The organism is Proteiniphilum sp., assembly GCF_034927365.1.
Classification (GTDB): domain Bacteria; phylum Bacteroidota; class Bacteroidia; order Bacteroidales; family Dysgonomonadaceae; genus Proteiniphilum.
This window is the reverse complement of record NZ_JAYFQD010000027.1, coordinates 1-57,671: the sequence shown is the minus strand read 5'-3', so window position 1 is coordinate 57,671 and position 57,671 is coordinate 1. Positions and strand designations below refer to the sequence as shown.

The 57,671-nt window shown below is 41.8% G+C and carries 45 protein-coding genes and 1 tRNA gene (1 of these 46 running past the window's edge); 16 read left to right on the top strand and 30 right to left on the bottom strand.

The window, feature by feature from the left end:
• Positions 1–798 carry the 3' portion of an ABC transporter ATP-binding protein gene (locus VB073_RS14770; protein ID WP_323404962.1) on the top strand. Its footprint begins 9 nt before the window's first position, so 798 of the gene's 807 nt are visible here — the last part of the coding sequence; its start codon lies beyond the left edge, outside the window; its stop codon occupies positions 796–798.
• Between the two features lie 2 nt (positions 799–800).
• Positions 801–1,286, top strand: a complete 486-nt coding sequence (locus VB073_RS14765; RefSeq protein WP_323404961.1) for a DUF456 domain-containing protein — start codon at positions 801–803, stop codon at positions 1,284–1,286.
• A 149-nt stretch (positions 1,287–1,435) separates the two neighbouring features.
• On the opposite strand, the gene VB073_RS14760 is transcribed toward VB073_RS14765, so the two are convergent.
• The 13 genes from VB073_RS14760 to VB073_RS14700 all read right to left on the bottom strand — a co-directional run bounded on the left by VB073_RS14760 (position 1,436) and on the right by VB073_RS14700 (position 15,967).
• On the bottom strand, positions 1,436–2,440 hold the full coding sequence (locus VB073_RS14760; protein ID WP_323404960.1) for an aspartate-semialdehyde dehydrogenase: 1,005 nt from the start codon (positions 2,438–2,440) through the stop codon (positions 1,436–1,438).
• 130 nt (positions 2,441–2,570) lie between these two features.
• Positions 2,571–3,041 carry a T9SS type A sorting domain-containing protein gene (locus VB073_RS14755; protein WP_323404959.1) on the bottom strand — a complete coding sequence of 157 codons (471 nt, stop codon included), beginning with the start codon at positions 3,039–3,041 and terminating at the stop codon, positions 2,571–2,573.
• A 37-nt stretch (positions 3,042–3,078) separates the two neighbouring features.
• The gene (locus tag VB073_RS14750) at positions 3,079–3,960 is read right to left on the bottom strand and encodes a carbohydrate kinase (protein WP_323404958.1); all 882 of its coding nucleotides are present in this window, start codon (positions 3,958–3,960) and stop codon (positions 3,079–3,081) included.
• Positions 3,961–4,191: 231 nt separating this feature from the next.
• Entirely contained in the window at positions 4,192–5,352 is a 1,161-nt protein-coding gene (locus VB073_RS14745; RefSeq protein WP_323404957.1) for an MFS transporter, read from the bottom strand.
• A gap of 57 nt (positions 5,353–5,409) precedes the next feature.
• A complete protein-coding gene (locus tag VB073_RS14740) occupies positions 5,410–7,644 on the bottom strand; it encodes a glycoside hydrolase family 32 protein (protein WP_323404956.1) in 2,235 nt (744 codons plus the stop codon).
• Position 7,645: 1 nt separating this feature from the next.
• Positions 7,646–9,706 (bottom strand): glycoside hydrolase family 172 protein, encoded by a 2,061-nt coding sequence (locus VB073_RS14735; RefSeq protein ID WP_416349557.1) that lies wholly within the window; start codon positions 9,704–9,706, stop codon positions 7,646–7,648.
• Complete coding sequence (locus VB073_RS14730) at positions 9,697–11,337, bottom strand: DUF4980 domain-containing protein (protein WP_323404954.1); 1,641 nt, start codon at positions 11,335–11,337, stop codon at positions 9,697–9,699. The genes VB073_RS14735 and VB073_RS14730 overlap by 10 nt, the downstream gene beginning before the upstream one ends.
• A 41-nt stretch (positions 11,338–11,378) precedes the next feature.
• Positions 11,379–12,293 carry a ribonuclease Z gene (locus VB073_RS14725; RefSeq protein WP_323404953.1) on the bottom strand — a complete coding sequence of 305 codons (915 nt, stop codon included), beginning with the start codon at positions 12,291–12,293 and terminating at the stop codon, positions 11,379–11,381.
• Position 12,294: 1 nt separating this feature from the next.
• Positions 12,295–12,876, bottom strand: a complete 582-nt coding sequence (locus tag VB073_RS14720) for a 7-carboxy-7-deazaguanine synthase QueE (protein ID WP_323404952.1) — start codon at positions 12,874–12,876, stop codon at positions 12,295–12,297.
• Positions 12,857–13,222, bottom strand: a complete 366-nt coding sequence (locus tag VB073_RS14715; RefSeq protein ID WP_323404951.1) for a 6-carboxytetrahydropterin synthase — start codon at positions 13,220–13,222, stop codon at positions 12,857–12,859. Before VB073_RS14715 ends, VB073_RS14720 begins: the two co-directional genes overlap by 20 nt.
• Positions 13,223–13,310: 88 nt before the next feature.
• Entirely contained in the window at positions 13,311–14,432 is a 1,122-nt protein-coding gene (locus tag VB073_RS14710) for an endonuclease/exonuclease/phosphatase family protein (RefSeq protein ID WP_323404950.1), read from the bottom strand.
• Entirely contained in the window at positions 14,416–15,306 is an 891-nt protein-coding gene (locus tag VB073_RS14705) for a rhomboid family intramembrane serine protease (RefSeq protein ID WP_323404949.1), read from the bottom strand. The genes VB073_RS14710 and VB073_RS14705 overlap by 17 nt, the downstream gene beginning before the upstream one ends.
• A complete protein-coding gene (locus tag VB073_RS14700) occupies positions 15,290–15,967 on the bottom strand; it encodes a rhomboid family intramembrane serine protease (protein ID WP_323404948.1) in 678 nt (225 codons plus the stop codon). Before VB073_RS14700 ends, VB073_RS14705 begins: the two co-directional genes overlap by 17 nt.
• Before the next feature lie 206 nt (positions 15,968–16,173).
• Between VB073_RS14700 and VB073_RS14695 the strand changes: the two genes are divergently transcribed.
• The 7 genes from VB073_RS14695 to VB073_RS14665 all read left to right on the top strand — a co-directional run bounded on the left by VB073_RS14695 (position 16,174) and on the right by VB073_RS14665 (position 24,569).
• Entirely contained in the window at positions 16,174–16,440 is a 267-nt protein-coding gene (locus VB073_RS14695; RefSeq protein ID WP_298651258.1) for an HU family DNA-binding protein, read from the top strand.
• A gap of 180 nt (positions 16,441–16,620) precedes the next feature.
• Positions 16,621–16,693: transfer RNA gene (locus tag VB073_RS14690), tRNA-Lys, on the top strand.
• A 331-nt stretch (positions 16,694–17,024) separates the two neighbouring features.
• Positions 17,025–17,390, top strand: a complete 366-nt coding sequence (locus VB073_RS14685; protein ID WP_323404947.1) for a DUF1016 N-terminal domain-containing protein — start codon at positions 17,025–17,027, stop codon at positions 17,388–17,390.
• 198 nt (positions 17,391–17,588) lie between these two features.
• Positions 17,589–19,736 (top strand): leucine-rich repeat protein, encoded by a 2,148-nt coding sequence (locus tag VB073_RS14680; protein WP_323404946.1) that lies wholly within the window; start codon positions 17,589–17,591, stop codon positions 19,734–19,736.
• A 181-nt stretch (positions 19,737–19,917) separates the two neighbouring features.
• Positions 19,918–22,248: a GH92 family glycosyl hydrolase gene (locus tag VB073_RS14675; RefSeq protein ID WP_323404945.1), complete on the top strand. Its 2,331-nt coding sequence runs from the start codon at positions 19,918–19,920 to the stop codon at positions 22,246–22,248.
• A 43-nt stretch (positions 22,249–22,291) separates the two neighbouring features.
• A complete protein-coding gene (locus VB073_RS14670) occupies positions 22,292–23,077 on the top strand; it encodes a basic secretory protein-like protein (RefSeq protein ID WP_323404944.1) in 786 nt (261 codons plus the stop codon).
• Positions 23,078–23,225: 148 nt separating this feature from the next.
• Positions 23,226–24,569, top strand: coding sequence for a Gfo/Idh/MocA family oxidoreductase (locus tag VB073_RS14665; RefSeq protein WP_323404943.1), 1,344 nt, complete (start codon positions 23,226–23,228; stop codon positions 24,567–24,569).
• Between the two features lie 5 nt (positions 24,570–24,574).
• Here VB073_RS14665 and VB073_RS14660 read toward each other — a convergent pair whose 3' ends face one another.
• The 7 genes from VB073_RS14660 to VB073_RS14630 all read right to left on the bottom strand — a co-directional run bounded on the left by VB073_RS14660 (position 24,575) and on the right by VB073_RS14630 (position 33,261).
• Complete coding sequence (locus tag VB073_RS14660) at positions 24,575–25,993, bottom strand: twin-arginine translocation signal domain-containing protein (RefSeq protein WP_323404942.1); 1,419 nt, start codon at positions 25,991–25,993, stop codon at positions 24,575–24,577.
• A gap of 35 nt (positions 25,994–26,028) precedes the next feature.
• Positions 26,029–26,979, bottom strand: a complete 951-nt coding sequence (locus VB073_RS14655; RefSeq protein WP_323404941.1) for a hypothetical protein — start codon at positions 26,977–26,979, stop codon at positions 26,029–26,031.
• A 113-nt stretch (positions 26,980–27,092) separates the two neighbouring features.
• On the bottom strand, positions 27,093–28,466 hold the full coding sequence (locus VB073_RS14650; protein ID WP_323404940.1) for a hypothetical protein: 1,374 nt from the start codon (positions 28,464–28,466) through the stop codon (positions 27,093–27,095).
• Positions 28,467–28,499: 33 nt separating this feature from the next.
• On the bottom strand, positions 28,500–29,108 hold the full coding sequence (locus VB073_RS14645; protein WP_323404939.1) for a hypothetical protein: 609 nt from the start codon (positions 29,106–29,108) through the stop codon (positions 28,500–28,502).
• A 12-nt stretch (positions 29,109–29,120) separates the two neighbouring features.
• On the bottom strand, positions 29,121–30,473 hold the full coding sequence (locus tag VB073_RS14640) for a neutral/alkaline non-lysosomal ceramidase N-terminal domain-containing protein (protein WP_323404938.1): 1,353 nt from the start codon (positions 30,471–30,473) through the stop codon (positions 29,121–29,123).
• 17 nt (positions 30,474–30,490) lie between these two features.
• Entirely contained in the window at positions 30,491–31,855 is a 1,365-nt protein-coding gene (locus VB073_RS14635; RefSeq protein WP_323404937.1) for a DegT/DnrJ/EryC1/StrS family aminotransferase, read from the bottom strand.
• Between the two features lie 197 nt (positions 31,856–32,052).
• Complete coding sequence (locus VB073_RS14630; RefSeq protein ID WP_323404936.1) at positions 32,053–33,261, bottom strand: sialidase family protein; 1,209 nt, start codon at positions 33,259–33,261, stop codon at positions 32,053–32,055.
• A 360-nt stretch (positions 33,262–33,621) separates the two neighbouring features.
• Here VB073_RS14630 and VB073_RS14625 point away from each other — a divergent pair, with 360 nt between their 5' ends.
• The gene (locus VB073_RS14625) at positions 33,622–36,273 is read left to right on the top strand and encodes a hypothetical protein (RefSeq protein ID WP_323404935.1); all 2,652 of its coding nucleotides are present in this window, start codon (positions 33,622–33,624) and stop codon (positions 36,271–36,273) included.
• Positions 36,274–36,572: 299 nt separating this feature from the next.
• On the opposite strand, the gene VB073_RS14620 is transcribed toward VB073_RS14625, so the two are convergent.
• The 10 genes from VB073_RS14620 to VB073_RS14575 form a co-directional block, all read right to left on the bottom strand.
• Positions 36,573–37,508, bottom strand: a complete 936-nt coding sequence (locus tag VB073_RS14620) for a DUF4886 domain-containing protein (RefSeq protein WP_323404934.1) — start codon at positions 37,506–37,508, stop codon at positions 36,573–36,575.
• Positions 37,509–37,554: 46 nt separating this feature from the next.
• Positions 37,555–39,102, bottom strand: coding sequence for a PKD domain-containing protein (locus VB073_RS14615; protein WP_323404933.1), 1,548 nt, complete (start codon positions 39,100–39,102; stop codon positions 37,555–37,557).
• Between the two features lie 27 nt (positions 39,103–39,129).
• A complete protein-coding gene (locus VB073_RS14610) occupies positions 39,130–40,545 on the bottom strand; it encodes a hypothetical protein (protein ID WP_323404932.1) in 1,416 nt (471 codons plus the stop codon).
• A gap of 207 nt (positions 40,546–40,752) precedes the next feature.
• The gene (locus VB073_RS14605; protein WP_323404931.1) at positions 40,753–42,168 is read right to left on the bottom strand and encodes a Gfo/Idh/MocA family protein; all 1,416 of its coding nucleotides are present in this window, start codon (positions 42,166–42,168) and stop codon (positions 40,753–40,755) included.
• Between the two features lie 166 nt (positions 42,169–42,334).
• On the bottom strand, positions 42,335–43,387 hold the full coding sequence (locus VB073_RS14600) for a hypothetical protein (RefSeq protein WP_323404930.1): 1,053 nt from the start codon (positions 43,385–43,387) through the stop codon (positions 42,335–42,337).
• Entirely contained in the window at positions 43,359–46,694 is a 3,336-nt protein-coding gene (locus VB073_RS14595) for a hypothetical protein (RefSeq protein WP_323404929.1), read from the bottom strand. Before VB073_RS14595 ends, VB073_RS14600 begins: the two co-directional genes overlap by 29 nt.
• 147 nt (positions 46,695–46,841) lie before the next feature.
• Positions 46,842–48,260, bottom strand: coding sequence for a hypothetical protein (locus tag VB073_RS14590; RefSeq protein WP_323404928.1), 1,419 nt, complete (start codon positions 48,258–48,260; stop codon positions 46,842–46,844).
• An 85-nt stretch (positions 48,261–48,345) separates the two neighbouring features.
• Entirely contained in the window at positions 48,346–49,755 is a 1,410-nt protein-coding gene (locus tag VB073_RS14585) for a hypothetical protein (RefSeq protein ID WP_323404927.1), read from the bottom strand.
• Between the two features lie 433 nt (positions 49,756–50,188).
• On the bottom strand, positions 50,189–50,968 hold the full coding sequence (locus VB073_RS14580) for a hypothetical protein (protein WP_323404926.1): 780 nt from the start codon (positions 50,966–50,968) through the stop codon (positions 50,189–50,191).
• A 238-nt stretch (positions 50,969–51,206) separates the two neighbouring features.
• On the bottom strand, positions 51,207–52,595 hold the full coding sequence (locus VB073_RS14575; protein ID WP_323404925.1) for a DUF4419 domain-containing protein: 1,389 nt from the start codon (positions 52,593–52,595) through the stop codon (positions 51,207–51,209).
• A 549-nt stretch (positions 52,596–53,144) separates the two neighbouring features.
• Between VB073_RS14575 and VB073_RS14570 the strand changes: the two genes are divergently transcribed.
• The 6 genes from VB073_RS14570 to VB073_RS14545 all read left to right on the top strand — a co-directional run bounded on the left by VB073_RS14570 (position 53,145) and on the right by VB073_RS14545 (position 57,166).
• Positions 53,145–53,708 carry a hypothetical protein gene (locus VB073_RS14570; RefSeq protein WP_323404924.1) on the top strand — a complete coding sequence of 188 codons (564 nt, stop codon included), beginning with the start codon at positions 53,145–53,147 and terminating at the stop codon, positions 53,706–53,708.
• 27 nt (positions 53,709–53,735) lie between these two features.
• Positions 53,736–54,092 carry a hypothetical protein gene (locus VB073_RS17520; protein ID WP_416349556.1) on the top strand — a complete coding sequence of 119 codons (357 nt, stop codon included), beginning with the start codon at positions 53,736–53,738 and terminating at the stop codon, positions 54,090–54,092.
• A gap of 174 nt (positions 54,093–54,266) precedes the next feature.
• Complete coding sequence (locus VB073_RS14560; protein ID WP_323404923.1) at positions 54,267–55,043, top strand: hypothetical protein; 777 nt, start codon at positions 54,267–54,269, stop codon at positions 55,041–55,043.
• 107 nt (positions 55,044–55,150) lie between these two features.
• On the top strand, positions 55,151–55,906 hold the full coding sequence (locus tag VB073_RS14555) for a hypothetical protein (protein WP_323404922.1): 756 nt from the start codon (positions 55,151–55,153) through the stop codon (positions 55,904–55,906).
• A 48-nt stretch (positions 55,907–55,954) separates the two neighbouring features.
• Entirely contained in the window at positions 55,955–56,419 is a 465-nt protein-coding gene (locus tag VB073_RS14550) for a hypothetical protein (protein ID WP_323404921.1), read from the top strand.
• Positions 56,420–56,701: 282 nt separating this feature from the next.
• Positions 56,702–57,166, top strand: coding sequence for a hypothetical protein (locus tag VB073_RS14545; protein ID WP_323404920.1), 465 nt, complete (start codon positions 56,702–56,704; stop codon positions 57,164–57,166).
• Positions 57,167–57,671 lie beyond the last annotated feature (505 nt).

The window sequence follows — 57,671 nt, the reverse complement described above, 5'->3', positions numbered from 1 at the left end:
CTGATCGACATACAAGACCTGACAGTCGGCTACGAGAACAAGCCCAATGTGCTCAAAGATGTGAACCTCAGTATCTATCAGGATGATTTCCTCGGTATCATCGGGCCTAACGGAGGAGGAAAGACCACGCTTTTAAGGACGATCCTGGGATTGATAAAAGCTCAGTCGGGCTCCGTCACGTTCTACGACAAAGGAGAAAAAACATCATCACTCAACATCGGTTATCTGCCTCAAATCAACCGGATCGATAAAAAATTCCCCATCTCCGTATCGGAAGTGATCCTGTCAGGATTAACTCCCGGTACGAATATTTTCAAGAGATACTCTTCCGAAGAGAGGAAAAAGGTAAAAGAGGTGGCGGCACGGCTTGGGATCGAAGAGTTGCTTTCACGTGCCATCGGAGAACTTTCGGGGGGACAGTTACAACGAGTCTTACTGGGGAGAGCTATTGTCGATAACCCGAAGCTGATTATCCTCGACGAGCCGAGTACTTACGTCGATAAACTTTTCGAGACAAATTTCTATAAACTGTTGGGTGACATCAATAAAGATATTGCTATTGTATTGGTCTCACACGATGTGGGTACTATAATTTCCCTTGTGAAGAATATCGCCTGTGTGAACCAGGGATTACATTACCACCCGGGCAGCAATATTTCGCAGGAATGGCTGTTGAATGCTTATGAGTCGTGTCCCATCGAGATACTCGGTCATGGTTCTCTTCCTCATCGAGTGCTGATGGAACATGATCATCTGGAGCATGATCATACCGAAGGTTGCGCACATACACACAAATAGCGATGGGAGATACTATTTGGATTATTCTGGCAGGTTTGCTGTTGCTTGTAGGGGCTATCGGCACCGTTGCGCCGATACTTCCAGGTCTTCCTCTGAGCTGGGGCGGATTGCTGGCGTTGAAGTTTATCCCTTCTACACAGGATGATATCTCATGGCGGACAGTGATTATCCTGGGTGTATTGATGCTCATTGTCACTGTTCTTGATAATATCCTGCCTGTGTGGGGTACGAAGAAGTTGGGTGGCAATAAACAGGTGGTGTGGGGTGCTACTATCGGCTTGCTGATAGGTTTTTTCCTTGGTCCGTGGGGTATTATTTTTGGCCCGTTCATCGGCGCTTTCGCTGGAGGTCTCCTTTCCGGAACACAATTCATACATGCTGTTAAACAGGCTACGGGTGCCTTTGTCGGTTATATTGCAGGACTTGTACTGAAATTGATCACCGTCGGTTTACTTATTTTCTTTTTTGTGAAAACACTTATTATCTGAATTACTGTACTAACGTAATTCCTCCGGCTAAATATATCCAAAAAAAGAAACTACTCTCAGATATTTTGCATGGTACCATGGTTCACAAATGAGCAAAAAAAGGACCGGTAGAAACTACCGGCCTCAATTCTATAGTTATCCAAATTTTTTTAGTCTGTATTCTTTATGATGTATTCCGCAATCTGTACGGCGTTGAGTGCAGCACCCTTGCGGATCTGATCCGACACACTCCAGAAAGTCAGTCCGTTTGGATTGGCCAGATCCTTGCGAATACGGCCTACATAAACGGGATCTGTTCCTGAAAGCCTTAACGGCATAGGATATTCCTTGTTAGCCGGATTATCGATTACTTCAACTCCCGCAGCTTTGCTGAATGCTTCTCTTGCTTCTTCCACAGAGATGGGGCGTTCAGTCTCGATCCAGATAGCTTCAGAATGGGCACGCATTACCGGCACCCGCACACAAGTAGCGCTGACTTCTATGTTGGAGTGCATGATCTTACGTGTTTCGTTGTACATCTTCAATTCCTCTTTGGTGTATCCGTTATCGGTAAAGACATCTACCTGAGGAATGAGGTTGTATGCGAGTTGATAGGCGAACTTGGAGACGGTCGGTTCTTCGCTGTTCGTCAATTGCGTGTATTGGTCTTGCAGTTCCTGCATAGCAGCGGCACCCGCACCCGAGGCAGCCTGATAGGTAGCTACGTGGGCTCTTTTGATGTGTGAGATGTTTTCAATTGCCTGTAATGCTACCACCAACTGAGCCGTAGTACAGTTCGGATTGGCTATAATACGGCGGGGGCAGTTCAGTGCATCTTCGCCATTTACTTCCGGAACGACCAATGGTACATCTTCTTCCATACGGAATGCACTGGAGTTATCAATCATGATAGCACCATGCCTGGTAATGGTTTCAGCAAACTCAATCGAGGTGCCTCCACCGGCAGATACAAAGGCAATATCTACACCTTTAAAATCATCGTTATGTTGCAATTCTTTTACTTCGATCTGTTTACCTTTGAAATTATATGATGTTCCGGCACTTCTCGATGAACCGAATAACAGCAGTTCATCCAACGGGAAATTTCTCTCATCCAGTACGCGGAGTAATTCCTGACCTACAGCTCCGCTGGTACCTACAATAGCAATCTTCATATGATTATAAGTTTTAAAAAATAAAGAGTAACTAACTAAACCTAAAACACAACCTAATATTGTCGACACCACAAAGATAGTAAAAAGCAGATAAATGTTGCAAAATGAAGATATTTAACGATAAGAAAAATTATCTGACAGCAATTTTTCGGGTGAGTTTCCCGATTTTAATGATGTAATATCCCTTCGGAAGGGATAGGGGATACTGATTAGTCCCTGCTTTTACACGACGGTTAAATGCTTTCACCCCCATGATATTGTATATTTCGAGGACGCCATCTTCAGGGAGATCTTCAATGATAAGCAGATTGCCGTTTAGTTTAATTTTGGTCTTATCCTGAAGGTCTTCCCCGTTCTCCGACTCCTGCCTGATCGGTAATCGAACGGAGTCCTGCACTTTTCCGTTGTTATCGAATCCCTTTATACTATTGATCATCGCCGAATCCTGAAGTTGTTGCTGCGAATGTTGCTGACGTTCTCTGTTGGGTATCCTCACAGTATCCCCGGGTGATACAAGAGGACCGGAATCTTCCTGTGCAAGCAGCGTAAATCCTGCTTGGCAGGTCAGGCATATTATCAAGAGGAGTGGATAATACTTCATAAGATCCCTTTTCTGTCACTAATTGTCCGGTAAGATATTATAGGAAAGCTTCAATATGGGCATCGGCCAGCCTGGGCATAGCCCCATGTTGTTGGCATACATATGCCGAAACCTCGACGGCCAGCCGGTGAGCTTCCGTGATCGGTTTACCATGCAAAAAGGCTGCAATAAAAGCTGCAGTGAATGAGTCACCTGCGCCAACCGTATCGGCCACATCCACTTTTGGCGTAGGCAGATAGGAAACTTCTTCGTTATTGAAAACGAAACTGCCGTCGGTCCCTTTCGTGAGAATTACGATCCCGAGGGAGTATTGTTTTAGTAGTTGCCTGCATATTTGCTGTTCATCCATTTCTTTCCAACCATACATATCGGCTACGATCTTTATCTCATCTTCATTTATCTTTAATATATCCGATATTTCCAGAGACTCTTCAATGATCTCTTTTGTGTAATAATGCTGGCGCAGATTGATGTCGAAAATCTTTATACACTCAGTAGGGACTGTCATCAGGAATTTTTTTATCGTCTCTCGAGACCTGCTGCTGCGTTGTGCCAAAGAACCGAAGCAGACCGCAGCACTCTCCTTTGCCAGATTTTCGGTCTTTTCTGTGAACGGAATATTATCCCATGCCACGTTCTCACATATTTCATACCGGGGAATACCATCGCCACTCAGTGTAACCTGTACTGTTCCTGTGGGATAATCGGTAGTTTCTATCAGATGGTTGAGCTTCTTTTCTACGAGTGAATCGAGTATTTCCCTACCCAACGGATCATTGCCTATAGCGCTGAGCGCATAGCCGTTAAATCCAAACTGAGAAACATGGTAAGCAAAATTGGCGGGTGCCCCGCCCAATATTTTCCGCTCCGGAAAGATATCCCAAAGTATTTCACCGAGTCCTACTATTATTTTATTCATAAGATTTTAATTTAGAGCCAAGCATTTCAGAACGTTTTCTCCGTTCAAAAAATGTGTTGAAACATTTTGTTTCTTAAGAGAGTCAAAACTTTATTAATTGACAATTGACAATGAAAGGTGAAGAACTAAAAACCAAAAGTGAAAGTTTGATATTTGTAAATCACACTTTTCCAATTCAACAATTCATCTCATTCATTACATTGGCATATTGGCACATTAGCACATTAATATTTATCCTTCTTTAAGCCTGAGCGAGAGGAATATCAGGTAGCTTACTCCTGCTGCCAGGACAACCAGTGCTCCTGTCTGTGAGGCCATCGCGTCGGAGAGCATTCCCATCAGGATAGGGAAGACGGTTCCTCCAAAGAGTCCCATGATCATCAATCCCGATACCTCGTTTTTCTTTTCAGGCAGGTATAGCATTGCTTTCGACAGGATGATGGGGAAGATATTGGAATTGCCGAGTCCTACCAGTGCTATCGAGATATAAATGAGCGTAAGATCGTTGAAGATGAAAAGTCCGGCCATGGAAAGAATCATGAGCACAACACTTATGGCAAAGAACCTCTTCGCTGAGTAACGTGCCAGCACAAATGCTCCGGTGAAAGAACCGATAGTGCGGAACAGAAAGTAGACACTGGTGGCGAATCCTGCATCAGCCAACGTCATCCCCAGCCGTTCTATGAGTATCTTGGGAGCGGTTACGTTTACTCCCACGTCGATACCCACATGACACATAATTCCCAAAAACGAAAGTAATATTGTTTTATCACCTAACAAAGCAAAACACTGTAAAAAAGTAGAAGTCTTTCCACCGGTATCCTCTTCTTTTATTTGAGTGGCTCCTAACCAGAGTGTGGCAAGAATTGCTACCACCATGAATATCGGAAAAAGAAGTTTCCAGTCGCCCAGAGTTGCAGCAGCCCAGGCAGCTATGATTGGGGCTATGAACGATGCGATTGCTTTCACGAATTGTCCCAGCGTGAATGAGCTTGCCAACTTATCCCCTTTTACGATATTCGATAATAAAGGATTGATGGATACCTGCATCAGTGTGTTTCCTATTCCCAGGAGGGAGAAAGATATGAGCATCGATACGAAACTGTAATTTATAACCGGAACAACCAGGGCAACGGCGGTGACCACCAAACTCAATAGCACTGTTTTTCTACGTCCTATCTTATTCATCAGCATACCTGTGGGAACGGAGAAGATGAGGAACCAGAAGAATACCATTGAGGGAAAAATATTGGCAACTCTGTCCGGTAGGTCGAAGTCCGCTTTCACGTAATTGGTTGCGATACCCGCCATGTCTACAAATCCCATGGCAAAAAATGCCAACATAACGGGGATGACTTTCAGGAGCCGGTTCTCTTGTTTTGTTGTATTCATAATTAATCTCAATTAGTTTTGTTTCTAACCAGTTTGGATATTGTTACTTCTCGTTTTTCACTCTTCATTCTTCCTTCCCCGGATCGGGTACACATTCATATTACTGACGGTTATTTTTCCTTTACTTTCAAAGGAGAGTGAATTATATGGCGTGGTTGGGAAAACACTATTTGTTTGCACCAGATCTCCGTTATTAATAAAACATTCTGTAGATGATTTATCTACAAAGAGCCTGATATTGAAGTCCTTTTTCCTTGGAAGCGGTGCTTCGCTGGTTCTGGCAGCAAAGTTGCCACTAAAGTCAATGATTCCGCTTTTCGACCGGTCAACGTGGAACAATCCTCTTTCGAGATCGAAACTGAATACAACCCTTTCGTCTTTTTCGTTGCCTAATACAAAATTGAAAGCAGATGCATTACCAGTCTCGATATCCATCTCTATTTCAAAAACAGCTGTGCCTCCTTCCGTCAGATTATTGATTGTGTGTGATTTGTCGATAGTGAATGGTTCTATCCTCTTCGGGTTTCCACGCAAAGTATTTACCTCTTTTACCGGAGGATTAGCCACAATAAGGTGTTTGCCGTTATGGGCCAACCTCAGTTCGCGGGGTAGGGTCATGGCCCCTTTGAAATTGACCGGTGGGATATTATTGGCATAATCCCAGTTATTCATCCATCCGATAAACAATCTGCGTCCGTCAGTTTCCGGAATATTGCTCCAGGTTACGCCAGCGTAGTTATCACGTCCATAATCGAGCCAAAGGGGGTAGGGCAGTAGATCGGGTGTGAAGGTTTTCCCGTCGAAGTTCCCGATGAAATATTGTGTAGCGCTTCCGCCGTTTGGTCCCCCGGGGTTGATACTCACAAAAAGTACCCATTTGGTTTGACCATCATAAGTGAGGGGAAATAAGTCGGGACATTCCCACACACCGCTATGCGCGCCTATACCTTCTCCGAACTCACTTAGCCTGTTCCACTCTTTCAGGTTCTTAGATCCATAGAAAGAGATGGTTTGTCCGGTTGCCAGTACCATGATCCACTGGTTACTGTTTGTATGCCAGAATACTTTCGGGTCACGGAAGTCGGGGTATTTCAGGTCACTCAGTACCGGATTGGCTTCGAATTTGGTAAAAGTTCGACCGTTATCCGAACTATAAGCAATGGATTGGGTCTGAGTTTTACCCGCAGAAGTGTAGATGGCAACCAGTGCGTCTTTTCCGAAACCGGCTGTATTCTCTTTATCAATGACCGCACTTCCGGAGAAGATAGCACCGAGGGAGTCAGGCGCAAGTGCAAACGGCAGATGTTTCCACGAAACCATATCCTGCGATACGGCATGTCCCCAATGCATATTTGCCCATCGCGAACCATAGGGATTATACTGATAAAAAAGATGATACTCCCCGTTATGGTACACCATCCCGTTGGGATCATTGATCCAGCCATGGTTGGCTGAGAAATGATAAGTTGGCCGATATGTCTCGTCGTACTCAAAAACAAAGCTGTCCGATTGTTTTATCTGAGCGAAACCGATGTCTGTTGTTTTCACATGCTCAAAGGTGAGTGCCACTTTTCGGCCTTTGTATTTCGACACGTCGATGGGTATCCAATAGTCTATGTTGGTTTGGGATACACGGATATACATCGGCTCACCGGTCTCTTTACCATCGACTGAAAGTTGTACGACCGATTCGGGATCATTGTCTTCGACAGGTATCAGGATGTAGTTTCCGGTTATGTTGAATTCGATTGTATGATTCATCAGAAACAGGCTTCTTTTTGTATTACTTTGGCTTATCTCATCAGCCAGGATATGTCCCCAGCCGCCATGTTGATTATCCACAATTTTTATGATGGCTTTCTTACCCTTGTGGTCTTTTATATCCCAGGTTTGCCATTGTAATGTTTCGCTTTCGGTGACCGGGCGGCTTTTGACTATCGACTCGCCATCGACAACCAGTTCCATATAAGTGCCATCATGCTTTCCACCACCTATCAGAAAATTAATATAATTGCGTTGGATTGTAAATTCCCGGGAAGTGATAGTCCCTACGGTATTATCACCGCTATGATAGCTATTGGCTAAATATGTACCCTCAAAACCGGATACCTCCATCTGTGAGTTGAGAGTCCCCGTTGCCGGGGTCGTGCCAAAAGCGTCACCTTCTACGATCCAGCCGTCAAAGGTGCCGGATTCAAAATCCGCAATGGGAATATCCTTTGACGTACAAGCGGATATAGTTCCTAATATCAGGAAAAGAGATAATAATCTGGATATTACCTGTTGTGCCATACTATTTATATTCTTTCAAAATGATACAATCCATTCCGATCAGATAGCGGTGGCCCACTGAATGCTGGTTGGTGCCTACTAACTTTACCGTCACATCAAAACGCCCATTTTCAGGAGAATATGTTCCGAGTCGAAGTGCTCCTGAGTTTTTGACCTCCTTGTCATATCCATCAAAAATTAGTGGAGATGGTTGTCCATTCACAGAAAACCGCACTTTCCCATAATCTGATGCGAGCGTCATATAAATAATAATATCGTGTTTCACCGGATTTAGCTCACTAAAACGAAATGTTACGCTATCACCGTTTTCACCTCCGGTACACAATAGTTGTGATTCATTACTCCATTTATCACCCGTAAAGTTAGCCATGTTTTGAATGTCAGCGTTGATGGCTGGTGATTTTTGGATAGGAGCCAATTTTTCAAACTCAATGGCTTTTTCTATTTTATATTTATCCTTTTCTTTTGGAGCCTCAAGTAATGGCCGGGTAAATTCTTCTGCTCCGGACCTCTTTATGGTCCAGGCATCCAGATCACCATACCAATATACGGTAGTGGCATAATCAGCCGATCCATTTTGCCAGCTGATCATTTCTATATCAAACCGTAACCGGTCTTTGAAAGGAATAGCATCCAGGTTGCGCGTCCTGAAGAAAGTGTTATAGCCGTGGGAACTCTCCATATCGGCTCTGGGAGCACCTCCGAAGGGAGTATGGAAAGGAATGACGGGCGCCCATGAACTGTTGTAGTAATCTTCCGTACCCGTTCCGAAATGGGATGGAAATGATTCGTTATCCACAAATATCTTCTCATCTCCTTCTCCATACCAGGAGGGAGCATGATTGAAGAGCGATAATACATCTCCCATATAAACACCTCTTCCCTCTATCGTAGTAAAATTCCAGTCGATGCACTCTTTTTCATCATTACGCAAAGGGATGTTTCTCTCCTGTTTCCAATCGGTGTGGAAATAGAGTGTGTTCGTTTTCCAATCGAAAGGGGATGTATGCACTTTTACGGCTGCATTCCTGATAGTATGTGCTGAATAATTTGTAAGGGTGAGGGACGCTTTCTCTTTGTAAGGCATCAACCATCTGCTTATAACTTTCCCTTTACCATCGGCATCCAGATACCAGCTATTTACTTTAAAAGCTCCCATGCCTGCACCCGAAAAATCACTTAAAGGAACGGAGACGGTCTTTGTACCGTCAAAACTAATCTCGAGCAGTAGTTCCCGCATTATCTGCGCATAAGCGGAGGAGTCTTCTATATTGATGTCAAACTCGATGGTATGGATAGCATTCTTTCCATTGGGTAAGGAAACGGAAAGTTGCTCTTTGTTTTTCAGTTCTTTTTGGTCTGTGAAGGGAGCATCGGACTGATAGGTAGGAGGATCCAATAAAAGATTACTGGCAACTTCTATTTTGGAGAGAGCTCTTTCAACTACTTCTTTGGAGAATGTTTCTATAATAGTCCCTTTCGGGTATTCCCGATAATTGAAGTGATAGTATTTGGGTGTAATATTCTCTTTTTCAAGATTTTCAAAAGTGACTTTACAGCTTTTCCCGTATGGGATGGGTAAGAAAAGAGTACTACCGCCTTTGCCATGCTCGATATAGCTGGTATGTGGCTGGAGCAATCCTTTTCCTGTCGGAATCCCGAATTTCATCATGTCATAAGCAGGAACTGTCCAATCAGCCTCTTTATTGTCATCAAAATAAAAACGCATTGTTCCATTCTTATTCAATGTTGTAATCCAGATACGGGTGATAACTCCCGGTCCGCTATGCTCGAACAGCACATTCTCTGTCCGGTCTTCAATAGTATCTGTACGGATGATACCAAACCCATCGGCATTGGCAAACCAACCGTCAGTATCAGGAGAGACCGAACGTCTGTCGTAACTGCTTATCTGATGGCAGGTATAAGAGGGAAAACCGGTGGGAGACTCAAACGATATGATCTCATCTAACAATGTTTCCATTGTTATTTTCTCCTGATGGTTACATCCTGTTACCGTCAGGAGGATGATGAGTATCAAAAAGTTCTTCATTACTTCCATATAGATTGCAGTGTAGATACTTCCAGTTGCTTGATTGTTATGTTATTTCCCCAGAATTGAAACCCTCTTGCCGGATCTGAAGGTCTCTTTTCGAATGAATAGGAATAGGCACCCTTATCAATGAAGACTTCCACAGAGGTCTTGTCAATAAAAATATCGGCAGAGATTTCCATGCTGGTCATCTCTTCGGGAGAATAAAATGCGCCGTTCACCCTATTGGAGTTCATGTCGTAGTTCAACAGGTTTTGTCCTTTCAAATCGAGGCCGGCATTCGTGGCATGAGACAGGCTCAGCGTAACTCTGATCCGTAATAATGGGTCATCGCCGAATTGGTTTAAAGCTTTGTTTGCCTCTTCAGCACTCATATTTTCCCATTTCCTGCTTTTGTCGACCAGGCGGTTGATCTCTTCAATGGGATAACTGAATAGTCTGGCACCATCTTTTGTCGTGCGAAGAGTGAGTTCGGTAGGCAATAGCATCATTCCGTTGAAAGGCATTCCCGGATGGCCGATCCGTCCCCATCCCACCTGTCCCCGTCTGCCATCGGGCATGTTGGTGTAAGTCTGTGCAGCATAAATAGCTCCTGTCGTGTAGAAGTATTTCCCTTTTTCGGGTGTGAACACTTTCCCGTCAAATGAACCGAGCATATATGTGCCTGAGGCGCCGTACATCACCCATTTGGTATTGTTGGGATTTCCATCCACGGGGAGTTCGAATAACTCCGGGCACTCCCAGAATCCGGTCACATGGCTCTCATACTTCCACTCCTTCAGGTTGGATGATGTGTAGATTGAATGTCCGTCTCGTTCGTTAAGCACCATGACCCAATGGTTGCCGGGGGCATACCAGAACACTTTGGGATCGCGTGTATCCACGCTATTCCATATATGTTTGGAATCTATGACGGGGTTTCCTTCATACTTGGTGAATGTTCGTCCCCTGTCGAGGCTATAGGCGATGCACTGCACCTGTTTATCGGGACTGGCAGCGGTATATGCTGCTATCATAGCCGGGGTTTTACCTTTATTGTATCCCGCGCTGTTTTTGTAATCGATGACAGCTGATCCGGAGTACATGGTACCCAAATGATCGGGATATAAAGCATCCGGCAGTTCCTCCCAATATATCAGGTCTTTACTGACAGCATGTCCCCAATGCATATTTTCCCACTCACGTTCATAAGGGTTATGCTGGTAGAAAAGGTGATATTCTCCTTCATAATAAATAAGTCCATTCGGGTCATTGACCCATCCCCGACGTGTGGTGAAGTGGAATTGAGGGCGGTTCGTCTCTTTATACAAGCTGTCCTGTCCTGCGATCACATCATCCTGGTATAGGTTTTTCAGTCCTTTGCTATTACCTTCATAACTGATTGTTAACGTTTTTCCTTTTAGGTTGGAGACATCTTTGAATACCCAATAGTCGGCCTCGTCGGGAGCGAGTCGTATCACAACTGTCAGATCGGGTTGACCATCTACTTTAAAAGTCATTTTAGCACGATCTTGCTGATGAGAAACGGGTAGGTTCAGATATTTCTTGTTGATTTTAATCTTGATTTCTTCTGCTGACAGGGAGAATCCGACAAGGAGACAAAGAGTTACAGATACAGTTTTTAGAATCAGGGTTTTCATGCTTTTTATATATTGAGTTACATGTTATTGCGGACGGATCGTTATAGATCAAATACTTTACCTTCAATGGCCAGTTCCGTATTCGGGAATACAGCTACGGCCTCTTTTAAAAGGACGCCCAGTTCATTGTACCGGGAGGAATAGTGGCCGATCACCAGTTTCTTTGCATTGGCCGCTCTTGCGATTTCCGCAGCCTGCCGGGCTGTAGAGTGGTGGGTCTCACCTGCCCGTATCAGTTCGCTCTCTGCAAAAGTGGCTTCGTGGTACAACAGATCTACATTCTTTATATGGGGAATAATTTCGGGTGCATAGGCTGTATCCGAACAGTAGGCATATTTACGTGGGGCATCTCCGGGTGAGGTGAGTATCTCATTCCGGATGACGGTACCGTCGGACGTTATAAAATCAGCTCCCTCTTTGATATCGAAAATCTGAGTCAGTGGAATTTGATAGAAATCGATCATCTCACGGATGATATGTCTGGTTGATTCTTTTTCCTCAAAAAGAAATCCGTTTGTGTCAATGCGATGTTGTAGTGGAAAAGAAAATATTCTGATCGACTTGTTTTCAAAAATCAGTTCCTGTCGATCAGGATTCAATGGAATCAATTTTATCTTGAACGACATATGTTTGCCCATATAGATCAAAAAGGGCTTTATCAGCAGGTTGATCTCTTTATGCGCATAGATATGCAGGTCGCCGGTCCTCCCTAACATGCTGAGCGTGGAGAGTAGTCCGGGTAATCCGAAAATATGATCTCCATGCAGATGAGAGATGAACAGGCTATGGAGTTTACTCATCCGTGTTTTGAATTTCCTCATCTGAAGTTGTGTCCCTTCACCACAATCGATCATGAACAGTTTTTCGTTCAGATCCACCAGTTGTGAGGGAGGGTTGTGCATTGTGGTGGGTAGGGCCGAGCCGCAGCCCAGTATGGTTACCTGAAATTTGTTCATACTAACGGATACCGATGAGTTTATGAATCTGGAGGCTAAGTGCCCACAGCGGATTCTGTTTCACGAGAGAGACACAATAATCTATATTTTCCTGAATAATCTGTTGATCGTCGAAGATAGGGCTTAAAAAATGATATTTTGCTTTGGGAAGGATAGTGACATCCGGTAGTGGATCCCCTTTCTGAATGGGAAACCGCAACTCATCCACTTCAGGGATTAGCTCCCTGACTTTTTCAAACTCTTGTTTGGGACTACAGGTGATATAGTCGATTCCCCGGGGTACTCTTCTGGTTCCGTTGGTCTCTATCGCCTGTAGATATCCTTTTTCTTTGAAGAGAGCTACCACGGCATCGTTGAGTTGTAGCGTAGGCTCACCGCCGGTCCAGATAATCCATTTGCAGCCATACGGCTCAATTGTCCGCAATACCTCATCTGTAGTCATTTTTATGCCCCGCTCATAATCGGTGTCGCAAAAGCTACAGGTCAGGTTGCATTTGGCCAGCCGGATAAAGATCGACGCTTGTCCCGAACGCCCTCCTTCACCCTGGAGCGAATAAAATATCTCATTCACATTCAGGTTCATAGATCGCGGATGTTTTGGGTGTCTCACTTACCTCCACGGCGTAAAGCTCCGGTATGTTGGGTTTGAATGTGTCGTAGAGCATCTTAGCCAGATTCTCTGCCGATGAATTGAGCGGTGAGAGAATGTCGTTGAGGTTACGATGATCTAAATGCGTATCGATGTATTCTTTCACTATCTTCAATTGGTTATAATCACGGACAAAACCTTGCCTATTCAACTCTTTCGACCGGAGATGAACAGTTACCACGTAATTATGTCCGTGCAGCCGGCTGCAAGGGTGATCGTCGGGCAACCCGTAGAGGGAGTGCGCCGCTGAAAAAGCAAATTCTTTACTTATCTTGTACATCGTTATGATTCGCTGATTTACTGATTTGTTGAGATTGAAGACCTTGTCTTCTTATCTCTACTTTCCACTTCTTCACGTTCCCACTTTTTCACTCTAATTTCAGATAAGTTCTGAGCGGGTAATGATCCGAATATTTTATTTTGTCCCTTCTTGTCCGGTACGCTTTTATATTTTCACTATGCATAATGTGATCGATACGGAAAAGGAAAAAATCTTCGTGATAGGTGATGCCCGGTCCGAAAGCGGTAGAAACGTACGCATCCTTTAATCCTTTCTTCATCCTGTGGTAGGCGTACGATATAGGGGTATCATTGAAATCGCCGCAGATAATAACTCCCCGTGTATCCTGCTTGTCAATGAATTGTTTCACTTTTTCAACCTGTTGCGCCCGTGTCCGGAAAGCACTTCCAAGGCGGGCACGAATATTGGTGGCCACCTGTTCGAGTTTTACCGAGTCGGTATTCTGAAGGAAATCGTTATATAGCTTTTTATCTTCCGGCTTGATATTGTTCGATTCCAAATGGACATTGGCAATAGTGTATCTTTTGCCATCAATATTGATAGTATAAACCACCGCCCCATTATAGGAGGATTCGAATACCACCTCATGGGTTTTCTCAATTGGGTATTTTGAGAAACATGCCAGCCCGAAGGTATGATATTTTCCCGAAGATTCCAAACCTGTGATTGATCGATAGGGATATTGTTTGAGAATCCGGTTCACATCGTGTTGTGAAAAAATATACTGACCTGTCTTACTGACCAGATATTCCTGTAGACAAACAATATCGGCATCGGTATCAGCAATATATTCAAGTATTGGATGGTGTGATGCATTTTTTTTTCTTTCCTGAGGAAATCCCTGTACATTATAGGTCAGTAATTTGATACTTTCTTCAGGTTCTTCTTTGCTGATAAAGTGTAACGGGGAGAATGTGGTTGCAGGTTTGTAGCAGAGCAGGATTGCAGATAATGAGATCAGAGCGAGTTTCCATTTTGAGAAAATTATCCAGAAAACAAGGTATACGACATTAATAAGCAGAATGAATCCGAATCCCAACCCTATATACGAAAACAGATTGGTTTTCAAGGGAGATACTTCCCAGGACAGGAATGAACTGAAAAGCAGAATGATAGCCACTACATTGGTAGCGAAGATCATCCATTTGATCATATCCCTGATTTTCAATCTTTTACTTCTTGCTCGCATCAAAAAGTTTCCTTTTTTCCTCTGATGATAAACTACTGTATCCCGATTGTTTCAACTTATCCAGAATGGCATCAATTTCTTCCTGTTCTGTATGTTTACGTTTGTTGTATTCCCAATCAGTTTCATTACGGGCATGATTTACCTTCATTTTGGGTGTGTGTCTACGGGGTTTGAACAGTCCTATAACCCAGTCGATCATATTACCCACCCAACGGGTAATATCACTGCCTTTCTTGTATTGAATAGCGAAAAAATAGCCTAACAGGGCTCCACCTATATGTGCCACATGTCCTCCGGGATTCATGGAATCTCCCAATGAGAGGAAGTCCAGTACAAAAGCGAAAATTGCTATGTAGACAATTTTTATGGGGCCTAACAACAAAAGATTCAGTTGTACGTCAGGGCGATAAAAAGCGGCTCCCATTACGATGGCCATTACTGCCGCTGATGCACCGATCATTACCGATCCTCTCTCCATCTGCGTATAATAGGGGATTGTGTTGAATGCAATCACATATAACGTTGCACCGGCCAGTCCTCCTAAGACATAGAGGCTACCGAGTGTCCTTCCTGTGAAATACTGCATAAAAATTTGTCCAAACCAATAAAGCCAGAGCATATTGAAAAGCAGATGGAGAAATCCTTCATGTACGAACATGTAGGTAATAGGAGTCCATATCTTGTTAATTAACAAAGGAATATGAGAAGGTACCCCAAGGAGCATGATGAGGTCGACAGCGTAAATGTTGAACAAGGTGAAAATGACATTGATAATTTTCAACGTGATGAAAACGAAGACGTTGATAAAAATCAGTCTTGTCATTACGCTGCCGGTCCTATAGCTATGTTTCAATTTTTCAATAAAATCTGCCATACTTCTTGTCCTTTTTTTTCCAATACAAGATCATGAAAATTCCGAAAAGCATTCCCCCCAAATGGGCAAAATGGGCCACATTGTCACCCGTCCGGTTGGCAACACCAAAGAACAGTTCCAGCAAGCCGTACCCTAACACGAACCACTTTGCTTTGATGGGAAAAGGAAAAGGAATGATAAATAGTTGCGAATTGGGGAATAGCATGCCAAAAGCCAGTAGGATGCCAAAAACGGCGCCCGATGCGCCTATGGTTACGCTGTTCACCATTGAATACATCTCCACGGGGATTTCGCTCTGCACCCTTAAAAAGAGGACAATCATCTGAATTAGTCCTGCACCTATGCCGGTAACCAGATAATATGAGAGGAAACGTTTCTGTCCCCACACCTGTTCCAGGGTCCTGCCGAACATGAAGACGGCAAACATATTAAAAAAGACATGAGAGATGGAGTAAGGGTCGTGCAGGAACATATAAGATACCATCTGATAAATATGAAACTGATCAGATTTGATAAAATGTAACCCGAGCCATTTGGACAGGTCAAGACCGAATCTATTGAGCAAGACAAATTGTGCCAACCAAATGATTCCGTTGATAATGATAATATTTTTTGTTACCGTGGGTATTACCCCGGCGAAGCTATTCCTTTGGTTATCCATCGTTATGATCCATTGTTGAGTCGCAAAATTACGTATTATTTCGTTGAGAATGCGGATTTTTGCCTCTCAAAAGGATTTTTTTTACCAAAAACAAATACTTTTTATCTTTTTTCTTGATTGTTTTGGATTTATCGCTTATATTTGACGCCAAAATGGGGCTCAGCCTTGGACTTAATGTATGTTTAATTTATTTATTTACGTTTTCTATGAACAAATCAGAACTAATTAGCGCTATTGCTGAAAAATCAGGCCTTAGCAAAGTGGACGCTAAAAAAGCGTTAGATGCTACCCTCGAAACCATTTCTGGAGAAGTGAAAGCTGGTGGTAAAGTGGTATTGGTAGGTTTCGGAACATTTTCTGTTTCTGAAAGAAGTGCCAGGAAAGGTATTAATCCGCGTACTAAAAAGTCAATCAACATCCCGGCTAAAAAAACGGCAAAATTCAAAGCCGGTTCAGAGTTGTCCAATCTTTAGTATCCTCGTTGATTGTGGAATAAAAAAGGAACAAATTGATCAATTTGTTCCTTTTTTAGGGGCTGTACCGTAGAGTTTAAAACTCTGAGGTACAGTTTCGTGAAGGAGAAGTTGTAAAATTTCAACAAAAGATTATTCATACAAAAGAAAAAAAACTTACCTTTGCACTCTCTAAAAAATGACTCCGTAGCTCAGCTGGTAGAGCAAATGACTCTTAATCATTGGGTCGAGAGTTCGAGCCTCTCCGGGGTCACAAAAAGTCTCAGCGCATGTTGAGACTTATTTTTTTTATAAATAGTCTGATTATTAATACACTGCGTTTCTCTGATTTCATTATTCTTTATTTCCACAGATTGTGACTAATAGAGAGAAAACTCTTTAGAATTACGACTGTTTTTCTTTTAAATAAATGATAAACAGAGGTTTGTTGACCTTTCGGTTTTTATTCTTTTCAATAAAAAGTTCGAGAAACAGAGGCTCGACCTGTTGAGGTTCGAACCTGAATATTCAAAAAGTTCTTATTCTTGCCTATACTATTAAACTTTAATTTGTATCTTTGTGTATCATATATACATTACATGAATATGGCTATAAATCAATCCTTTATATCAGATATAAAGGCAATAATAGCTCAATCAAGAGGCAAGGCTATTCGAGCTGTGGATCATCAGCGAACTCTGATGTATTGGCATATTGGTAAGCGTATCTTTGAAGAGGAACAAGAAGGAAAAGACAGGGCAGATTATGGAACTTACCTTATCAAATATCTTTCAGAGCAGTTGCAACCCGAATTTGGTAGTGGGTTTTCAGTCCGTCAGATCAATCATTATCGTCAATTTTACCGTACATTTCCAATTGTGCACGCACTGCGGGCACAATTGAGCTGGACACAGTATAAGTTGCTTTTGAGTGTTGATAATGAGGATAAAAGAGCTATCTCTAGTTTTTAAATTTTTAATTTTGCTACTTTCGTCTTCGATTGAGACTGTTTCTGTTGAGGTAGATTGCTTTCCGAATCCCATTGGTATGGACTGTCTTTTAGTCGATTAAGCCGCTATAAATATGTGAAGATGTAACTTGTTAATTTAGAGGTGGAAATAATTTTAGGTATAGCCTGACTGCCAGAATCATCCAATTGAAACATAATTATGAAAAGAAGTTTTTATTTTTTATCGGTATTATTTATTATTGTAATCATTCCTTTTTTATGGGGTTGTGACAATGGAAAAGAGACGGAGCCGGATATTATTTCCGAGATCAAATCTGAGTTAAAGTTTGAATCGAATACTGAATCTCAAACGATTACTTTTACAACCAATAAAGCTTGGACTGCGACTCTTTCTGCGCCGAGCTCGTGGTGTAAAATCTCCTCTTCATCTGGGGATCCTGGGCTTGCGAATTTAGTGGTGAATGTGACTGAAAACGAAGAGTATAATAATAGAATAGCGATACTAAATATTAAGGTCGGGAATGTTGAGAAAGCTGTGACGATTACACAAAGGCAGACAGACGCTATTTTAGCGGGAGATGAATACGAGATACCGGAAAATGGGGGTATTCTTGAAATAGGAGTAATCGCAAATGTGGATGTGAAAGTTCACATTCCTTCTGAAATAACTTGGATCCGCCAGCAAAATACAGGCACTCGTGGATTGTCGCCCGGAAAGATTATTCTGGAGGTGGATGAGAATGATGATATACAAGAACGTAAGGCAATAATTACAATTCAAGATGGAAAAAATAGTGTTTCTTCCGTAATTACCGTGTGTCAACCGACGAGGAGTTCAATTAGGACAGTACATGTGGAAGAACCGTGGACTCTGGTAAAAAAAATGGGTCCTCACTATCAGGATATAACAGAATTGACGCTTTCAGGGATGATTTTTATATCTGAATTGGAAGTAGTTCTGTGCATCCCTGGTCTATATTATCTAAATTTGTCGGATGTAGTCCTTGCTGACGGTCCCGCTGATAATCCTTCTATCTATAGTACGGTTTCTTCGGATTGGTTTTCACAAAATACTAAGTTAAAGACCATTATTATTCCGAATAATGTGACTGAAATTGGAGAGTCTGCCTTTTCTGGTTGTGTGGGCTTAACTTCAGTAACTATTCCGAATAATGTCTCTCTGATAAGAGGGTCTGCCTTTTCCGATTGCACAAATTTAGCCTCAATCGTTATACCCGATGGTGTTACGAGTATTGCGGAAAAATCCTTCCTCAGGTGCACAGGTTTGATGTCAGTAACTATTCCCAGTAGTGTCACGAGCATTGGAGAGCTTGCTTTCGGCGAATGTATACGTTTGACTTCCATTATTCTTCCGGGCAGCCTTAAAAGTATTGCACGGTACGCTTTCTCAACATGTATTAGCTTAACTTCTGTTGTTATTCCGAATAGTGTTACGAGTATTGGTGAGGGTGCTTTTTCACACTGTAATAGTTTAACCTCTGTTGCTATATCCAATAGTGTAACCAATCTTGAAAGTTCCATCTTTTCCGGCTGTAAAAGTTTGACCTCGGTTGTTATACCTAATGGTATTACGGCTATTGGATCAGACCTCTTTTTCGGTTGTACTGGTTTAACCGCCGTTCATATACCTAATAGTGTTACTAACATTGGGTGGTCCGCCTTTTCTGGTTGTGAAAATTTAACATCCATTACGATACCTGATGGTGTGAAGGTTATTAGAGCCTCAACCTTTCATGAGTGTAAAAAGTTAACCTCTCTTACTATACCTAATAGTATCACAAGCATTGAACATGCAGCTTTTAATTATTCGGGTTTAACTTCCATTACTATACCTAATAGTGTTACAAGTATCGGCCATTTTGCTTTTAACGGTTGTCCGCACTTGACTTCTGTTGTGATTCTTGATGGTATTACGAATATTGAACAATCTGTTTTTTCCAATTGTCCACATTTGATTTCTGTCACTTTGCCTAATAGTCTTACGAATATTGGAGAATCCGCTTTTTTAGGCTGCGTGAGTTTAACGTCCATTACTATACCCAATAGTGTGACGAGCATTGAATGGCAAGCCTTTCACGGTTGCTCAGCTTTAAACTCTGTTTTTATTGGTTCCGGTATTAAGAAAATTGGAGAGAACTATGAATTTGCTACCCCATTCTCTTTCTGTAATTATATAAAAGAGATACATATTAAAGCTGCTGTTCCACCCATAGGATATCAAGGATTTCATAACGAGGCAATAAGCCTGTATGTTCCTAAAGGATGTAAAGATGCGTATCAGGATAGCCCGTATTGGAAAGATTTTAAGGAATATATTGAAGAATAAATATAAGCCAAGAGTAGAGAATACTCTTTTGGATACACAAAACAGGGCCCGTAAACTGAAAATCATTCTTCATGGTTCTCATTTACCCTATGTCCCGACTGTCAAACATTAAAAGTGCATCCATAATTCTCGCCTTCACATGTTTTTCCTTAACTTTGCAATTCAATAACAGCACACTTGCATGAATCGATTAAAGTTATCCATTACATTACTGCTCCTTTGTATGTTAGTATTCTCATCCAACGCTCAACGAAACATCGATTTTGTCAATCCGATGGTAGGGACGAAGAGCATGGGACATACATTTCCGGGTGCATGTGCACCTTTTGGTCTGGTACAGTTGAGTCCCGATACAGAAATGATCCCTCACAACATCGATGGGGTTTACCAGTCCGATGCCTACCGTTATTGCGCCGGTTATCAGTACGATGATAAAACCATTGTCGGTTTTAGCCATACTCACTTCAACGGTACCGGACATTCTGATCTGGGTGATATCCTTATCATGCCGATGACCGGAGAGGTGAAGCTGGATATGGGAACAGCAGATAATCCCGAAAGTGGGTACCGTTCCCGTTTCAACCATGATCAGGAAAAAGCCGGGGTGGGATACTATTCGGTGATGCTGGATGATTACGGCATACTGGCGGAATTGACGGCTTCGGAGCGGGTAGGGGTACACCGGTACACTTTTCCGGAAGGGACCGGGACGGGACATATTGTACTCGATCTCGATTACGGTATTTACTATTATGACGGCAAGACGGTGATGGCTAATCTGAAGGTGGAAGACCCCTACACGCTGACCGGTTATCGTATCACACGCGGATGGTCGCGGATGAACTACACCCATTTTGCCGTGAAGTTCTCGAAACCGATTGTCAACTATGGTTGCCGTAATAAGGAGAAAGTGAAATATAACGGTTTCTGGCGTAAATTTAATATGACCGATAATTTCCCTGAGATGTTCGGAACCCGCCTGACAGCGTTCTTCGATTTTGATTTTTCCGATGGGAAGCCGCTTGAAATCCAGGTTGCCCTCTCTCCCGTAGACTGCCTGGGTGCAATGAAGAATTTGGAGGTTGAGACTGCCACTAAATCGTTCGATGAAGTACGGATGCAAACTCAACAGAAATGGGAAAAAGAACTGAGTTGCATTAATATGGATGCCGATGATGATACCAAAGCCGTTTTCTATACAGCGTTGTATCATACGATGATTAATCCTTCGGTCTATCAGGATGTGGATGGACGCTATCGCGGGATTGACCATAATATCCATCAGGCGGAAGAGGGACAGGTCAACTATACTGTTTTTTCCGTTTGGGATACATTCCGTGCCCAACACCCATTGATGAACCTGATCAAACCCGCCCGCAGCGAACAATTCGTCAATTCTATGCTGCACCATTATCAGCAGAGTGTGCATAAGGCGTTACCCGTCTGGTCGCATATGGGGAATGAAAACTGGTGTATGATCGGTTATCATTCGGTCTCGGTTGTAGGAGATGCTATTGTCAAAGGACTGAATATTGATAAGGAATTGGGATTGGAGGCCTGCGTGAATAGTTCCAATCTGGATTATTACGATGGCATTGGAGAATACAAGAAACTGGGTTTCGTACCTTTGGAAAAGAGCGGTTCTGCTGCTTCTGTCACATTGGAATATGCTTATGACGACTGGGTGATTTCTCAATTGGGTGATCAATTAGGCGACAAGGAGGTTGCCGATATGTATGCAAAACGCGCACTGAACTATCAGAATATATTTGATCCATCGCTTGGTTTTGCCCGCCCCAAATTACAAGACGGAACGTTTAAAAAAGAGTTCGACCTGTTGGATACTCACGGGCAGGGTTTTATTGAGGGAAATACGTGGAATTATTCGTTCTATGTGCCTCACGATGTAAATGGATTGATAACCCGGATGGGTGGAGAAAAGCAATTTGTCCGCCGTTTGGATTCACTGTTTACGATGCATCTTCCGGCAAAATATTTCGAGAATACGGAAGATATCAATGAAGAGGGTTTGATGGGGAATTATGTGCATGGAAACGAACCGAGTCATCACGTACCCTATCTGTATAGATGGACGAATGAGCCGTGGAAGACTGAGTCGAGACTTCATTCCATTATGAAGCAGATGTATAAAAACAAGATAGATGGTTTGTCGGGCAATGATGATTGCGGTCAGATGTCCGCATGGTATATCTTCTCGTCGATGGGCTTTTACCCTGTCTGTCCCGGTTCTGATCAATATGTCATTGGTTCTCCCCTGGTGAAAGAAGCAGTCGTGCAACTCGAGAACGGGAAAACTTTTACGGTGAAAGCTCAGAATTATGGTGATAAGAACATCTATGTAAAATCAATTAAACTGAACGGAATTCCTTATACGAAAAGTTTTATTACTCATTCCGATATAGTAAACGGAGGTGAACTGGTCTTTGAAATGAGTAATAAGCCGAACAGGAAATCCTCTTCCTATCAGAAGCCCTATTCATTTACGCGTTAATTTGGAAAATAATATCCCAGCAATAAAAAAATAAAATAATCGTATGAAAATCAGAAATCTGTTACTTGTTTTGGCCGTATTGTCCGTTGTCAGTTGTTCTTCCATTATGTTCTCGCAGAAAAAAGCAGGCAATTGGCAAAACTTTCGCTATCCCGAAATCAATTTTGTGAACCATGCTTCCGGCACTAAAGGCTGGGAGACCTATAACCGTATTATCCCCGATCCTGAGGGATATATCAAAGCGGCAGCGCTGGAAGTGGTGAAAACATTGTACTGGAGTGAAAAGGATTCGATTCCCGGTGTGACGAAGATCAATTACGAGATCAGGGATGTGGATGGTATTTCTGCAAAAGGTGGCACTCCTCCTGAAATTACCATCTTCTACAGTTCACGTTGGGTAGAAAAATGTGAGAAGGATGGAGGTGATGATAAGATATTGTTTGAAACGAGGGGCGTCTTACTCCATGAGTTGACACATGGATTTCAATTAGAGCCACAAGGTATCGGCACCTATGCCGATGGAGGAGAATTCTGGATTTTTATCGAGGGAATGGCCGATGCCGTCCGTATTCATAACGGAGGGTTTCCGGAAGGGAACCGTAGACCGGGAGGGAGTTGGAGAGACGGTTACCAGCGTACCGGCTATTTCCTGGATTGGTTGACCACCAAGGATCCCGATTTCCTTCGTAAATTCAATAAATCGGCGCTGGATATCGTGCCCTGGGGATTTGATAAAGCCATCAAGCATGTGTTGGGAAAACAATACAGTGTGGATGGGCTGTGGGATGAATACCAGCAATATATTCAATCGACCTCAGTCAAGAATTAGCTCCTGAGAAGGATGCTGTTTGGTTTTTTCTTTGTAGTATTTTGCTATATAAGATATTTCCTGCGTTTTTTGATGAAATCCGGGCGTAAATAGAAAGCAATACAGGATTAAATTCTATACATTTGCAGATCATTAAACTATAGATACTATGACTACAAGAAGAGAATTTATCAGGAATGTTGCAATTGGTACTGCCGCTGTGTCTGTCGGTGGTGTATTGCCGGGGTTCAGTGCAAGAAGTTATCACAACATTGTGGGTGCCAATGAGAAGATCAGGATGGGCGCTATTGGGGTGAATTCACGAGGGAATGCGCTGGCCGGAGGATTTGCCAGGGAAAAAGGTTGTGAGATCGCTTATGTCTGCGATGTGGACAAACGTGCCATGGAGAAGTGCATAACCAGCGTGACAAAAATTGCCGGAAACATTCCCAAAGGAGAAAAGGATATCAGAAAATTATTGGAACAGAAAGATCTGGATGCCGTCTTTATTGCTACCCCTGAGCATTGGCATGCACCCGGTGCCCTTATGGCCATGAAAGCAGGGAAGCATGTTTACCTGGAAAAACCGACAAGCCATAATCCTGCTGAGAATGAGATATTGATGCAGGCAGTGAAAAAATACGATGTAGTGGCTGTTACGGGTATGCAGCGGAGGTCGTGGCCGAACATGATCAATGCGGTGCAGGAATTAAAGGAAGGAGTCATCGGAAAGGTCTATTTCGGCAAAGCATGGTATACCAATAACAGGCCCTCGATAGGTACGGGGAAGATAATATTGGTACCCGACTGGCTTGATTGGGAATTATGGCAGGGCCCCGCACCGAGAGTCTCTGCCTACAAAGATAATTATCTTCATTACAACTGGCATTGGTTTTATGATTGGGGAACCGGGGAGGCCGGAAATAATGCGGTGCACTTCCTCGATATCCTGAGATGGGGGATGGAGCTGACTTACCCCACGCATGTAAGCTCTTCGGGAGGAAGGTATGTGTACAATGATGACTGGCAGTTTCCCGATACCCAGATGATCAACCTTGAGTTTGGAGGAGATAAAATGATCACTTGGGAAGGGCGGAGTTGCAATAGTCGTGATATTGAAGACTCTTCAGTAGGTTGCGTTTTTTACGGGGAGACCGGTAGTTTGGTTATAGGAGGTGGAAATGCTTATAAGGTCTACGATCAGAAAAATAAACTGGTAAAAGAGGTGGTCAGTAAGCAGGAGTTTAGAGACGGAGATACCTCGAATCCAACGGCACAACTCGACTCATTCCATTTCTCCAACTTTCTGGACGGTATCCGGAAAGGTACGCCATTGAATGCCGATATCAATGTAGGATGTATTAGTACCACTCTGGCCCACTTAGCAAATATTTCCCAGCGTACAAAAACAACTTTCAGGACCAGTCCGGAGAATGGTCATATCATCAATAACCGTGCAGCCAGTAAACTCTGGAACCGGAAATATGAAAAAGGATGGGAGATGAAGCTGTGACGTTTTTATAATTTATCGTTGATAGATTGGATCGCCTTTAAAATAACTTTTTCAGTATCTTCTGTGACGGGACTTGAGAGTATCTCATATCCTCCTTCTTTATAAGCTTCTTTTGTCCCGATATAAAACGGACCATAGTCGCCATACGCGGCCATGGCTACGAATTTATCGGGAGACATTTTCTTTGCCGCCAATTGGTATTCGACAAACAATTCTCCCGGCATAAAGAAAATTTGCGCGTTTTCTATGGAGAGAGAGCCTATATCGATGGTCTTCCCTTCCAAGGCACGTTTGTACCAACCTAACCGGCCCATATTATTCGCCATGTAAGGGCCGTCACCTGTCGCCATATTCTTCTCAATTTCGGCAGTGACCGGGTTTACGGGTAGTAGAAGAGGGGCTGTGGTCCATTTGACTTTTTCTGATGAAACGGTATACTTTTTCGTGCTATCCCAGGCACGCTTCATGCCATCAGCCATTCTTTCTGCCAATCGGAGCCGGTTTTCACGACTGCCGTCATTGTATTTCCCGGCAGCGATATTCCCTCCCGCTCCGTTAAAATGGACATGTAGTGCCTCAGGAACAGCCTGCTGGCGTAAGAAACGGGCAATACCGGGAAAATCGGGATTTGCAATTCCAGTCCGGTAGTAACTCTGGGGATGAGTAGCATAAAAACTCAACACAGCTAACGGCTTATCGTTATTCCAGAAGCTGATTAAGGATACATCGGGATCAATCAGGCCCTCCGGCATGTCCCTCAACAGAGGATCCTTGCATGCAGATCCCCGCATTGTCTTAATCTTCCCATTCTCCTTATCCACCCTCCGGTTTGAGGCAACCTCATAAATCGGAGCTTTACCCATTCCCACATGTGTGACAGGTTGCAGTTCCTTCCCTGCACTTATAATTGCCTCCTGGATATTCTTGATGACTATCCTCGCAAAAGAACCTTCGAAACATCCTACCGGAAGATTTTTTTCTTTCAATAATCTCTCAGCCGTAAAATCGCAAATAGGGGCATCATGTTGATGAACCGTATGTACTGCCACCCGCTCTGGCGTAGTGCCGGCAGCGGATGCCAGAGATTGTTTGAAGAGGTCTTGCGATTCGTTGGAAATTCCTATCCAGTCGACGGCACATAAAACGATAGGTGCCCCCGCTCCGGAGAGGATAATTCCTTTGGCTCGTAATCCAAGATCGGATGAATTGACCATCCGGTCGTATGTCAATAGGCTTCCAACCGGTGGAGTTGCATCTACATCGAATAAGCCTACCTTCAACTCTCCCGGTGTATTTACCTGTTCCATATCGGTTTGTGGGTAGATATTCTCTAACGGATGAGTTATATTTGCAGTGGCTGTGGCAGCCACTGCAGCAGTTACGGTCGTTAAAAATGATCTTCTCGTTACATTTTTTTGGATCATAATAATAGTTTTATCTGGAGAGTGAGTGCATAATTTCATTTATCTGCAAATCCGGCTTTCACGATCTCATATTTTTCTGGATCTGCTTCCGGGTTAGGGTGTGTATAAATGAGTACCCCATCTGCATGTTCCTTTCCCCTTCGAATTACCTCTTCTACATAGGAGGGGGTAGAGCCTCCCAGCCTTGAATGTGCGGTTAGGTATACATCGATATAAATAGGCATACCTTTGTTGAAGAGGCTTCTTAATGTAGAGATTTCCCGATCAACCAATCCTGCATTTTGAAGATTGGCTCCTTCAGATTCTGCGCGATAAGGAAACAGTATTCCATCCAGCATGTATCCGTACTTCTCCGCAAAATCCACTGTTATCTGTTTGTAGTAGGAACAGGGAATAAATTGAAGTGATGGGTTTATGTCATCTATTGTATCCATCATTTCCTTCACATATTCCGGAGTATAAAAATCGAGATTATGGACAAAATCATCTATACTTAGTGCAATCAGATTAGGGTAGGTCACACTAAGTTTAGCGATCTCTTCCGACCATTTGATATAATCCATTCCAAAAGGTTCTGAACTCCATTTGGCAATAGGTTTTGATTCTGAAGGCGGTACCAGGGATATCCATACTGCAATCTGATTTTCTAGCGCGATGGGAAGAAAAAGTTGCAAATCGTCCCAGTCGTTTTCATTTTGCCATACTAACCAGTTGTATGTATTTGCATTGAGTTCTTTTAATTGTGCAATTAACTTGTCGAGATCTGCCCTCCCATCCGAGAGTCTTGGCAAACTAGCATAAGTGCCGAGAGTCGCCCTGTTTTCAGTAGTGAATATTGGCTTGTTTTTATCCGGTTGTTTCTTGGTTGAGCCGCAACCGGATAAACAAAGGCCACCTATGAAGATAAGAGAAGCGAGTGCTACTATCCCCATACCTGAAGATAGGATAGAGAAAAAAGATATTCCAGTTTTTTTATTTGTCTTCATTGTTCTTGCAAAGTTACATTTTGCACAATACGACTTCTTGTAAAGAAGTGTAGTATTGTGCGATAGTAACATGCACAATACTACAATATTCTCAAAAGACGATATTATATCCCTTATGGCAATTCAATTTTTATCAAATCTTCGATCTCTTTCCCATCATGCATAAAACGCGCTAAAGTATATACGTTTCCAGCGTCGTCCAGGGCAATCGAATTTACATAGGTCGGGATAGCTCCATCTTCATAGAACACGGAACCTAAATCCTTGTATTTCTTATTTGGAATATCGTAAGTGACAAGGTGTAGATGTTCCAATCCTTTAGCAGCGCCCATGTTAAGCTTATCTATTCCGGCAAGCCTTTTTCCGTTTTCATAAATAGGAGCGCCGGTTAAATAATGAATTACACCGTCTTTATCGATCATAAAGCCGAGATAGCCATAGCTGAACAGGTCAAACATTCCACTTTTCCTTGACGGTTCGGAAGTAATACGATCGATTACTTCAATTTTCTTTTCTTTCGGATCAAATGTGAACAGATAGCCCGAATTGCCATGTACTCCATAAGCTTTGTTTTCCGGTTCATACCAATATATTTTTCTCCAGTTATATCCCATGCTGCCGGCATCACTTGGATCATAGGACCCAAAATAATCAATTCTCAAATCAACTCCTTCGAGTTTTTCCGGGGCAGACATAGTGGAGTTATAGAAAAAGATATCACCGTCTCCGGTAGAATAGTAGACATTTCCATCACGGGGATCCACGAACATTGAACGGCATATCACCCTGAAGTTTTCAGTACCTAATTGTGTTTCTCCGGCCCTTGATACGGGTCCCAGATTTTTGAGGGTACCGGTTTTCAGGTCATGATGGAGTAGTAACCCTTTTGGCCAGGTCAGCCCGTATAACTGTTCCCGTTCCCGATCCATCACCATGGTGATAATTCCTTCCCCTTCGGGAGCGAGGGAGAGACTCTTCAATTCCTTTGTTTTCATGTCGTAATAAACGAAATGTCCACCAGGATAGAGTTTATACCCTTCGGGTGCTACTACGGGTAGATTTTCAGCTCCATCTATCATCTGATAGTAACCGATATGGGTAGCAAAGTAGAGTTTTTTGTCTTTCTCATAAAATTCCACGTGACTTTTTCCCTGAGCAATATATTTCTGCTCTTTTTCGCCCAAAGCTTCAGACAAGTCGGCAATAAACTCCGTTTTATCGGTTTGAGGATCATAGCAATAGAATTGACCTCCTATATCGTGTCTTGTAGATGATAGTACATAGTATATCTTACCATCACTTGCTTTGGATATTGCGTTATAAGTGTCATGGGCATCGTCAAACCCCGAGAAATATTTTTTTGCCACAAAATTACCTTGTTTGGTAGATTGATCCACCTCTTTCTTATCAGTAGTGTTATTCTGATTTTCAATGCATCCAGCCAAAAAAAGGCATAATAAGACAGGGATAAAAATAATTTGTTTCATTTTTAGATTTTTTATTGATACTATAATTTTTAATTATTTCCGTGTAAAAGATAATTCTAAGTTATCGATAATCTCATTAATTCTATTTACAGTTGCTTCTGTAACCTGTGACGAGGGATCTTTCTTCAGCAGCCTTGTATAACTTTTCCTGATCATCATATCTTCCCCCGTGTATTCGGGCATTTTCAGCTTACGATCACTGGCTTCCTGTGTTTCAAAATATGTCTTGTCCATATAAGTGAAGTCCCAGATCGTCAGCGTACATTTCCCCTCTTCATAGTCTAACCGTAAGCTATAGGTTACGTAAAGGGCGAAAAGCTGTGTTACGTTAGAATCAATTTCGAAATAGTCGGTTATTCTGCAAACAGTTGAATCGCTGTTACTGGAAAGAAACACTCCGGAGTAAGGATCCAATTTGCCATTCAGATACGTAACCGATCTTTTCATAAACTCTTTGTTATTCAGGTCGTATTCGAAAGTAACCGAAAAAACAACTTTCCCATCCACTACAGGAATTGAATCTTTAGAAAAATTGTGATTTTTCTGTGCATATCCTGTTATAGGGGGTAAAATGAGGAGCAATAAACATAGATTGGAGATAAATCCCCTTTTTTTCAGCATGATAGAGATACGAGTAAACATTTTGATTTAGAATTAGTCGATGAGTAACTGTTTAAACGCTTCAATAATAATGGGCTCTATCTGTTTATCCCATTTTGCAGGTAAACCGTACACACGCTGCGATGTATCGCCCTCGTATCCTCCTTCGTCAATCACGGCCGCGGAAGGGATATAGGCAACGATATCATTGGCGTATGCCATCACAAAAACATCTTGTCCGTACAACTTTTTCAATTGAATGGTATAAGAAACCAGTACCTCTCCGCCCATCACAAAGAGAGGTTGATTTCCTATCTTCCAATATTGTATCGGGTACGGATAGGCTTTCCTAAAAGTCCCTTTCTTTTTGTATTCATCGATCATCCCTTTTGCCCATCTTGCCTGGTAATCGTTCCCCTTCGATATTTCTTCCAATTGTTCCATTGGTAGCGGAGTGCTGAGCGGAAGATCGATCTCGTTATATTTGTTGATCAATATACTTTCCTGGATATTCATGTTTTCAGAGAGGACGGCTTCAACGGATGCTGCCAGTTGTTTACCGTATTGTATAGCTAAGGGTAGAGTTCGTCTGGGTAGCGGGTTTTGGTCGGCACCTGCCCCCTGAAAGAACATAGCCGTCGTACCAGGGTATGTTTTCTCCAGTTCTATTTGTGCAAATCCTACATAATCGCCTGAAAACTGATTGATAGACAAAGTAGTCGGATGACATGCGTATCCAAAGATCACAGCGATTAGACTTTTATCCAATCCTTCCACCTTTATCACGGGTACCGCATAGTCGTTCGGTCCATTCAGGCTGGTAGTGGGAGTTAATTCTCCTTCTTTATTGTTACGCCGGTTTACCTGAAAACGGGCTGTTCCATTTTTCGTATAGATCCTTGCCGTTTTCATATTTTGCATAGACTCGCCGACTAATTCAAGCAGCATTGTCTCCAGTTGCACGGTATAGCGATCGACTTGCTTCCAGTCTCCGGTTTCCATCGGATAAATGTATTCCAGTGCTCTGGCTACCACCGGTCCTGAATGGGTGTGTGAGCAACTTAATACGATCTGCGATTTGCTCAGTCCGTATTTCCGTTCAATCTTTTGTCTCAATGCATCCGAGAAATCCTTCGGAATTCCCAGTAAATCCATTGTGATCAATACCGATTTGTTTCCCTTCGCATCTTCCAACATAAGACTCTTTGCCCATAGGTCATGTAACTTTCCTTCGGACGGAGAAGTCCTGCTTGCATAACCTGCCATCCATACCGGAAAGGAAGGGGTGATATTTTTCCGGGCAACTCCTGCTTTCCATATATCATGGCTACCGGAAGTCTGTCCGAATGAGAAGAGCACCCCTCCAAGAAATAGAATGATAAAAACAAATCGTTTATATGATTTCATTTTGATCGTGTCGCCTGTTATTTTTTAAATTTCCTGACAATCTTATCGGCATTAACCTGTATCTTTTCAATGGCATTTGCTATATTATCCATCGATGATTTATTCCCAAGGAACAAGCTCTGGCTCAGCCATATTGATGCCTCATTGCATATGCGGTCATTCATCGGGCATTGGTTTTTTTCGATAAAATCTGCATAATCCAGATCTTTTTTGTCATATACCTTCTGGTATAATTTGGAGTCGAAAGCTGCTTTGATAAATGGCTGAGTATGCAACGGGGTGTAACCCGAAGAACAGGGTATCCCTTCTGCTTTTAATGATTCCAGGAACTGGCTACGGGTCAGTCCCTTGAATTTATCTTTGTTGTATAGTAGCGGGTATAAGTGATATACGGCTTTTGTCGTTTCCGGATAGAGCGTGGCGGGAGAAATACCGTGGATACCGTTTATTTTCTTCGATAAATATTGTGCATTCTCCCATCTGGTATTTGTCTCTTTCTCCAGGTTTGTCAGCTGTACCAATCCAATAGCAGCCTGATACTCCGTAAATCTTATTTTCGATCCTACCCTTATTCCTCCTCCGCTTACACTGCCTACCTGGGTTCCATAAGGATGGCCTAAATTGTGATAGGAGAAACATTGATCCATAAAAGTTTCGTTATCACTGGTAATCGCACCTCCTTCGCCAATCGGCATATTTTTTGAGGTTTGAAAACTGAAACATCCCGCATCGCCGATTGAGCCGACTCTCTTCCCGTTCACTTCTGCCAGATGGGCCTGGCAGGCATCTTCAATCACGATCAGGTTATGTTTTTTTGCGATCGCCATTATCCGGGTCATATCGGCTGGGATTCCCAAAATATGTACAGGCATGATGGCTTTTGTCCTTGCCGTAATTTTTGCTTCAATCTTTGCAGGGTCTATCTGGAAGGTTTTTGGATCTATATCCACAAAGACGGGTAATGCCCCATTCATTAAGACTGCCTGTACGGTAGCGATAAATGTGTAGGGAGGTATAATCACCTCATCACCGGGGCCTATATTGAATTGGGCTACGGAGGCAATCAACGCGTTGGTTCCATTTACCACCGAGAGACATCTTTTTGTACCGATCAGTTCAGCCCATTTTTGCTCGAACTCGGCTGTCACTTTTGCTCTTGACCATACCCCACTACGTAATACTTCCAGTACTTTTTCATCATAAGCCGATCTCCATACCGGCCAGTCAGGCCATACATCATGATGTGATTTGGTGCCACCCAATATGGCGGGGAGCTTATCATCTCCATTTGACTGTCCCCACGCATATAGATTATTGAATCCGGATACAGCCAGCAAGCTGGTTCCTCCGATTGTTCCCGTTATAAATTTACGCCTGTTCATATTATTACTTTATCTTACGCATCATGTTGTTAAATATATTGTATTTGACTAAATTACAAAGATATATAATTAACATTATCTACCGTGGTAATTAGCGAAATGTTGTCCTCAAAAGACGTTGGCTGCCGAATTCTCACTATTGGGAAGGTGACTTCAATTTTATTTGAATATTTATCCCTTAAAAGTGCCGGGATTGGTTATTGTCGTATACGAAAACGCGCCAGACGCAGGTCACACAAACCTGTAAATCTCCACTCCTCGTTATATGGGATTGCCCAATAAGTGAGCAAACATACCCCATCCTGTGTCCATGTGATCCCCGGATTGGAGAATCCTGTTTTAGGATCAGTTTCAATATCCCAAAAGTCTGTAAAAGTTATACCTCCATCAGCAGAGATAGCAGCCGTGAGAGGGCTCCGTTTGCCGTAATGGCTGGACCAATGCATATTGTATTCGGCATTATTCCAGACAACCATAATCTTGTTACTATTGGGAATTTCAGTTACATAGGGGCAGGATTCAGGTGTTGAAAGCCCGGTTGTCTGTGGTAAACTCCAGCTTTTGCCTTGATCCGATGAATAAGATTTAAACAAGGATCCGAGTTGGTTACGCATGACCATGATCAGCCTTCCATCCGTCAACTCTGCCACGAATGGCTCCATAACTCCGCGCATGGGTAAGGAAATGTTCTGTTGTCCGAAAGTCCAGGTACGACAGTCATCATCAGAATAAAATACACGCACATGTATCTTTTCGTCTTTGCTCCATAGCGTCCCTTCCGAATAAGTTACCGGCAAGATTACACGACCTGTAGAGAGGCGTTTGATGCAAGAATTAGAAATTGCAAAATGATCTTTTTCCCAGATTGTTTCCTGTGGTCCGAAAGTTTTCCCTTCGTCACCGGAGCGAGCCATGTATGCGGTGGCTAACTTTGTCTTACCTCTCTCTAACTGGTCATACATCATGTAACAGAGCAATATTTCGCCATTATTTAGACGTAGAAAGTTCGGGCTATAAACGTTTACACTCTCTTTGCGCCTTTCCACCGCGATACGAAAATTATCCCATGTCCTGCCGCCATTCGAGGAATTCATCATTGAAATGGTACTCGGTGCTCTGTCGCCGGATCCGAAAGGGCTGTCTTCAAACCGCATCCATGCTAAAAGAAGAGAAGAATCTTTAAGTTCAATAATCGACGCTTCACTATGACGGGGAAAATTCTTATCCGCTTTGCAAATGGTGGTAATCTCCCTCTCGTAATATATTGATGTGTTATCAATATTTTTGTTCGGGTAGAGACCTTTACTGCAGCTTGTAACCAGAGATCCGGATAGTATGCCACTGGCTCCTAACAGGAACGATGAGGTAGTGGCGGTTTTTAGAAAACTTCTTCTTGACCTTTGCATTTTGTTTATTATGATATTATTTTGAGTCTTCATTCTAATATATCTTCGGATAATACATTCATTTACTGCATCATTTTCAGGATACTCCATATTTGACTAGATTACAAAGGTACGTGACCCGAGTTGTCTTCGGTATTTATTCACGAAATATTCTCCTCAAAAGACGTTGTTAGTATTAGATTATAGTCATATTCGTTATCTTATGATAGTTGGTTCAATCTGTTTCGGATATTTTTCGTGAATTGAGCGTATCTTTGCGCTAATTCGGGGAAAGTCTAGTTTGTTTCGTTTTTTTTTGTAAAAAATAATAATGAGTTTGCTAATGTGCTATCATGAAAGGGCGATTATAATTAGTATGTCATGAAAAAGGTCTTTTTGATTATTTCTTTTTTCTATCTAGTGGGTATCCTTTTGGCTCAGAATAGTGATATGGTTGCGGATACGGTCGTAAAGCGACTTACTGAGCAGTTGACTTATTTTCCTCATGAAAAGATATATGTGCAGACCGACAAGACTGATTACCTGTCGGGAGAGCGGATTTGGCTACGGAGCCATTTGGTCGACGCACTGAACAACCAGCCGATATTTATGAGCAGGTATGTCTATGTGGAACTCTTTAATCCCTTCAATGAGTTAGTTAAACGAGTTAAGATCCGCCATGACAGTACCGGCGTGTATGCCGGATACATGGACCTGGAACAGGAACTACCGGAGGGGAGCTACACCATAAGGGCCTATACGCGGTATATGCGAAATCGTGGGAACGAAGAGTTCTTCAGGAAAACAGTTAACGTGCTTGATCCGTACTCCCTGCAAATCGAGCCGTTGCCGGACTTTACCTTCCACGAAAAGAGGGTGGATGTAGGTTTCAGATTTATTGAACGGAGAAACAGGGATACCATTATCCCCGAAATTGTTACCCTCAGACTTCCCGATGGTCCGATAAAGACTATCGACCCAAAAAACGGATCCGTTTTTCGGGAAACATTCCCTCTTACCCAAAAGAGTAACAGGAACCTACTTTTGAGCATTATCCACAAGGGGCGGAAATACAATCGTTATTATTCAGTACCTTATCCTGCCGGTGATTTTGATGTTTCGTTCCATCCCGAGGGAGGCTGGCTTATTCCGGGTCAGGTCTGTCGGGTGGGATTCAAGGCCGTTAACCCTTCGGGGTTGGGTGAAGATGTTTCAGGTGTTATCTATGATTCTAAGGGTAAAGAGATTATGCAATTCAAATCCCTTAAGTTAGGGATGGGTTTCTTTAATTTTATCCCTATGGATGGAGAAAAGTATCACGCTATATGTATGACCGGAAATGGTGATAATCGGCGGTTTGATCTGCCGATACCTGATTCCCATGCAATGACCGTCAACGTGAAAGCTTTGCGCAACCGTTTTTTAGTACACATTCTGAAGGGAAAATCGGCCCGGGCTGATTCCCTCTCCTTGGTGATTCATCATAAGGGTATAGTCCTGCACCATGAATTTTGCTCTGCTGAATCCGGTAATTACACTTTTCCTGCTGAATTTTTCCCCTCGGGTATTTCAAGTATCCTGTTGCTCGATACCAATTATGATATTATCAGTGAACGTCTTGTTTTCAATATCAACGGAGAGGATTTTGCTACTCTAAAAACCAGTTTATCGGCATCTGCGTACAAGCGCCGGCAACTGATAACTTTTAAGCTTCAATTGGCCGGTACCGACATAGGATCGTCTCATAACAATATCGCTGTTTCGGTTGTCGATAAAAATGTGGTTGTTACGGATACGACAAATACCCTTGTATCTACCCTGTTGCTTTCTTCGGAATTGAAGGGGCATGTTGAATCGCCTGTAAGTTATTTCACGGGTAATAGGGAGGATTTGACTGCGCTTGATGTGCTGATGTTGACACAGGGATGGAGGAGGTATGATATTCCGGGTATATTGAAAGGGAAAATTGATATTCCTGAAATCTTACCGGAACAGTTTCAGGAGATAAGTGGTAAAGCGGAGGCCAGGTTCTTCCGGAGTATGGATGAAGGGAAAATCAGCCTTTACGCCACGCTAGACACCCTGTCCAGTATAGAAACTGCCGCTGCAGATGAAAAAGGTCGTTTCATGTTCAAAGTTGAATATCCAGAAGGTACTGAAATCACTGTTCAGTCACTAGACAGAAAGGATCGGGAGGGTAATTTCATTTATCTCGATGAGATCACCTATCCTGATTATAGTCTTGCTACTTTGCCGGCAAGGAGACAATTGAAGGAACCGGACGACAATAAAGGTAATGCCAGCGATTCCTACCTGAAGCAGGCTGATGAAGAATATTCACAGAAATACGGTATGCGCAGTATTATGCTTGAAGAGGTGATAGTCACGGCTAAAAGTATAAAAAATATCAAAGAATCCGCTTACTATTCGCCCATTTATTCGTCCGGTTTGACGACAGTTGAAGATATCCAGAAAAGAAATTTCAGTAATATGCTTGCCGTATTGTTGGCTACCGAAGGAGTCGTGGTAAGAGGGGGAAACAAAATAACTACTAGCCGGTCCGACATGCCGGTATTGTTTGTGATAGACGATATACCCTATACAAATTTCGATGTTCTATCGATGGATGTAAATGATATAGACAACTTATTTGTAATAAAAGATCATACTTCCATGTTTGGATATTATCCTGAAACAAGCGGAGCGTTGGTGATTACGACCAGGGGCAGTACTTACCAAAGGTCAAAATCTATTAATATTGATAGGATTAGGCCGTTGGGATATCAGATGGCTGCAGAATTTTATTCCCCGAAGTACGAGACCAAAGCACAGCTTGAATCTTCCCTCCCCGACTTGCGTACCACCATTTACTGGAATCCCGGCGTACAATTCTCACCGTCGGGGGAAGCAGTGATTGAATTTTATTCGGCAGATACTCCCACAACCTATCATGTGGTGGGAGAGGGCGTCACTGTTTCCGGTAAGATGGTTCAATTTACCAAAGAGATTGTGATAGAGAGTAGTGTCAGATAAAAATAGTTCTTTATATCTTATTGTGCTTTCTATTGTTTTTTTGAAATTTAAGAAAGACAATAACCGCCTGATGGTCTTTATCAGACATCAGGCAGTTATTTAAGAATGAGAAAATATCAAAAACATCAAAATGAAATCCTTCATTATTCTTTAAATCAACAGATATCTTGTTAAGATAGTGTTGCTATTTACTGCATCATATTATCGTATTTAACTGGTTTGCAAAGATATATAATTAATATTATCGCCTGCGGTAATTTGCAAAATGTTGTCCTCAAAAGGCGCTATCTTCGGATTTATCACTGATAATTAATCCCCAACCTTACAGTTGTTACTGTAAACGGTTTTAATATTGCTTGGTGAGCGGCACGCTGAACCGTGATGGCTTCTAAAGGAGTTATGGTGGTTGGTGCGAAAGAATTCCCAACAACCGATTTTCCGGATAGCGTTTCAAACCATGCGCAAGCGGCGGTGTAACGTCCTAAATCGAAAGTCAGGTGATGTCCGTCACGACAGAAACGATCACCTATGAAACTATTTCTACCGTTCTGAATGGCTGTTCCGGAGGGGATTATTGTTCTTATTCCGGCTTTCCGCGCGGCCTTCCGCGATGCTTTTACAATTGATTTATACATCTGTTTTTGATCGCTATTGTATTTTGGAAATGCATCGCTTTTTGAATTTTGGGCATAAGCCCAAGTCTGGTGAAAAAGGAATTTGGCTTTCTGATTGGCTATATGTTTCTTTACATATGCTGTCAATTGGATCAGATAGGGGGAATAAGTTTCGATCAGTCCCGAATTTGCACTGTTTTGCTGAAAACTGATATAATCCCAACTCTCGTCGTTGATGCCTTGTAATAAAGATATGCCGGGAGTTGTGGTTTTTTTTCCCGCGGGGTCGATTTTACGATACGAATATTCCGCTTTATCGTTTTCCACATTGTTCCAGTGTTTTTCCAGCGAGCAGCTACTGATGTGTAAATTCCCGATAATAAAAATCACTCCATCCGCTTGTCCCAAATCGTATAAATAGTTTTCCACCGCATCTATTGAAAAACTATTGCCCACAGCTAACACTTTTATTGTATCCTGCGACCATGCATTGATCGAAAATAAAACAATAAATAACCATATAGTTAAAATATACTTTTTTATACGATTGAAATTATTTATATTCAATGGTGTCGTATAGAACTCGCGTTTAGTCATGTTTTTGGGTGTAATGATGTTCATGTTCGTTTCATATATAATTAAGTTATTCACTCACTAAATTCACTTTTTAAGGGGTGCTGATCACGGGATTTACAATGACATGCAGCTGTTGTGATGCCATATTTCCCGTTTTTTCATCTATACGGTCAACCCGCACAATATAATTGCCCGGCTTTTTATAATGGTGAATAATTGTACCATAGCCATTTGCAGCGTGCTGGCTTGGATCAATATTGGAAGGGACCTCCATTTTGGGTGAACCATCACCAAAATCATAAATGTCCACTCCTCCTTCTTCCGGGAAGCCGAATCCTCTTGAGCGGAATACGACCGGATCTCCCGGTTTAATGTTGAATGTGGGGTAATATGCGGCGTGCACTCTGGGAATTGAACGGGCAATCACCCTGTCTGAATCAGCCTGGGCAACGGGATAGACGTCTACTCTCATGAAATCATAATCAACATTGCCCTCATTATCGATAATTTTGATAATTTCACTGTAAGTGCCGGGGCGCTCATAAGTTCTTTTCACTTTTGCTCCTGCCTCCCTATTCCCATCCATGAACAACCACTCATAATGGCGAATGCCGGCTTTTGCCCATGAATGCGAGGCATCAAGTTCTACAGTCTTACCGGGCAGGGTTTTTATATGTGGACGGGCGACCGCGATCACTTTCGGGTCATACTCCTCAATATATGACTGCCATAAAAAAGGGTAAGCATCCTGATGTGCCCATAATCCGGATGGCTGGATGCTCTCGATATGAAAATGAAGATGCGACCATCCACCACTACTGCCCTCTTTTCCCACATAGCCAATCCTTTGGCCCATTGTTACTTTACTGCCAATACTGAGCTCAGGATCAAATGTGCTCAGGTGCGAGTACCTGTAAATCCAACCACGGTTGTCCTCAATGTACACAATGTCATATCGTGGTCTGGCTGCGGGATGAAGTTCGCCATCCACCTCATTTCCCAGTGTTATGATTTTCCCATCAGTGGCGGCAATCACTTCAGTGAGACCGTCCACTCCACCAAAGTCCATTCCTGCATGGTAATACACTTTCCCCATTACTATTGGAGAGAAAGGTTCATTGGAAAATACTGTTCTTGAAGCGGCCCACCGTTGTTTCAGCGGGTATTTAAATGTGCCGGGTTGAATCCATGGTGATCCGGCGGGCCACAGCCGCAACCTGGCGGATTTTTTCAACTTCCACCAGTCAGAACTTGCGTCCGCCATGAATCCGATCACCGCCGGCACGTCCACCTGCAGATCTCCAACCGGCACAGGCAGCCGGTAACTTTTACACTCCAAATCAGCCTTTGTACCATTGATCTCCACTTTAACCCGGGTGCCGGTCAATGTGTTAAAGACCGGCTCCCGATCCTCTTCCAGTCCTAATAATTTGATTTGTGCCTTACTTCCATCATGGAGGATTATATTCGCTTTTTCACCGATATCAAGGTCGACAACTCTTACGATTGAATCATTGTCCCCCATGTCGTCCATACGTGCCACATCCGGCAATTGATATTTCGAAAAACCAAATGAAGTGGCTGAAAGGGAAGCTGCTGAAGTCATCACAGCGGTTTTTACAAATTTTCTCCTGTCCATAATACTTGGTGGTCAATATTTTATTGCTCAGTCATCTAATAGTTTGAATATAGCCGGTTTTAATCTTCTTTCTGTTTCAGGATGTACATTCGTGGCGGTTTCACTTGTTTCATATCCTCCTTCGTGATACGCTTTTTCAGTGCCGATATAACCGGGACCATACTCTCCATAAGCGGCTATAGCGACAAATAAGTCGGGGCGCCTCTTTTTGGCCGCCAGTTGATAATCCACGAATAATTCCGCCGGAAGATGAAGTATTCTTGCTTTTCCAATCCCAAGACAAGAAATATCTACTTTTTTCCCGGAAAGGCAACGCTCATACCATGCCATTTTACGGGCATAACCCACATTTTTCTCATATAATGAAGGGTTATTCTCTAATTCTTTTTTCAAATTGGCCAGGTAGGGGGCGGGAGTAAAAGCGACCTGTTGCTGTTTCCAAAAAACTTCTCCTGCGGTTATTTTCTCCTTTTTCGTGTTTTCCCATGCCTTTTTCATTCCTTCCGCCATCCGTTCTGCAAGGATCAACCTGTTTTCTTTCGATCCGTCATTGTATTTCCCCGCTGCCACATCTCCTGAGGCACCGTTGAAATGAATGTGGAGCGCCTCTGGCACGGCGAGTTGTCTTAAAAAGCGCGCGACTCCCGGGAAATCGGGATTAGCAATCCCGGTGCGATAGTAACTTTGGGGGTGTACGGCATAGTAACTCAACACCGCCAGCGGTTTATCCTCATTCCAAAAACTCACCAATGATACAACCGGGTCAATCAATCCTTCCGGTTCCGCCCTCAGGCTCGGTGAGGGACACGCGGAAAATCTTGAGGCTTTTACAAGCCCATCCTCTCCAAATATCCTTCTGTTGGAAGCCACATTCAATATATTTGCTTCTCCTACCCCGATATGAGTAATATCCACTGTTGTCTTGACCGACTTCTCTATGGTTTCTTTCAGGCGAGTTAAAAAACCGCGCGCAAAACTGCCCTCAAAAGATTTCGGCTCCACACCGTTCTCCATTAATATTTTTTCAGCACCGAAATCGCATCTGACAGAGTCATGCTGATGTAAGGTATGCACCGTAACCCTTTCCGGAATTGTTCTCGCCGCCTTTGCCATTATTGAACGAAACTCGTCATAACCTTCATTGCTGATCCCTATCCAGTCGATGGCGCATAATACGATGGGTTTTCCCGCCCCATGCAATACAACCCCTTTTGCGCGAAGTCCAAGATCCCATGAATTAGTCATTTTGTCGTAAGCCAACTCGTGCCCTATGGGAGGGGTTGCATCCAAATCAAACAAGGATAAAGATATTTTTCCCTGATTCTCATTGTTCAATGTTTTTGTATAGGAAGACAAAGGCAATCCTGAGCCAAGCAAAATGCCGGCACCTGCCGTGATATTTTGTCTTAAAAAACTCCTTCTGGAGCATTTGATACTATTCATTCTCAATTTTTTAAAGAGATATGTGTAATTACAATTTATTATAAGGAAAATGTCCTATGTCTTTTTCACGTCAAATTCTTCTCTAAATACGTCAATTTGGCGTAAGGAGTTTTCTTTTACCAGTAAACTTATTCTATCTGTAAATCGTAATTTTATCTATCAATTTGATTTATACAGTAGTCAGTATATGAAGTTTTTTGAATATGTTTACGATTTTACAGTTGTTGTGTTTCCTTCCGACAAGGAGATGTCCACAGGTTGATTTGTTCTCCAGGCTCCCCGTGTGAAATCGGGTATATCGACGGGTTTTGAACGGTTTGATACGGACTTTTCACTTAACGGAATAATCACGCTCCAGGCAGCGGCATCATACACGTCGATATCCATCGGTAGCCCGTTTCTCAAACAATCAATGAGCCTCCATGTCATTAAAAAGTCCATTCCCCCATGTCCCCCGACTTTTTGGGCCATATCTCCTATTTGTTTTACTATTTCGGGCGTATACTGGTCGTTCACTTTCTTCATCCCTTCGTCGTCAAGCCATTGGCTGCCTAAAGAAATTCTGGCGGGTAAAGGATATTTCTGGGCAGCGCCTTTCGTGCCGCTGATCATGTGAATGCGGGAATAGACCCGGGGGCTGGTTATATCGTGCTGGAGCATGATGGTACGTCCTCTCTCCGTCCTGATGGTAGAAGTATTGATATTTCCTCTGTATGAGTCGGTATCATACTTTTTATAAAACGGGTCGTTTTCCGCCAGTTCCGAGACCTTTTTCCCCAATATAAAATCATTTGAAGACATCGAGGTCATATAGTCCAGTTTATCCCCCCTGTTTATGTCCATGATTTGACAAACAGGGCCTAATCCGTGTGTAGGGTACAGGTTTCCGTTGTGACGCCGGCTTTCCTCCAAACGCCACATGTTATTATCTTTTGTCTTTTCATAGATTGACTGATGATGAATATAAGCGGCATCGGCATGGATAATATCCCCGAAAAATCCTTGTCGCGCCATGTTCAACGTGAGTAGTTCGAAAAAATCATAGCAACAGTTTTCCATCATGTAGCAATGTTTTTTTGTCTTCTCCGATATTTCCACCATTTCCCACGCTTCGTCAACGGTGGCTATGGCCGGCACTTCCACGGCCACATGCTTGCCGCATTTCATGGCATATACGGATATGAGCGCATGGAGCGGCCCTCTTGGGACGGCAATGCTGATTAAGTCTATGTCAGGATTTTCACATACTCTTTTCCAAGCATCTTCACCTCCCGTATAGACCTTTGCTTCCGGTAATCCCCGTTTCCGAAGCAACTGTTGCACATCGTCAATACGGAATGGCACAATATCGCAGATTGCCTTTATTTGAACACCTTCTAAAAAGGTCATCTGGTTCAGATTTGCGTAACCGCGATTGCCTATCCCGATAAATCCTACACGAACAATATCCAATTTAGGAGCCCGGTAACCACACATATTAAAATGTTGCCTTTTTCCCGTTCTGTTGGATAAGTTTTCAGATTTACCCGAAAAGGAATTTTCAGCATGAAGACCAGGAATAAAGCCTAAGCCAATACTTCCCGCCGTTATCTGTTTTAAAAAATTTCGTCTGTTCTCGTTCATTTATGAAAATATTGTTTCAGTTTTTACTACTATCCGTTTATAAGTTTTACAGGAGCATCAGTTTATCGGATCCGGAATATGCGCTTATCAGTAATGCGATACAAATAGTCAAAAAAAGAAAACTCTTTTTTTCAGCCACTTTTATTATGTTCATTTTGATTTTACTTTACCAATTTGAAGGAAGCTTTAAAGACCAGACATCATTAATAAGCGGTGGAACCATTCCCCCGGCAATCCATATTTTGTTTTGAAATACAAAAACAGAATGTTCATGTCTCTCTTTCCATTTTAATCCTTCCGTTTTTAATTCTTTCCAATCTTTACCATTTTTTGAATACCAAATATCGTCCCAATTCTTATATGGGTTTCCCGACCAACCTCCTATAATCCACATATACCCCCTGTAAACTACTGAAGAAAACCATATTCGTTCATGCCATTTTGCATTTTCAGTCTCTTTTTGCCAATGAATTCCATCGGGACTACTCCAAACATCATTATAACCCCAGTATTCCGGATCATAATTTCCTCCACCCATTACATATATCCGATTATTTGATACTATAGCTTGATGAAAAGCCCTGGGTGGCCATTCAGCATTTTTTGTTATTAATGTCCAGTTTTTCCCATCATCCGAACACCAAACATCGTTCAATACACTATTTTTGTTTCCATCATAATAAGCAGTAGTACCTCCTAATATCCATAACTTGTCTCGAAAAGAAACTATGGCTGCAGCACATCGGGGAGACCATTCAGCGTTTTGGGTAACTAAATTCCAATCTTCACCATTCAGGGAAGACCATACCATATTGCTTGCCGATCGGTTTTCTAAACGGCCATTGTACCAACCTCCCATCATCCACATTTTATCTTTAAAAGTTATACTCATAGGTAAATCACTATGTATCCACGGTGCATTATTCGATATAAGTTCCCAGTTCTTACCGTCTTTTGATCGCCATACATCCCGGGGTGGGGCTTCGTATGAATTATGCCAACCGCCTAATATCCACATATATCCGTTGTATACGACTTCTCCCTGCGAATCTCTCGGTTGCCATGCTGCAGTTTCTTGTTCTAATGTCCATTTAATTAAAGGATCCTGCGCTTTCACCATACATGGGAGGAATGGAAAAAAGAAAATAAAAATATATTCTACTTCTTTCGTACAAATTCTCATATCAATATCATTTCTGGAGAAGATAAACAATACCATATTTATCCACCGTCCCTTTGGGCACTGTGACTTTATAACGGTTTTTCCCTGTTTTTTGAATGTCGACTTTTTTATGTCCTTCCGCGTCGGGCGAAGCATAATAAGCTTTTTTGAGAGGCGACAGTGTAATCTCAAAACTCATATCTTCATTGATCGGTTCCCAATCAGGATCGGGCAGGGGAAGCGTATCCCCATGTTTCACTTTCACTCCCGTAGCATTCAGTAAATGAACCATTACACTACTCCTTTCCTTTTCCGTATCTTTATAAGCTGTTACAAGCACTTTGGAAGGAATGGATATCGATTTGAACATCATCGGTCCGATCGTATTCTCTAATATTTTTTCGTTGGATACGGTTATTTTCGGATCGGGAGTAAAGCGGTATATCATGCCGGTTTCCCTGATCGACGGGCAGAATTCGTTGATCATGCTTTTGCCTTGTGCATATACCACCTTTCCTTTGCCGTATTTCACTTCTACCCACCCTGTTTCTGCGGCTTCGGCCAACCGGCTTTCGGTGAGGATATCGCCGAATGCCCTTTTATCTCTGGCTTCGCCGTACGGCGTAAGCATGCCTGCTTCTCCTGTAAGGAATAAGGTTCCGCCATCAAGGATAAATTGTTTTAACGTGCGTTCCTGTTCATCCGAGATACAATCCATTCCCGGCGCCAGCAGCACCCGGAACCTCGAGATATCCTGACCAGGGATCGCATCATCCAGGATAAATGTATGGGGTATATGCCTTGAAGCGAGGAACTGGCCGGTTCCCATTATTTCTTTGGGATAGTTCCCCGTATTCTTCATAGACCAATCCCTCGTCGACCGTGAGAACACCACTGCGATATCGGTATAGGGGACGGATGTTATCTTGTCCATATTTTCTTTCCAGCCTGTATAGGGATTCATTTTTTCCTTCTCTTCAAAATCAACCAAAGACCATGTCACTTGTCCGAACATATTGTTCATCGCCCATCCTATAAGGGCATAGTTAAATACTCCGTCGGGATAGACCAGCCCGAAGATAGGAGACCCATATGTTTCCCTGAGGCTGTTATACATATTCCTGCTGGTGAAATTATACCGGTAATCGTCCCATACGTCGCGGCTCATGATCTCGGTGCCTAAAAAGTCTTTTGACCTGGCACTCAGAGGCAAGTCCCCTCCCTGGCCGTATGAAGCGGCATTGGCCAGGAATCCCCCTTCCGAGTAGTATTCCAGGTTTGAAAAATAAGGATTGATCTGGTGGGTTAGATTGCTTAAGTCAATTCTCCATTGGGCCATGGCATGTTTACGCCATTCAATCCAGGTTTTCCATAATTTTGATGATTTATTATGCAATAAAGGGTTGGTTTCATCATCCGGTAATACCAATCCGGTAATATCGGTAAATGATTGCTTGCAATGGGCACAATTACAGAAATTCGCATAATGAAAGACCGTTTCATCCAGCATGAAGCCATCAATATTGGTGTTTTTTATATGCCCGGAAATATAAGGAAAGAAATATCCATACTTAAAATCGGGGTTTACGGGACATAATCCCCATGTAGGCAATCCATTGGTATGGTTATGCTGTAAATACCCGGGGTTTGCAGCCAGAAACCGGAATCCCATATCGGCATTCCACAAAATAGTCAGATCCTGGTGATCGATGATCTTCATTCCTTTTTGATGGGCTATTTCCACGGTCTGCCTGATATTCTCTTCCACCCGTTCCAAATGTGTGGCATAGGTGTGCCTTGAAAGAAAACCATTCAATATCACCGCGTTTACTCCACTGTTTTTGATCTGTTCCAGTCTTTTTTCAATTTTTTCGGGTGTGTTGAATTCGTTGAAGGTGCCCCAGTTATCGGGTCCCATGGTTCCCAACGGACTATTGAACCGCCAGGCCAGTTCGTCCGCCTGTTGGTCGGGCAATGCCGTGCCTAATTCCGGGAATGGGGGAATCTCCGGCGTTTCATTGATTTCACCTGCCAATGGTGAAAAAGTGAGCGCTTTCCCATACACCGGAGGAGTATCGTAATAATTTGCGAAGAGGATACCCGGGCAAAAACCGTCATTTTTCAACCAGTTTCCCCGCCTGAATTGAAAATCTTCTTCACGGTGCATGAACAACTGGAACCCGACCACACTCACTGCCCAATCCCCTTCAAAGCTGATAGCGGCGTTACCATCCTCTATCCATCGCACCAGGGTGACCTCGGCCATTTTACCTTTGTCAATTGCAATGTCGTGGTAAATTTGTTCTCCGTCGAATACAACGGAAAAAGGCCCTTTTTCCTTCTGCAATGCGCTTGATTTTACTGTAATAAGGTATAATCCCGGGCGTAATCCCTCCGTAATAAAGGTGTTGGGACTTGTAGAAGAGCAGGAAGCATACAATGCCCCGGTGCGCTTGCCTCCCTCGATAGAGAGCCCTTCGGTGCGCTGCCATCCGTAGCCTGCAGACGGGTCATACCGGTCTGTTCCCGCATGGGTGAAATCTTCTCCGGCCTTGTCGTTGAAAGAGAATAATTTTTCTTTCTTGAGTTCGGAGAAATAGTGATAATAGGTGGCGGCATGGTGGTTTGCATAATCATTTTTATCTCCCTCGAAAAGGGTGAGCTTACTGGTAAAATCACCCCCATAATGCGAGGCGGATGTCGAAAAGGAGAGCTCTATCATATCCCCTTTTTTGGCTACCGTCCATTGTGCTACCATCGTATTGATACTCGCCACATAATAGGTGCTGACTCCATGTGGGTTGAAATCGAAAGTAATAGGTCCTTTCGGGGTGTTGAAGGTGATCCACCGAGTTCCGGTGACAATATCTCCGTCGGGCATGGAGGCATCAAAATCGCCATTGCTCCAACGGGCATTCTGCGACCGTCCCGTCAAGGCGTCCCATGTTGAATTATTTAATGTGGAAGCAGACACCAGGATTTTATAGGTGATACGCGGGGAAGGATACTCCTCCATCAAGGCATCCTGATGTACCTGGAAAGTCAATTCTATTTTTCTCCCGTCGGGCGATAATCCGATCTCTCTGCGATAGGGCGCCACAGCACTACTGTTCCAGACATTGATGGTTTGCCAGCCGTTTTCACGTGTGACAGTAAAAGTATCGGCGTGGTCACCTACGGTTTGGCCTGCCGCCCAGGAGAGAGAGTCGCTGTACAGCAGCATTTCCCCTTTCCATTTTATTCCCATATTACGCGTGGCAGCAATCTCAAATGGAGACTCTTTCGCAGTGAACATCTTTTGCGCGTTGGATACTACTGTTCCCAAAAGGATAAAACAGAAAAAAACGATTATAGACCTCTTCATAGCCTTGTATTATATTTTAATTGATAGAGAATACATTTCCATTATTTTTGTATGCGAAAGCAATTTTTTTTACATTTTCATGCCAAATACTTTTCAACGTCTCAAAATCGAGGTTATTGTAGGAATAATTTCGTTCTCATTGTACACCTATTTCGAAAACTCTTCTTTGATAATATCATATTTCTCTTGGGCATTCGTCGGATGAGGATGAGTATATATCAATAATCCGTCTCCATGTTTTTTTGATAATTGTATCATTTCGGAAACATAGGATGGTGTGGATGATCCTGCTTTTGAATGTGCGCTTGAATAAATATCGATGATCAGAGGCAATCCTTTGAATTTTGTCCGCATCCACCCTATTTCATTCACCAGGAGATCCGATCTGCTTAAAGTTTCTTTACCGGACGATTCTGCTTTATAGGGGAACAGAATGCCATCAAAGTAGGGCAAATAATCCGAATAATCTGTTATTTTGGTGGAATTATAATAAATACAGGGCACGAAAGCCAATTGAGGGTTGATATTGCGCATGACATTTACAAATTCGGCTGTATATTCCGGCGTATAAAACTGCATATTCCAACCTACAAAATCATCAATACTTAATGCCGTAAGGTTAGGGTATACCAAACTCAGTTTGGTTATTTCTTCAGCCCATTTCACATAATCTGTCTGAAACGGTTCGGATGACCAATTGGTTTTGGGTTTTGACTCCGAATAAGGAACGAGGGTTATCCATACATCGATTTTATTTTTTTTTGCGACCGGCAAGAATAATTGCAGATCGTCCCAATCTTTTTCACCGCGCCATATCAACCAATTGTAAGTATTCGCATTCAGGTCTTTTAGTTCATTGATTAGTTTGCCGATATCTATCCTGCCATTTTCTAATTTTGGAGGAGACGCGTAAGTTCCTTTTACTCTCGACAGTACATTTTCCGTCGTAAAACGGGCTCCCTCTAAATAGGTGATTTGGTCGTTTTTGTCTTTCACATAGGGGAGAATATAATACTCTGTTTGGGGTTGCAGGCCGCTAAGCGTTATCTCGGGTTTTAAAAATTCCTTTTTTACCGGGTCATTTACCGTCGCTTCTGTTTCACTATAATATACACCCCATTCTTTTAACCGATCGGTAAGATTAAACGAGACCACTGCCGAATTACGTGTCATTTTATCCGGATCGACGGTAACAGTATGCGTAAATGGAGGTAAGGTTGTAAAGCTCTTTTCACTCCCGTGCCAGATGTTTCCGTCGTTAACATACGCCCGGTAGTGGTAAATATGTTGCGGGGTCAATCCTGTCAGGCGGACACTAAATTCATCATTCAAAGAGACAGTCCGGGTATACTTCGTATAGCCGTTACCTCCATTCAACTCGATGCCGTATTCAGAGATACCGCCGGTGCCGGTATTCGGAATTCTACCTCCGCAAACAGCAGAAATATCGGTTATTTCCCGTGCAATGAGCGTTTCAATCTGCACCGGACGAATTTCCACATCCGATTTTATACATGATGTAAGAAGGAGCACACATACAATAATACTTTTTTGATAATTATTCATTGCTTACTCCTCCTTTTTATCAATGCGGAAATCTTTTGTTTATTGTATAACATTCACCTTTGATAGAAATCATCATTGCGTCCGGCTATATCTCCGAAACATAAACTTCCAAAGGTTGTAATTCTTTTTTGTCAATCCCTGCAATATCTATTTGTATTTTATTTGTTTTACTTGTGTTCGTAACTATGATATATTTTCCCTCTTTTTTACCTTCCTTGATCATGATATGCAAATTATTATCCACCTTCTTATCAATCGTCTTCAGTTTAACAATAGGCAAATTGTCATTCAATTCCTTCAACATCGGCAATAAGGTGTCAAAGACTTCCGGGGTTTTACTCCAGTCGTTCCAGAACAGGATACCTGTGGCTCCATGAATGATGGATGTATAGATTTGACATTTTACTATTTCAATATATTCTTTCGGTGTCATGTTGGCTGGTTTGGCATACCCGTTACCATCGAAATAGATCCAGATGGGTACATTGGGTCCTAATCCCTCCCTGAGGGCATCCACCGTTATCCCTGCCAATACCGGATGGGCGAAGTAATCACGGAAAGCATTGATCCCGAAGACATCTCCATTTCCTTTATATCCTGATGCAATCAATTTTGTATTCTCATACCAAAGAGATTTTAAAGTGTCAAAATCATATTCTGTATATGAATATTTTCCGTTATTGAATTGGTAAACAGGAAGGCCGTTATGGGCGTGGTAGAATCCCAATAGAGGGATTTCGCATTCGAGTGCTCCCGGATCAATCAACTCGTAGGGAGGATTTTTGGAGAGGGTGTCATGAGTTTGCAGATACTTCTCCTCAAATAAATAAGTGCTCCCTTTACAGTGCCCTAATAAATCGACGAAAACAAGCGCATTCGGGTCGTGGAGCTTCACTCTTTCATTGATTTTCGCTCCCATGGAAGGCGGGACAGCCCATTTACTCACTCCTCCCAATGCAATCTCATCGATATGTGAATAGATATATTTGTTGTTTGGAAGGGTTTCCAGTATCTTTTTAATTTCCGAATCAAGATATTTGTTAAAGTTGGTATCGTTCATCAGCCCTTTCATGTATTGGCTTCTGTAATAATCCTTGTCTTTGCCTTTTGGTAACTCTGGTATCTGATCCAAATAATTATGAAGTATAGCGGAAAATGGATTGAGTATATGTATTATATCAGACATATAGTCTTTCTGAAGCCCGGGAGTCATAAAAACCATGTTGAAAGGAGCGCTCCGTTCTTTAAAAAGAACTGCATTCTTTTCATAATCAGGCTCATTGGCTTCTGTGGAATCGGTAAAGGTGTATCCCGGCACATGCCAGGTTCCAATGGCGAAAAATTTTTCGTATTGATTACCAGAGAAATCTTTTTGTAAAACCCAACCCTCTTCATATTTCCATTCCAACCCGGTAGGCGTTTGTGATACGGGACCGGAACAGGCGACGCATACAAAAAATAAGAAAGTAACCATCAAATAATTTATTGTCTTCATAATATTTCCGAATATAGCGTATGTTTCTAAGTTTCAAAAATATATAATTGAAATTATGTATGGTGGTTATTCGCGAAATAATATCCTCAAAAGACGTTGCAGGGGACTCCTGTCCGTCAGTTTCCGGTAACCTAAGTTTGTTTTTGATAATCCGATGTCTGCAAATGATCGTCTCCAAAGTACTCCGGCAGATAGTTCAGGTATTTCAGCCGGCAAATGGCACCTTGAAATGTTCTATATCGAATTCCCCGGCTTAAGTATGAGTTTTATACTTCCTTACGAACCGGACCGGTCCGGTGTGCATAATTTGTTTTTTATCAAATTTTAAACTGATGCTATGTAAAGTCTGTTTTGTCAATTAGCTTATACAAATTACCCACATAATTTGTGGAATATTGATAGATGAAATTGATATTTCAACATTAACATGGCACTAATATATATCATTTCGTTCTTTCATAGACACTAGTTTTCCTTTCTGGAAAACTAGTTCCATACATGGTACTTTGTGCCATTCTTCAATACTGATTACAGGATAAAACTTCGGTTTTGGTGTACCTGCTTTTCTATAATAATCAACAGTTTCTTGTCTGCTATTAAAGTAAGGACCCCGTCCTCTTTTAACTAGAAGTGTATCATTTAGCCAAACGGCAGGCATCAAGCCATACTCTATTTCTTTTGAATTCTGTAGCGCGTATTTCTGGCCTAATTCCTTGTCAAATTTGATCTGCGTCAGTTCTTCCATAATCCGGTATTGCTTATTATCCGGAAAAGCAGACTTAATGGCACTATCATCGAAGAACGTTATATTGCCAAGATAGAGGGTGCTGTCTATTAAAAACCAACGTACATAATAGGTAGTATTTAGCCCTTGACGATAAGAACTAGGAACAATAAAACTGGTTAAATCTGCATTTATTTCTACGATAGCGAATTTGTGATAGGAATCATAAATGTCCCGGTAATTTTGAAAGACCTTTAAAGGGGATTTCTGCATTAAATACAAAGAATTAGGGTGATCATTTATATCGAGCATATCTGTCGTTTCTGCCGACATCAAAAAGTCAAAAATAGAATCTTTTTTTGTTTTAGGTTGATTCTCAGTTATCTTTCCATCTTCACTTTTTTTGTCGCTATTCCTGGCGTTTTGGCCGCTTAGTGTGAAACAGAGGATAATCAACGCTAAAGAAAACAGCATTCTTAAATTTTTCATTTGGTCAAAAATTAAAGCAATAATTCAATTACATTAGATATTTTCTCCGATTGACAATACAAATTTATTTATTTTACTCTTGCCTAACAAACTATGATAATTCCTTTGACAAATTTTCTGTGCGGCTTGACATAAGACGTACAAAATTGAACTATTATTCTTTTCATCTCTTATATTTTAATAAGATACGACAACGAATTATGATCCTTTTTCCTAGGAAAATCAGGTGTAAGCGGTATCATTTTATGATTTCACCATTTATTACCAATCGCGTAACAGGTAATAATTTCTTTATCCGCTCGATTTCAGTATTGTTTATTTTCCCTGATAGCTGTAATGTCTCAATTTTGATTTCTTTTATTTTCTCAGGAATATTTATTTCATCTGTAAACACTATATCAAGGTTTTTGATCTCTTTTAGCTTAAAAATGGCAGCAGGAATTTCTTTCACTCGAATAGCAATGCCACCTCTGGATTTATTGTCGGATTCAAATTTTTGCTTTAAACCAATATTTTGAATATCCTTCTTTCTTATCATCCAACCTATTTTTGGGGTTAAAGCATAATTATCTTTATTTTGTTCAAGGCCGACAAAACCTGCCCATAGTTCTAACATGGTTTCTTCTTGTTGTTCATTAATGTGTTTTAAATCAACTTTCACGATCTCTTCCGGAAGAGTTTCCCTACCTTTAACTTGTTTTAAGTCATTACGTTTTCCGTTCTTATCGTATGGGAAAAATTTCACAATCCACCCATCGATGATATTTGGTGCTCCGTATTTCTTTTGGGAATGATATTTAAACATATTCTGCCAAAATATCTTGTCAACTTCTCCGTTAGATGCTGCTATAAATTGTGCTAATAATGGTTCCAATTCGGATATCCACCAGTTCAAATCATATTTCGCCAATTGTTTTGTCTTATCTAACACTTTTTGCCAATCTTCCGTAGTCCCTTGTAAAGTTATTTCAGGTATACCGCAAATGGCATAGATGACAATAAATTCAAAATAGGGTTCCATAGCTTCCATGATTGTTATTTCAGAAGCAATCCGGGTTGTAGGTGTTGTTGTGGAAAAATTGGCAGATAACAATTCCATTAGATCGGTTCCTGTGTACAAGGCTATTTGGTTTTTGAATTCGGAAAAAATTTCTTCCCACGGACTATCAGGATTTTCCAGGGTTATTTTGCTGGAAGATATTATCAATGATAACTTGCCTGAAGAATCAATAAAATGATGTCGTAAATTTTCCGAGTTGGCATTCACATGCCTTGCAAATCCTTGGCTTATGAGCAGCCATATCATATCGGGCGACAATACAAAAGCTCTGTGGTCGGCATATGCTTGGTACATTCCATTGAAAAAAGAATGATACCCGTAATTTACAAGGCTGTCGGGCAATTCACTTTGAGCAATGATACTATAAGGAAGTTTTATACTATCCTTTAGTACTTTTGGCCATAAATCCACATCAGACGCGATAAGCCTTTCATAGATACTTTTGCTTGATTGCTCATACAATAATTTCTCGGGTTTAGATAAATCCTCTATTGAAAAAGTTATCTCATTTTGACAATACCCCTTCAATGAGACTAATATGCATAGCCATATAACCAATTTTTTCATTATTTTTAATCTTTAGTGCCAAGTTATAAGTCAAATGATATTTTCATTATTTTTCCATCACCGAAAAATCGTCCAATATACTTTACGCCAACAGATATCTTTTCAAGCTTTTGCTTTTATTTATCGGATGATGTCTCAGCATGCAGTGTATGTAATAGAGTTTCAAATATATATAATTGAAATTATTTATCATGGTTATTTGCGAAATATCGTCCTCAAAAGACGTTGTGGGAAGTGCTTGCCCGTCATTTTGCAGTAATTTGTTCATGTATTGACGTTTTTTGAGGGATTTCTTACGCAAAAAAGGATCACAAAAAGAAAATACACTCCACTTTTGATAAAATTATGTAATTGGCCGGTTTTTAGTTGTGGGCAAGGTATAGAAACTACAAGACCGTGTTGAATTCATGCAAATCCTGGTGGATGCGAAAGCCAATCAATTAGATGAATCAAAAGTTTATTGCCGTATTAAATACATTGGAAGAGTAACTATAAGTCATGTTTTAGAGAAAGGAAAGGTATAGAATAACCCAATAAAGTAACGAGATCATGAAAAGAATATTTGTATTAGCACTTCTTGGCCTGGGGCTGATGACTCAGACTCACGGACAAACCGCCAAGGAACAGGATGAAAACAAGGTCGGGAAAACATATAAGAACGAAGTTTTTCGGTTTAGCGCGACAGTACCCGACAGTTGGAGATTGTACGGGCAGATTGTGAACGACACCATACATCACATGGCGATTGCCGATTGGGGATTACCGTTGGTTTATAGTGAACTGGAGAAAGTGGAAATTGAAAACTCCGTTTCGATTGTTGCCTATAAGAGGAAAGAGATTAATTCGGTGGAAGAATTGAGTCTATTTGAATATGCAAGATATATGGGAAATAGTAATAGAGGCGATGAAATAGTGATGGAAGTAGATCAAGTAAACCCGGATGCAAGATTCCTTCATATTACAAAAACGACAGGTGTAAAATTCCGTGCAAAGCAGTATCTTGTTTTCAAGGATAACACCGGTTATGTCGTTACTTTTATGGCAACCCCAGGGACATACGACAAGAATTTGAACGCCTTTGAAGAGTTTTATAAAAATGTGAGGTTTGAATAAGGTGATAACCGGATAAATAGTTGTTTCATGAAAAGAATAATTATTGTTATTACAGTGCTGATTATCTATGTGATAACAGCGTGTTCTCAGGTATATATGACAGGGGATATAGAGAGGTTATATTCAGGCCATGGTCCTTATACAGTTACCGGATTGCGTTACCTGATCCGTAACGACGACAATGCCATACGGCCGGGCGACCGCTACGAACTGGTTTACTGGGATAGAGGCCAATGGATTTCACTGGGAAAACAAATAGCACAGGAAGCGAAACTCAAATATGATGATGTGCCCACAGGAGCGTTATTCCTACTGCATAACCATACCCGGGGAAAGGAGGAACGGCCTTTCACCTATGAAAACGGACAGCAAGTCTGGTGGTGAGAGCCGGGCTCTTGTTGAGAAATTTTTTCAACGTTTGATAAATATGGAAGTGAGCCCTCTCAAGAGGATTTAGATACACGATTAGATGTTTTAGATGAACGTATATATACTTCTGGTGGTAATACAAATCCGTATAACGATAATTAAATATGATATTTAGTAAGATAATAAGATATGGAATACATTATAAAATCAACATTATTGACTTTCTGTTTATTTGTATTATTACCAAATCTTGAGATTATGGCTCGGCTAATTAACCCTGATCCGGAAAGTTTCGAGTTTAAAAAAACAGTTGAGCCGGCTATGATTGCTCACGGACTTCACAATACGAAAGGAAAAAATGCTTCACATCAAAAATTCTTTTCCGGGTATAACAGTATGGTGGAATTTTTTATGAACCACAGTTTTAAAGGTCCCTCCGGTTTTAGAATAGACAGTCTGGATGAGTGTAATTACAGGTTAGAAGTAAAATGGGTTTCTAATCAGCAGGAAGTTCTGGGAAAATTAAGAAAAGAGTTTCCACTAAAAAGTATCAAAGCAGGGGAATCTTTTACTTTAACAGAAGAAGAAAAAAAAGAGATAGCAAGATATAATCGGCGGCAAACTGAAGAAATGTATACAAAGGCATCTGAAAAATATGAAATCAAAATGAAAGAAATTTCTGTAAGTAAGTCTCTTGGAGATAAACTATACGAAATAACAACGTTACTAATAGACAGTCATGTTAATAAAGGAATTCCCCGGATATCGAAGGACGGGTATACGGCTATTTTCCGGTGTGTTGTTGGAGATGAGGTGTGGAATTTTTCGACTAGAAATCCTTTAGGTGTCTTCAAAGAATTAACAAAAGTCTGTAAAGATATTGTCAGGGATGTACAAGAAAATGAAAAGAAATTAGATGAGAATGAGTATATTTATCGATTGGAAGAGTTGACGAAAAATCAATAATTACGAATGGGCCAAGTTAGCTATCAAAATAATCATGATAGCTAACTTGAATTGTGAAAAATTATCAAAATGAAACAGGAATAATAACCAAATAAAGTAACGAGATCATGAAAAGAATAATTATTGTTATTACAGTGCTGATTATCTATGTGATAACAGCGTATTCTCAGGTATATATGACAGGGGATATAGAGAGGTTATATTCAGGCCATGGTCCTTTCGAAAAAAGAATTGAGTTTAATTTATTATTTCCGGGAGGAGGTTTCAACTCAAGTTCAAAAGAAGAGATGGAGATAAAACTTTTCGGGAAATCTAACGCTTTTGTAGAGTTTTTCCATCTCCCTTCACGTGCGGGAGCATCAGGTTTTCGTGTTGTGAAGAATGACTCAACTTTAACTTATGTAGTCGAAATTAGATACATTACGAATTACGAAGAGCTACAGGAAGAGATGAGTAAAAAATACCTTACGATAGGCATTCCGGGACCGTTCTCTGTGAGTGAAGACAGTATGAGGAAAATTAAATCATATAATACTGCTGCACTCAACAAGCAAAAAGAGGAGAGAAGTGAAAAATATGATATAGAGAGCTTAACATTCCCGGTTAGTCCCCAATTTGCGGAAGAGTTGCACAAAAAGATGGTTTCGTTTATTGGCAATTTTAAAGGAAAAGGTGTTCCCCGTAGAATTATAGGAGGACATAGTGTCGTTTTCCGGAATGTAGTTGAAGATGAAGTGTGGTCATTAAGAATCAAAAATCCTAAAGTACATCCTCTTAAAGAGCTATGCATACAAATCCTAGTGGATGCGAAAACCAATCAATTAGATGAATCAAAGTATATGGCCGTATTGAATACATTATGAAAAAATCATAATATGAGTAGAATAATGGAAAAAAGTAATCATCGTGTTATGAGAAAGATTGCATTATTTTTAATTCTTCTTCCCCTGTTTTGCCGGTTGTCGGCTCAAAACGAGCTGGCCTACAAACCGTTCGAGGCGTTCAATAACGATACGCTCGCGTTTATGGATTATAATTTCAGGCAACGGGCTGAATATTACAAGGGAAAAACGGTGGGCGAGGTGTTGGAAGACATCTCACTGCCGATAAAAGTATTTACTCGTTACATGGAAGGATACACTACAACTGGTCTTTTTGTATATACTGACTTTGTTCCCCATGAGATGAAGGGCAATTATATAGCAGTTTTTTTACAAAATCCTGTAGATTCCAGGAAGCTTGTCAAATTAATGGGCGGGGATCCAAATTCGAAAACGTGGACCCCTGAAATATACGAATTTCTAAAAAACGAGAAGGTGAAAGTTGTTCGGCCTAATCATTACAGGCTCTGGAAAGAAAAAGGAATTCGGATGTAGATACAACCGGTAAATGAAACCGTTTTATTGTGAAAGGGAACTGCCGTAATACAGGCAGTTCCTCTCCGATAAGAAATTTTACTTCCCTTCCCGGCCAATAGCATGGTATGGAACCATCCAATCAATGGAATTCACGTTCATACTACTGGAGATAAAATAATTTTCCGTTGGCGGAGCTGGAAAGATATGGAGATAATATGAAACGAGCATTCAGATCATTAAACGCAAGAATATGATTAAAGCAAGTTCCATACGCCAACTAGAAAAAAATAAATTAATCGTATGAAAAAGATTGCATTATTTTTAATCCTTCTTCCCCTGCTTTGCCGGTTGTCGGCTCAAAACGAGTTGCCCTACAAACCGTTCGAGGCGTTCAATAACGATACGCTCGCGTTTATGGATTATAATTTCAGGCAACGGGCTGAATATTACAAGGGGAAAACGGTGGGCAAGGTGTTGGAAGACATTTCCTTGCCGATAAAATCATTTACACGTTACATGAGAGGAAACACTACAATTTGTGTTATAGTGAATGCCGATCCCGTTTACCGCGAGTTTAAGTCCAATTATATAAGGATATTTTTACAGACTCCTGTAGAATCCAAGAAGCTTGTCAAATTAATGGGTGGAAATCCAAATTCTATGATATGGACCCCGGAAATATACGAATTTCTAAAAAATGAAAAGGTGAAAAGTGTCCGGCCTAATCATTACAGGCTCTTGAAAGAAAAAGGAATTCAGATGTAGATACAACCGGTAAATGAAACCGTTTTATTGTGAAAGGGAACTGCGTAATACAGGCAGTTCCTCTCCGGTAAGAAATTTTACTTCCCTTCCCGGCCAATAGCATGGTAAGGAACCATCCAATCAATGGAATTCACGTTTATACTACGGGAGATAAAATAATTTTCCGTTGTCGGAGCTGGAAAGATATGGAGATAATATGAAACGAGCATTCAGATCATTAAACACAAGAATATGATTAAAGCGAGTTCCATACGTCAACTAGAAAAAAATAAATTAATCGTATGAAAAAGATTGCATTATTTTTAATTCTTCTTCCCCTGTTGTGCCGGTTATCGGCTCAAAAGGTTCTTTGGATATCCGGGAGCTTAATCCCGATAATATCAAATCGATACAAAAAGGTGCCATAATTTACGGGAAAGAAAGAGAGGACGGGATGATACCGGTAGTAAAAGAGGAAAAAAATAAGAACCCGATAATTTTCCTGGATGGGGAAAAGATATCTCCG

Bases quoted from the DNA above. Each gene is read 5' to 3' on its own strand.
- VB073_RS14740 (WP_323404956.1), bottom strand. From the start codon at position 7,644: ATGGCACAACAGGTAATATCCAGATTATTATCTCTTTTCCTGATATTA.
- VB073_RS14585 (WP_323404927.1), bottom strand. From the start codon at position 49,755: ATGAAGACAATAAATTATTTGATGGTTACTTTCTTATTTTTTGTATGC.
- VB073_RS14675 (WP_323404945.1), top strand. From the start codon at position 19,918: ATGAATCGATTAAAGTTATCCATTACATTACTGCTCCTTTGTATGTTA.
- VB073_RS17520 (WP_416349556.1), top strand. From the start codon at position 53,736: ATGAAAAGAATAATTATTGTTATTACAGTGCTGATTATCTATGTGATA.
- VB073_RS14680 (WP_323404946.1), top strand. From the start codon at position 17,589: ATGAAAAGAAGTTTTTATTTTTTATCGGTATTATTTATTATTGTAATC.
- VB073_RS14635 (WP_323404937.1), bottom strand. From the start codon at position 31,855: ATGAACAGGCGTAAATTTATAACGGGAACAATCGGAGGAACCAGCTTG.
- VB073_RS14605 (WP_323404931.1), bottom strand. From the start codon at position 42,168: ATGAACGAGAACAGACGAAATTTTTTAAAACAGATAACGGCGGGAAGT.
- VB073_RS14670 (WP_323404944.1), top strand. From the start codon at position 22,292: ATGAAAATCAGAAATCTGTTACTTGTTTTGGCCGTATTGTCCGTTGTC.
- VB073_RS14555 (WP_323404922.1), top strand. From the start codon at position 55,151: ATGAAAAGAATAATTATTGTTATTACAGTGCTGATTATCTATGTGATA.
- VB073_RS14615 (WP_323404933.1), bottom strand. From the start codon at position 39,102: ATGGACAGGAGAAAATTTGTAAAAACCGCTGTGATGACTTCAGCAGCT.
- VB073_RS14735 (WP_416349557.1), bottom strand. From the start codon at position 9,706: ATGGAAGTAATGAAGAACTTTTTGATACTCATCATCCTCCTGACGGTA.
- VB073_RS14700 (WP_323404948.1), bottom strand. From the start codon at position 15,967: ATGGATAACCAAAGGAATAGCTTCGCCGGGGTAATACCCACGGTAACA.
- VB073_RS14610 (WP_323404932.1), bottom strand. From the start codon at position 40,545: ATGAATAGTATCAAATGCTCCAGAAGGAGTTTTTTAAGACAAAATATC.
- VB073_RS14665 (WP_323404943.1), top strand. From the start codon at position 23,226: ATGACTACAAGAAGAGAATTTATCAGGAATGTTGCAATTGGTACTGCC.
- VB073_RS14720 (WP_323404952.1), bottom strand. From the start codon at position 12,876: ATGAACCTGAATGTGAATGAGATATTTTATTCGCTCCAGGGTGAAGGA.
- VB073_RS14620 (WP_323404934.1), bottom strand. From the start codon at position 37,508: ATGAACATCATTACACCCAAAAACATGACTAAACGCGAGTTCTATACG.
- VB073_RS14625 (WP_323404935.1), top strand. From the start codon at position 33,622: ATGAAAAAGGTCTTTTTGATTATTTCTTTTTTCTATCTAGTGGGTATC.
- VB073_RS14600 (WP_323404930.1), bottom strand. From the start codon at position 43,387: ATGGTATTGTTTATCTTCTCCAGAAATGATATTGATATGAGAATTTGT.
- VB073_RS14580 (WP_323404926.1), bottom strand. From the start codon at position 50,968: ATGAAAAATTTAAGAATGCTGTTTTCTTTAGCGTTGATTATCCTCTGT.
- VB073_RS14755 (WP_323404959.1), bottom strand. From the start codon at position 3,041: ATGAAGTATTATCCACTCCTCTTGATAATATGCCTGACCTGCCAAGCA.
- VB073_RS14570 (WP_323404924.1), top strand. From the start codon at position 53,145: ATGAAAAGAATATTTGTATTAGCACTTCTTGGCCTGGGGCTGATGACT.
- VB073_RS14650 (WP_323404940.1), bottom strand. From the start codon at position 28,466: ATGAAACAAATTATTTTTATCCCTGTCTTATTATGCCTTTTTTTGGCT.
- VB073_RS14560 (WP_323404923.1), top strand. From the start codon at position 54,267: ATGGAATACATTATAAAATCAACATTATTGACTTTCTGTTTATTTGTA.
- VB073_RS14760 (WP_323404960.1), bottom strand. From the start codon at position 2,440: ATGAAGATTGCTATTGTAGGTACCAGCGGAGCTGTAGGTCAGGAATTA.
- VB073_RS14710 (WP_323404950.1), bottom strand. From the start codon at position 14,432: ATGCGAGCAAGAAGTAAAAGATTGAAAATCAGGGATATGATCAAATGG.
- VB073_RS14575 (WP_323404925.1), bottom strand. From the start codon at position 52,595: ATGAAAAAATTGGTTATATGGCTATGCATATTAGTCTCATTGAAGGGG.
- VB073_RS14545 (WP_323404920.1), top strand. From the start codon at position 56,702: ATGAAAAAGATTGCATTATTTTTAATCCTTCTTCCCCTGCTTTGCCGG.
- VB073_RS14745 (WP_323404957.1), bottom strand. From the start codon at position 5,352: ATGAATACAACAAAACAAGAGAACCGGCTCCTGAAAGTCATCCCCGTT.
- VB073_RS14765 (WP_323404961.1), top strand. From the start codon at position 801: ATGGGAGATACTATTTGGATTATTCTGGCAGGTTTGCTGTTGCTTGTA.
- VB073_RS14725 (WP_323404953.1), bottom strand. From the start codon at position 12,293: ATGAACAAATTTCAGGTAACCATACTGGGCTGCGGCTCGGCCCTACCC.
- VB073_RS14715 (WP_323404951.1), bottom strand. From the start codon at position 13,222: ATGTACAAGATAAGTAAAGAATTTGCTTTTTCAGCGGCGCACTCCCTC.
- VB073_RS14550 (WP_323404921.1), top strand. From the start codon at position 55,955: ATGAGAAAGATTGCATTATTTTTAATTCTTCTTCCCCTGTTTTGCCGG.
- VB073_RS14695 (WP_298651258.1), top strand. From the start codon at position 16,174: ATGAACAAATCAGAACTAATTAGCGCTATTGCTGAAAAATCAGGCCTT.
- VB073_RS14655 (WP_323404941.1), bottom strand. From the start codon at position 26,979: ATGAAGACAAATAAAAAAACTGGAATATCTTTTTTCTCTATCCTATCT.
- VB073_RS14630 (WP_323404936.1), bottom strand. From the start codon at position 33,261: ATGCAAAGGTCAAGAAGAAGTTTTCTAAAAACCGCCACTACCTCATCG.
- VB073_RS14590 (WP_323404928.1), bottom strand. From the start codon at position 48,260: ATGAATAATTATCAAAAAAGTATTATTGTATGTGTGCTCCTTCTTACA.
- VB073_RS14595 (WP_323404929.1), bottom strand. From the start codon at position 46,694: ATGAAGAGGTCTATAATCGTTTTTTTCTGTTTTATCCTTTTGGGAACA.
- VB073_RS14645 (WP_323404939.1), bottom strand. From the start codon at position 29,108: ATGTTTACTCGTATCTCTATCATGCTGAAAAAAAGGGGATTTATCTCC.
- VB073_RS14730 (WP_323404954.1), bottom strand. From the start codon at position 11,337: ATGAAAACCCTGATTCTAAAAACTGTATCTGTAACTCTTTGTCTCCTT.
- VB073_RS14685 (WP_323404947.1), top strand. From the start codon at position 17,025: ATGGCTATAAATCAATCCTTTATATCAGATATAAAGGCAATAATAGCT.
- VB073_RS14705 (WP_323404949.1), bottom strand. From the start codon at position 15,306: ATGGCAGATTTTATTGAAAAATTGAAACATAGCTATAGGACCGGCAGC.
- VB073_RS14660 (WP_323404942.1), bottom strand. From the start codon at position 25,993: ATGATCCAAAAAAATGTAACGAGAAGATCATTTTTAACGACCGTAACT.
- VB073_RS14640 (WP_323404938.1), bottom strand. From the start codon at position 30,473: ATGAAATCATATAAACGATTTGTTTTTATCATTCTATTTCTTGGAGGG.
- VB073_RS14750 (WP_323404958.1), bottom strand. From the start codon at position 3,960: ATGAATAAAATAATAGTAGGACTCGGTGAAATACTTTGGGATATCTTT.